The following is a 50,363-nucleotide window of genomic DNA, read 5'->3' as shown; positions in this document are numbered from 1 at the left end:
GGGGCGCTCACGAGATTCCGGTCTGATGACGCGACCAGGAGCGCTCGGCTGTTTCCGGTTGCGCTGGAACGTATGGTCGGGGCTGGGTGACTGCCGGCACTCAGGATGCCGTTCAGCTGAAAGCCCTACAGGTCGGGGCGCTCACGAAATTCCGGTCAATTGAGTTGCACCATGGCCGAGCCGCGATCTCGCGCTCGCCAGATTCCGGTCTGATGACGCGACCAGGAGCGCTCGGCTGTTCCGGTTGCGCTGGAACGTATGGTCGGGACTGGGTGACTGCCGGCACTCAGGATGCCGTTCAGCTGAAAGCCCTGCAGGTCGGGGCGCTCACGAAATTCCGGTCAATTGAGTTGCACCACGGCCGAGCCGCGATCTCGCGCTCGCCAGATTCCGGTCTGATGACGCGACCAGGAGCGCTCGGCTATTTCCGGTTGCGTCGGAACGTATGGTCGGGGCTGGTTGACTGCCTGCGCACAGCATTCCGGTCAGACAGCGACACAGGGAGATTCACCACTTACTGCGCGGTTTACAGGGCGACGGGAATCCAGCGCTCGCCCCAGTTTTGCATCCACCGGAATTTGCCGAGCGCCTTGGATCACAGGAACACCTTCGCCAAAATAGTCAAATGAACCCTCATTTCCTAATCTGGGAACTGACGAAATTTGCGGCATCTGCGTTAGCGCAGCGGAACATCGAGTTACCGTGTGTCTCGTAAGTAATTGGGAGCGCACGCTGATGAGATGGTTTTTCGTGGTGATGCTTTGCGGTGGGGCAGGTCTCTGGCTAAGCGCCCAATATCAAGTTCCTCAATGGTTGCTTTGGCTGCTGCTGGCGCTGGGAACCACGGTATGGGGCCTGGCCAAGTGGATGGAACAGCAGGAGGCCGAGACGGAGCACGATCAGGATCGCAGGTGCTGATCAGGATTGGGCCGTATGGGATCTCCCAATGGCCGCAGCGCTGAACTACGCGCTGTGTGGTGGACGATGGTGAGCGAGCTATCCGGGGCTTTGAGTTCATGACCAGGAGATAACGAGATTGACCCTCCCTTACGAAAGAACACGCGCCATCGTCAAAACAGAGGAGTTCCTGCGTGAGCTCTCCCGTCATTCGGGGTTACCGCAGGATATCCGCAGCTATGCGAAAAGCCTGCTCAGGCACTATCCATCTGCCGATCAAATTTTCTCGCTGGGGCGCCTTGAGGAATGTCTGGTAAACGAAGCGCTTGAAGATGAATACCGACGGCGGGTAATCGCCTTCCACCAGCCACTGCTCTGCTCGTCGCTGGAGTATGAACGATAGCAATGGCCCGCTATTTGTCTGAACCGCCGGTATCTCAACTCGTTATGCAACGGGTTAAGCGGCTGCGAAAAGGAAGACCTTTCAGCATCAGAGACTTCGCAGAGCTTGGTACGAGTACGGCCATCTCCAAAGCAGTAGCCCAGTTGGTTCGGCGGGGCGAGCTTGAGCGTGTGTGTCGTGGCATTTACATGCGACCCAAATACAGCCAATGCACTGGCCGAGCTGTGCGTCCTGGACCATTGGACTTGGTAAATCTGATTGCCAAGCAAAACCGTTGGACACTGCAGATTCATGGCGCTGATGCAGTGAGGCGATTCGGTCTGAGTACACAGATGCCGGTCATTCCAATCTATTACACCAGCGGCCCTAGTCGATCGATATATGTGGGGAAGGCAGAGATCAGGCTCATGCATGCTGCTCCGATGGTTATGCAGCGCGCAGGTGGCAGGGTCGGGATGGCCATCAGCGCGCTTTTTTATCTCGGTAAAGGCGGCACCACTCCGGAAAATGTTGCTGTAGTCAAAAAAGCTCTCAGCCCCGAAGAGATGAAAAAACTATGGGCCTGCAGAATGCCGAAATGGATGCGCATAGCGCTGACTGAGAAATAAGTTCAGTCTGGAATTTCGTCGACGCGCGGCGGAAATACCTGACAAGGAGGAGTTGGCCGCCCCTCTGTAAAACCCGCGCATGCGCGGAAATATCATATGGCTGAACAATTTTTTCGCAGCATGGATTGATCAAAAATCTGCTCGCTACCCGTCATTTCCTAAGGACATGGGAGCTTCTGCGTCTGCGCGGAACCGGTAATGAAAAATCTCGGTCCGTGCTCATGTCCGAATGAGGGGTTTGGCGCTCCCACTATGAAGGTGAACCCTTTGTAGAGCGACAACCACATGAACCGACAAGCGCTAATTTCTCTAGCCTCAGAGCAGGGCCAATCCGGCCAGGTAATCGGGCAAATCCTCGATGTTATTTGTGCACACCCTGACCTAATCGACTTGCCACGGATGGTGGCAGGGCTGCTACGCGCATTGCGCGTATCCGAGCTTGGTTCCCCTATCAAAATAGGAAACTGTGATCCGCTCGTATGGCGAGAGGCATCCCAGTGGATCGTCTCGCTGAGCAGTCAGCCCCACATCTCGGAGCGTTTGGGTAGCCGCTTCTGGTTGGGGATGCCCCCGCCTACTCGAAACCCTGTGCTGAGCCGGGGTGTGAAAACGTATGGGTTCCCGTACGCCGCGCTGTGGCATGCGCCACGAGACACAGAGAATGCACCAGACTACGACCGCCTGATTGCTCAATTGATAGCGGCAACGCAGACATCTAGTCAGCTTCAACTGTCTGCCCAGCGCTATGCCGCGTTCCTAGATCTGAGGTGGTTGTGCGAAACGCGCCATCTGATCATTCCCTCAGAACTGAGGGTTTGGGGTACCACGGCCAGTTTCGTGGCGGCATGCCGAGGTTTCTCAGCACCCGACTCCAGGTCGGAAAATGCGGATCGATTCGCTTCAATTACCCGATTGGTCCGTTACAGCCAGGGAGAGGTGCCGCAGACGAGGTCGAACGGGGGTGGCAGCCGCGGCAGACGAGGAAAATCGGATACTCCGGAGCTAACGCATTTCATTGCTGAGGACCACCGTGGGTTTGTCCTGGGTGATCCAGATGATCCGGATCAGTTGCCGGGCCACTATCAGATTCTCACCAAATCACCAACGATTGATGAGGATGTCGATGGGCTGGCTCCAGATGAATTGAGTCCTGCTGCTGAGATCTGGCTACTGGACGATGACGGTATTGAGCGACCGTTCGTTGCTGACCTGCTAAGCCAGCAGGGAATCGAGAATCACATTGTACGGAGCCGGCAGCAGTTGCCGTTTACTTATGCCCAATTCACGCTTGCGGAGTTGAGAGATCTGCTGTTCGGTGCCAGCGATCTATTCATAGCATGTCGGCAAAAACTGAATAGCAACCAAGACTGCGTGCAGGCTCAGCTACGGATGGAGGCCATCCTGATGCTGCACCTCAGTCTGTGGCTCGGACAACCTCCAATCCATGTCGTTCAGTTGATAGTGGTGGATCGGGAGATGGACTGCTCCGACGGAGTGGCCTTGGTGAGAGGGGCGCCCGGGCAGTTCAGCGTAGGTGTTCGACGTCCGGAGCTGGCAGGAGATGAGCGTTGGCAGGCCTCAGCCGGAATCCGATCCTCACAGACTCGCCTGCTACTGCCCGATCTGGCCGGCAGCTCTGCATTGATCGAAGCGCTACTACGACATTTTCCTCGAGCATCCAATCGTGTTTTTACACATCAGACCGAAGCGCTGGTCACAGAGGCCAGAAGGGTTCTCTCGATTCTGGGTAAAGGCGACCCTAGGTATACCCTAGGAAAGGTAAGGAATTATTTGTTCCACCGACTTGTCGCGGATACTCACGACATAGCCATCGCTGGGATGTTGTCTGGCGTTCGAGTGCCATCTGCGCAAACGCCGCAGTATTACCTGCAGCCTAGGGTCAGCCATTTACGACGCATTTACAGTGCGTCCCTAGGGCGGGTTCTACAACAGGTCTATGCCTGTGCTGGGCTGGCGTACGAATTGCCAGAGCTGGATGAGAGTGATCATGACGGTAGCGTAGGTGCGACGCACTGCCTGTTGCCCGAGACGATTTCAGCGAATGTGAGCGCCTTGGCGAGCATACTGCGTAAGAGGCCGCCCTCTACTCTAGATGGCCAAATTGCTTGGCATAACGCGTACACGCTGTGGGTTGTGCAAATGTTCATGCTATCCACAGGTTGCCGGGCTATCCGCAACCCGCTGCGGTTCGTTGACGAATTCGATCCGCTGCTGAGGATGGGCGCTATAGCTGATAAGGACAGCGGCGATCGGCACATGAGCCGGCTGGTCTGCGTGCCTGAAATGCTGCAACGGCAATTGGCCCACTACTTCGCACATTGCGCGGCGATCTCGAAAACCCTTCTCTCTGCCACCGTGGAGGGTGACGAGCGATGGTCCCGCGGCTTCCTCCTCTCGCACAGTGAGAGCGGAGTCCGCCGCATAGAGATCAGGCCCGCCACCCTGTACCTACATATGGAGCAAGTGGCTGGCTATATCCCGCACCGCATTAACGCCTACCGGAAGTTTATCCGCACAGAACTGTTCGAGCGTGGCTGCCCTGCAGAGGCGCTAGCCGCATTCATGGGCCACTGGCTGCGCGGAGAAGAGCCGCAAGATCACTATTCCTCGTTTTGCCCCGCAGCCTATGCCGAAGAAATGAGCAGTTGGATTACGCGGCTGTTGAAATCACTGGGCTGGTACGTACAGGGGAGCCGGTGGGGTGTGATGCGATGAATATGTCACGCCTGAATGACCAGCAGATCGAGTATCTGTGGTCCGCCGCTCCTCATGAGCCGGACTGGAAAAGAGAAATGCGTGAGCGCCTGAGGCTGATCGCCGGGAGTTGCGGAGTGCCGCTGGGCCAGTGGTTACTGGGTACGCGTGCCATTCGAGAAGTTACGGTTGAGCATGTGCGCGAATTGGAGGCCCATCTAGGTACTGACCACACGCTGCGCAACATGCTGCGCAGCATTACTCGGCGGGTGCGTAGCCAGCTCCCGGGGTTTCCGCTGGCGCGTCTGGCTATTGCTGTTGAACGGCCAGCAAACCCGATCAATCCGGATCTGTATCCCGCTGAGCGATTACGTCTCAGTCGTCAGTTGCTCCAGGCCATGCAGGATGGATTCAGACGGGAGCTCGACTCCCTGATTCCTACAGAGCGCGTCGGCCTATTCTTGATGAGTGCCTCGTATGGCGCTGGCCTGATGGAAGTCGCGCAACTGAATGCTCTCGTTTCGGTGTCCCCGAAGCAGATCGACTGGCTTGCGGGCTTGCCTGAGATCAGGCTGCCGTTACCCATTCGTGGCAAGGCAGAGGCTGAGTGCCGACAATGGTTTCCGGATCCGGCCACGCTCGCTCTGATGTTTCGGTGCGCGGATGACCTCCTGGCGCTGAAGGAGCAGCTGCAGCGTAAGGGCGGCAAGATCCGATGCGTCCGGGCGTTTTTAACGTCAGTTGGGGTATCTGGTAGCGATCTTCCAAGCAGTTTGACTGGGCTACTGGATTTACTGCGCCTACAGATGCAGTTACGCCTGCCTCAGATAATGGTCAATTTTGCCTGCCGGCAGAAGTTTGTTTCCCAGTCTCTGCGCCCCTCGGCATGGGGCGAGCTGTTTGGGCTAATCGGACTGGAGGACCCGGCTGATGCGTATGGAGGCAGCACCGGAGGTGCGACTGAGGTACAGGAGAAGGAGGACGCGCCTGGCTGGCTAATGGAGCTATGCCAGCAGATTCGTGCCGACCTACCTATCCAGTCGGGCCAGCATGCCGGGGAGCATGAAATCCTAGTGAAGGAGTGGGCGGGCTACATGCTGTCTGGGGGCTCGCTGTATGGCCACGTTATAGGACGGTCAACGGTAGCCCGCTATGTTCGGCTGCTTGGGGGTGCTCTGACGCAGCTGGATGGTCTGACGGTTTTCAGGCTGGAGCCAGATGCATTGGAAAGCGTCTACGAAGGTCTACTCGAGGCCCAGCCCACGGATGGCAAGCGTCGGGTTTTGGCCAAGGGGATTTATGAATTTCATACGTTCCTAGAGCGTCGCTACCACTATCCTCCGATTAGTCCATATGCCGTGCTGGGTATCGGTCAGGACGTTGTAAGCGTGGATGCACGTATCCTCTCCGAAGATCAATATCAGGCGGTTTTGCGCGCCTTGGATATCTGTGGACTGGAGTTGCGAACGCCGCGCCTAGTGACTGCTGCCAAACTGTTTCTAGTTCTTGGATTCCGACTTGGTCTGCGACGCAACGAAGCTCTAAAGCTGCGGCTATGCGATATCCATCTGCCTCAGCTAGCAGCAGATGCCAGCAAGCGCATTCATCAAAGTCACCCAAACATGCGCAAGCTAACGCTGGCAGAACTGGATTTGTCCGTTGACCTGCTCGTGCGTCCCCACGCACAGCGTGGCCTGAAAACCCAGAACTCGGTCAGGAGGCTGCCGCTTCGAATGCTGCTGGAGCCTGACGAACTTACGTTAATGATGAGCTGGTATCAGCAACGTCAGATTGAGGAAAGCGAGGCGCATTTTTCGGAGTTTCTGTTCTGTATCCCGGAGCTGAAAACACAATGGATAAGCGAAAGCACGCTGCTGCCGGCTTTGCATGCTTGCATGCGATCGGTAACGGGATCGCAGCTAATTCATTACCACCATCTACGCCACTCATGCGCTACCTGGTTGATGCTCAAGCTGACGGGATTGATCACTGATGCGTCGCCAAGCCTTATTTTCGGTGATTTACCGCAAACCAGCCGGTGGCTGCAGGATCTTGGTAGGTTGCGTAGTGAGCTGGTACTCCTTAATGGCGGGCCCACACGGCGCATTGTTCATATTGTCAGTGCCCTGCTTGGTCATGGCAGCCCCAAGACCACATTGCTGCACTATGTTCACTGCCTGCCACAGGTCCTGGCACTAGCCTGGCAGTGGAACCCCAAAGCTTGGCAGTTCAGTGCACATAACGTCGCCTCGATTGCTCGAGTGAGCCTTCCCTTGATGGCTGGGACCTCAGATGCTGAGCACCTGTTGAAGATAATTGGCCGGACCAAGCAGCTCAAAGCCAAGAAGCGGGCTCGGCAAGCTGCCGTGCAAATACAAACGAAGAAAATTGAAAATCACTGGGCGATCGGGCGAATTCAAACGATCGAGTCGATGCTGGCCTATGCCTCATATGCCGAACAGACAGGTCGGGAGATCAACCTCGACTGGGTCGAGTTTGCTGCTGAGGAGCGTGCGCTAATGTTGGAGCGGGCACGCTATATCCGCGACATGCAGCAGCGTCCTGGCACAAGTAGCCAAAGGCCTAAACATAGATTGCAACCTACTCTGCATTCAGAAGGTTCGTCGTATCTATCGCTGTTGCCTTCACCTCCCAAACATGGGGGCCGGGAGGCCGTGGCCGAGTACGCTCAGCTCCTATACGAACTGCTCGAGGGCCCAGATAGCGAACGCGCCCAGCGAGTGATTGATGATTTTGTTGAACGTTGCTGGAAGACGGATACCACGTTGCGATTCCAGCGCGATCGGGATGAGGAACATGCTCAGGACTATCTGTGGCTGCTGAGTGCTATAGGTATTCCGGCTCGATCTATCGAGCTGATCGTCTACGACGCTAACAAGCCGAAGACGACCAAGTCCTACTGGCGTCAGCAACTCGGGAGCACTCGCCGGTCGTTCAGTCAGCACGCGCCGGAGAGTAACGATGTAGCGAATCTACATTTGGGTATAAGGGCGAAGCTTGAGCTGAAGGGTGAGGCAAGGCAGAACCATCACTCCGGCGCCGCCTTGCGCTACCTGATGCTGATGGCCTCCATCGACTGGCATTTCCGTGCCTGACCAAGTCCCGGAGGGCATTCAGCCCTCCGGATCATCCTGCAATTCCAGCAAATCTCCCACCTGGCAGTTCAGGTACTGGCAGATTATTTCCAGGTCCTTGAGCTCCACCCTCTGCGCGGTCTCGTGATAGAGCCGCGTGAGGGTTCCGCGGTTGATCCCCGTGTCCCTGACCACGTCACTGATCTTCAGTTTCCGCTCGCCCAGTAAGCGAGACAAATGGCACTTGACCATCTAAATCTCCAAAAATGATCTGCAGAAGATCATTTTGCCCTTGCAAAGCTCAAAATGAGCGTTATATTGATCTGTAGGAGATCATTATGAGTACTCACAAGCTCATAAGAATCCGCTGCCGTTCAATTTAGCAGAGAGGGCATAACCATGTCTCACACATACCTGACTACCGAGGAACTGGCCACGCGCATGAAGTACGACGCGCGCACCATCCGTAATCGTTTGAAAGATTCAGTCCTGCTGGAAGGGATTCACTACTTCCGCCCCTTTGGCGGCCGCAAGATCCTTTTCATCTGGGAAGCCGTCGAAGAAGATATGCAGAAATTCTCGCGGGCTTCTGGGCTGGTTCCGATGGCTGGTGGAGGCATCTGCCATGGGTAAGATTCGTGCCCGTGCCGACAACGAAAAGTTGTTCTTTGACTTCACCTACCTGGATCAGCGCTGCCGCGAGCAGACCACGTTGCCTGATACGCCTGCTAACCGGAAAAAGCTGGAGAAGATCCTTGAGCGCATAGAGGCGGAAATCACCCTCGGCTGCTTCGACTACGCCACCTACTTCCCTCAAAGCAGCAAAGTGCAAGAGATCAGTCGGCTGCAGGCTGGCTGTGCATCGCTGAAAACACCACTGTTCAAGGATTTTGCCGAATTGTGGTTTGAGGAGATGAGGGTCGAGTGGCGTGATACGCACGCCAAAACCGTGCGCCTTACCCTTGATAAGCATTTGCTGCCTGAGTTCGGCAAAAAAGAGGTCAGCGCCATCACCAAAGCAGAACTTCTGTCATTCCGCTCGGCACTCGGCAAAGTCCCCGGGCAGAAAGGTCAGAGTCTGACAGCGACGCGAATCAACCACATCATGACGCCATTGCGCATGATCCTTAGTGAGGCAGCTGACCGCTTCGAGTTTACCTCGCCATATCTCAACATCAAATCACTGAAAGTCCCCAAGACAGACGTGGAACCCTTCACCTTGGATGAGGTGCTGCAGATCCTCAGCACAGTGCGTGAGGACTTCCGCAACTACTACACCGTGCGCTTTTTCACAGGCATGCGGACGGCCGAAGTTGATGGTCTGCAATGGAAGTATGTCGACTTTCAGCGGCGGCAGATTCTGATCCGTGAAACCTGGGTGGGCGGCAAGCTCGACTACACCAAGAACGACGGCTCACAGCGTGAGATCGATATGTCCGAGCCGGTTTACCAGGCGCTCCTCGGCCAGCGGGAGAAAACCGGCAGCGGCCAGTTCGTCTTCTGCACCCGCGAAGGTACGCCGCACGCATACCGCAACATCAACGACCGGGTTTGGTACCCGCTGCTGCGACACCTGGGTTTGCGCAGGCGGCGTCCTTACCAATCCCGCCATACAGCCGCGACCCTCTGGCTGGCGGCTGGTGAAAACCCGGAGTGGATCGCCCGGCAGATGGGACACACCACCACCGAGATGCTGTTCCGTGTCTATTCGCGCTATGTGCCCAACCTGACGCGGCGTGATGGCAGTGCCTTCGACAACCTAATCAAAGCCAATCTCAAGGCCTGAGGAGTTCCACCATGAAACTGATCAAACGTGACAACGTGACCCCTCTGCATCCATCAATGGAGGCTCGCGAGCATAAGTACCTCAAGCATCTGGCTTCAGCCATGAGTCACTACCTCGAGAACCCCCATGGCACTGAGCTTGTTTGCATCCTGGGCTCTGGTTACGAGAAGGATAACCGGCATGCCCTCGAAACCTGGGTCGCCTATCACCGCAACGAGGTTTTCGAAAAACGCCTGGAGGGGCGTAGCCCGCTGGATTACCTGATCGAGAAGCTTGAAAGCCTGTTGGCTAACTAAGTTCACAAGGGGCCGAAAGGCCCCTTCATCGTTCTACCCCGGCAGCAGCTCATACCAATATTTGCTGGGAGCAAAAGCAGTGCTGTTGCTACAGCTCAACTTGAACATCCAGTCAGGCAGTTAAAGACCCGGATTGAAGGATTGGTTTACTATTCGGACGCGAACCACAGCACATTTTCTCCTGCCCGCTGATGGGCAAGAGGGAGGCCGGGAGAACAGGGACAGTGGTAAACAAGCAACGCGTATTGGCCAGTTGGGTTGGCGGGAATGATCTAAAGGCAGTTGCAGGTGCTGAGGCTGGCCCGATTCTGGCGACCCTGAATACTGTGGCTGTTGATAAAGTCGAGCTGCTTTGTTCATACCCCGCCGAGCGCGTCGAACCCTACCTAGCCTGGCTCCGCCAGCAGGTCGATGTACCCGTCACCGCGCATTACGTGACCTTGTCTTCCCCCGTTCATTTCGGGGAGATCTACCAGGCCGCCAGTCAGCATTTAAAGCGCCTCAATACTCCCGCAAACCAGCTCTCCATTCTGCTCAGCCCCGGCACGCCGGCCATGCAAGCGGTGTGGATTCTGCTGGGCAAAACGCGATACCCGGCGACTTTCTACCAGTCTTCACTTGAGCAAGGCGTGCAGCAGGTTGAGGTGCCGTTTGAAATCGCGGCTGAGTATGTACCAGCGGCCAATGCCATCAGCACCGACAAGCTGGTTCAGCTCGCCGGGCTGGATGCCCCTGTGGATGCAGCCTTCGACAGCATCGTGACGCAGAGCGAGCGCATGCTGGTGCTCAAGGCGCAGGCGCAAATACTCGCGGCGAAGCAGGTGCCGGTGCTGATCTACGGTGAAACCGGCACCGGCAAAGAGTTGTTTGCCCGCGCCATTCACAACGCCGGCTCGCGTTCTGCAGCGCCCTTTGTTGCGGTGAACTGCGGTGCCATCGTGCCGGAGCTGATCGACTCCACCCTGTTTGGCCACAAGAAGGGCGCATTCACTGGCGCGATTGCCGATCGGCCTGGGGTGTTCCAGCAGGCTCACGGCGGCACGCTGTTTCTCGATGAGTTCGGTGAGCTGACGCCGGATGTACAGGTGCGACTGCTGCGTGTACTGCAGGAAGGCACCTTCACCCCGGTAGGCTCCAGCCAGGAACTCAAGGTCGATGTGCGGCTGATCACCGCCACTCATCGCAACCTGATGCAGGAAGTCGCCCAGGGGCGCTTCCGTGAAGACCTGTTCTATCGCATCGCTGTGGGCGTACTGCACCTGCCGCCGCTTAGAGAGCGCGAAGGGGATCTGCTGTTGCTGTCCGAAGCGCTGCTGGCAGGCATTGCCAGCCAGGACACCAGTCTCGGTGATAAGAAAATTTCCGCAGAAGCAAAAAATCTTATCCTTCAGCATCCCTGGCGTGGCAACGTTCGTGAGCTGCAATCCACCTTGTTGCGCGCAGCGCTCTGGTGTCAGGGTGATTTGATTACTGCCCACGATATCGAGCAGGCGCTGTTCAAGCTGCCGCAAGCGCAGGCCGATGTATTGGCCATGGATGTTACCCAAGGTATTGATCTACAACAGGTAATTGCCGAGGTGGCAGGGCATTATCTGCGCAAGGCACTGACGCTTACCGGCAATAACAAGACCCGGGCAGCCAGCCTGCTAGGCCTTAAAAGCCAGCAAACACTGAGCAACTGGATGGACAAATACGGCATCGAATAAAAATGGCACGGTCCTCGCTAATAGGACCGATATGGACAGAATCGCCTACATGAAATCAGTCAACTTCGAGTTCCTCCGCCCCGGCAACGAGCTGCTTGCTAACCTCGCCGGTCTTGCCGAGGCTGTACTGCACATCGATCCGGGCAGTGCGCTCACTCGCCTGCGCAGCTTTGCCGAAGAGCTGACCAAAGCCATCTACAAGGAAGAACTGCTGCCGCGCATGCCGCAGTCGAGCTTCTATGACCTGGTGAAAAACCCGGTGTTTGTCGATTGCGTCAGCAAGCCGCTGGTGCACCAGATCAACTTCCTGCGCATCCAGGGCAACGACACCGCCCACGGTGCCGAAGGTGATTTGCGCAATGCCCAGCTGGCCCTGAAGACCGCCTACCAACTGGCCATGTACATGGCCATCAAGTACTACGGCACCGCACAGGCCGATATTCCGACCTTTGCCGAGGTGCAGGATCCGACCGCGACCCTCGTCCGCCTGCAGAAAACCGTCTCCAGCTATGAGAAGGAACTCAACCAGCAGCAGGAAGCGCTACAGAGCGTGATGGACAAGCTGGAGCAGGAGCGCACCCGCCACCTCGACAAGGTCGACGCGCCTGCCAAGCCTGACCAGCAAAAGCGTCAGCAGCAGAGCCAGCAGGTGGCCGACAGCCTGCAGTGGAACGAAGCCAAAACCCGCGCATTGCTGATCGACGCCATGCTCCTGCAAGCCGGTTGGGATGTCAGCAATCCCGCGCAGGTCGGCCAGGAAGTCGAGGTCGACTTCCCCGGCAACGTTTCCGGCAAGGGCCGTGCGGACTACGTGCTATGGGGCGACAACGGTCAGCCCCTAGCCGTGATCGAGGCCAAGAAATCCGGCAATGTCAGCCTGCAAGCCGGGCGCGAACAGGCGCGCATGTACGCCGACGGTTTCGAGCGCATGGGCATGCAGCGCCCGGTGATTTTCTACAGCAACGGCTACGAAACCTTTATCTGGGATGACAAGCAGTACAGCACCTATCGCCCGGTGTACGGCATCTACAGCAAGGACAGCCTGGAATACCTCGCCTATCAGCGCCAGTATCGCGTCCCCACGCTGGAGAAACACAACCCCGAGCTGAGCATTGCCGACCGCCCCTACCAGATCGAAGCGATCAAAACTGTCGCCGCGCACTTCCAGCAGCAGCGCCGCAAAGCCCTGATCATCCAGGCCACGGGCACCGGCAAAACCCGCGTGGCCATCGCCTTGGCTGAGTTGCTGCTGCGTACCGGCTGGGCCAAACGCGTGCTGTTCCTCTGCGACCGCAAAGAGCTGCGCGTGCAGGCCGATGACGCCTTCAAGCAAAACCTGCCCAGCGAGCCGCGCTGTGTGATCGGCGAAACCGGCAAGGTCGACCAGACCGCGCGCATCTACATCGCCACCTACCCGGGCATGATGAACCGCTTCGCCCAACTCGATGTCGGCTTCTTCGACCTGATCATCGCCGACGAAAGCCACCGCAGCATCTACAACAAGTACCGCGACCTGTTCGATTACTTCGACGCGCTGCAGGTCGGCCTCACCGCCACCCCGGTGAAGTTCATCAGCCGCAACACCTTCGATATTTTCGACTGCGAAACCACCGACCCCACCTTCGAGTTCGGCCTCGATGCTGCCATCAATAATGAGCCGCCGTATCTGGTGCCATTCCGCGTGAAGGACCTCACCACGGACTTCCTACGCGACGGCATCCACTACAACGACCTCAGCGACGAGCAGAAGCGCCAGCTCGAAGAGGACCTCGGCGAGGAGGAGGCCAAGCGCACCACCATCGCCGGCAAGGACATTGGCCGCAAAATCTTCAGCGAAGACACCGACCGCATCATCCTGGAAAACCTGATCAACAACGGCATCAAGGATGAGACTGGCTCACTGGTCGGCAAAACCATCGTCTTCGCCCAGCGTCAGGACCACGCCGAGCACCTGGAAAAGCTCTTCTGCAAGCTCTACCCGCAGTACGGCACCAAGGTCTGCAAGGTCATCCACAACGCCATCCCGCACGTGGACACCCTGATCAAGGAATTCAAAAAACCGGATAACGACTTCCGCATCGCCATCTCGGTGGACATGCTCGATACCGGCATCGACGTCCCGGAAGTGGTCAACCTGGTGTTCGCCAAGCCGGTCAAATCCTGGGTCAAGTTCTGGCAGATGATCGGCCGCGGTACGCGCCTGCGCCCCAACCTGTTTGGCCCCGGTAAAGACAAAACCGAGTTTTTGATCTTCGATCACTACGGCAACTTCGATTTCTTCGAGCAGGAGTATCAGGAGCCGGAAGACACCGGCAGCAAATCCCTGCTGCAAACCACCTTCGAAGCCCGCCTGGCGCTGGCCCAGGCCGCCCTGCGTCACAACCATGCCGCCGCCTTTGATGCCGCCATTGCCCTGCTGCGTGCCGACATCAACGACTTGCCCGACACCAGCGTGGCGGTAAAGCGTGAGCTGCGCGCCGTGCACCAGTTGCAGCAAACCCAACAGCTGCAGCAGTTCGATGGCAAAACCCAACATCTGCTGGCCAACACCATCGCCCCGCTGATGTCGGCCCGCGTGCTGCGCGACAAGCACGCCACCGCGCTGGATAAGCTGATCGCCGGTATTCAGTGCTGCCTGGTCGAGCAGGCCACCTGCTTCGAGGACGGCAAAATTGCCCTGCTGGCCGAGTTGGACAAGCTCGCCGTGAATATCCAGGCCGTCCGCCAGAAGGATGCCCTGATCGCCGAAGTACGAAGCGCCGAGTTCTGGCTTCAGCCGGGCATCGACAAGCTGGAAAACGCCCGCCAGGAACTGCGCGGCATCATGAAATATCGTCAGACCGGCACCGGGCCGGGTGATGGCATAGGAACCACCAAAACCAAGGATGGCAACCTGCTGGGCGACGAGCGCGCGGTGTACATTACTGGTGCCAGCGAAGCGATGATCTACCGCCGCCGCCTCAAGGACATCCTTGCCGGCATGCTCGCCGCCAACCCGACCCTGCAGAAAATCCACAAGGGCGAACCCATTGCCGAGAGCGAGCTGAAAACCCTGACCTCGACCATCCTCACCAGCCACCCCGGCGTCAGCCTGGAGGTGCTCAACGAGTTCTACGGTCGCACAGCCGATCAACTGCACCTCACCGTGCGCGAGATTATTGGCCTGGATGCACACGCCATCGAGGAACACTTCAAACAGTTCCTCCATGCCCATCCCAGCCTGACCGCCCAGCAGGTGCGCTTTATGAACCTGCTGAAAAACTACATTGCCCAGCACGGCAGCATCGTCATCGAAAAGCTCTACGACGCGCCGTTTTCCAGCATCTCCCACGAGGGCATCGACGGTGTTTTCGCCCCCGCCGATGTCACCGAACTGGTGGCCGTGCTCAAACCCTTTTTGAAGAACCCCGACCAGCCCGGCACACCCGCCTGATGGCCGCACAACCTATAGATCGAGACCACTGAATGCTCACCGGCAAAATCCGCAACGATATCGACCGTCTTTGGATGAAGTTCCACACCGGCGGCATCACCAACCCGCTGACCGTAATCGAGCAGATCAGCTACCTGATGTTCGCCCGCATGCTCGACATGCAGGAAGACGTGGCCGAGCGCAAAGCCAACCGTACCGGCAAAGCCTTCGACCGCCTGTTCCCCAATACCCCGGAAGGCCAGCTACTGCGCTGGAAGAACTTCCGCAACATGAGCGGCAAGGAGCTGCACAGCCACCTCAAGCAGAACGTATATCCGTTCTTCGCCAAGCTCGGTGGTGCCGAAGGTGAGGGTGGTGAACGCGAGGGCCTCGGCCATATCAGCGAATACATGCAGGACGCCGATCTGGAGATCAAGAACGAGTCCGTGCTCACCTCCGCCGTGGAGATGGTCAACGACCTGCCGCTGACCCAGAGCGACGTAAAGGGCGATATCTACGAATACCTGCTGAGCAAGCTCACCACCGCCGGCATCAACGGCCAGTTCCGCACGCCGCGACATATCATCGATGCCATGATCGAGCTGATCGCCCCGCAGCCGACCGAGGTGATCTGCGACCCGGCCTGCGGCACCGCCGGCTTTCTCGCCCGCACCATGGAATACCTCAACCGTGTGCATTCCAGCCCGGAAGGCACCTTCAGCGACGAAGACGGCAACCTGCATTACTCCGGCGACCTGCTCGAACCCTACCGCCAGCACATCAACAGCCAGATGTTCTGGGGCTTCGACTTCGACACCACCATGCTGCGCGTCTCCAGCATGAACATGATGCTGCACGGTGTGAACGGCGCGAACATCCGCTACCAGGACTCCCTGAGCAAATCCATCAAGGAGCACTACCCGCGCCAGGAAGAAAACTTCTTTGATGTGGTGCTGGCCAACCCGCCATTCAAAGGCAGCTTGGACGAAACCAACACCAACCCCGACGTGCTCGGCCTGGTGAAAACCAAGAAGACCGAGCTGCTGTTCGTCGCCCATATCCTCCGCTCGCTCAAGCTCGGTGGCCGCGCCGCGGTGATCGTGCCGGACGGTGTGCTGTTCGGCTCCTCCAAGGCCCACCAGCAACTGCGCCAGGAGCTACTCGATAACAACCAACTGGAAGGTATCGTCAGCCTGCCCAGCGGCGTGTTCAAACCCTACGCCGGTGTCAGCACCGCCATCCTGATTTTCACCAAGGGCGGCAGCACCGAACGGGTGTGGTTCTACGATTTGCAGGCCGACGGTTACTCGCTGGACGATAAACGGACCGAGCTGAAAGGCGAGGGCAGCAACGACCTGCCCGATGCCATCGCCCAATGGCACAAATACCGGCAGATGGTGGAGGGCAATATCAGCGCCAGCACTATCAATACCCTGTTTGGCGACAAGCGCAAAAAGGCCTTTGTCGTGTCCGCCGAGGATATCGCTGCCAACAGGTACGACCTCTCCATCAATCGCTACAAGGAAGTGGAGTATCAGCAGGAACAGTACGAAGATCCGAAGGTGATTCTGCAACGGCTGAAAGGGCTGGAGCAGGAGATTCTGGCGGATCTGGATGCGCTGGAGGCGATGCTGTGAGTTGGCCGCGAGTAAAGCTAAGTGATGTAGCAACCATTAATCCGAGACTTCCTAGGGATGTTGATGAGTCTCAGCAGGTGACTTTTGTTGCTATGGCCTCGGCATCAGAAGACGGACACCTGCTGGCTTCAGAAGCTCGGGTTCTTTCTGAAACCAAAAAGGGTTTCACCTACTTCGATAGGAGCGACGTGCTTTTGGCCAAAATCACGCCGTGTTTTGAAAACGGAAAGTGTCTGCGTCCGGGACAGATTCCTACCGAAATCGGGTTTGGCTCGACAGAGTTCCATGTCATTCGTCCTGACACAGAAAGCTTAGATAGCCTTTATCTGTTCTATCTCGTATGGAGCGAGCAATTCCGATTTCTTGGCGAAAAGTCTATGTCCGGTGCCGCTGGCCAGAAACGTGTTGGGAGTGACTTTTTGAAGGGGTTTGAAATCCCCCTCCCACCCCTGCCCGAACAAAAGCGCATCGCTGCCATCCTCGACAAGGCCGACGCCATCCGCCGCAAACGCCAGCAAGCCATCCAGCTCGCCGACGACTTCCTCCGCGCCGTGTTTCTGGACATGTTCGGCGACCCGGTGACCAATCCGAAGGGGTGGCCAAGTGTAAAGTTGGGTGAGGTCTGTGGGGTTGGCTCTAGTAAGAGAGTTTTCGTTGATGAGTTCACAGACGCTGGAGTTCCCTTTTATAGAGGGACAGAAGTTGGGGCGCTAGGTGAGGGGCAGAAGATCCAGGCGGAGTTGTTTATCTCCCAAGAACATTATGATGACTTGGTGAGTCACTCTGGCGCCCCAGAAGTCGGTGACTTATTGCTGCCCTCAATCTGCCATGATGGCAGGATATGGAAAGTCAATCACAAAGAGCAGTTCTATTTTAAGGATGGGCGTGTCCTATGGATAAAGCTTAATCGGGAGCTTATCGATAGCGACTATTTGAGGTCATACTTGCAGCGAATGTTTCTTTCTAATTATTCCGCTATTGCCTCGGGAACAACTTTTGCTGAGCTGAAGATTGTGAATCTTAAGGCGATGAATATTTTGAGCCCTCCTTTAGCGCTGCAGAGAAAATTCTCCGAGCTTGTGAAGGCTATAAGTGAGAGCGGAAAGCTCTACGCTACCGCTGACCTGGAGGGGGAAGATCTTTTTTCCTCACTAGCTAAGCAGGCTTTCTCCGGCCAGCTGTAGATAAGGAAATCCCCATGCGCCTCAAGTCCGTCAAGCTCACCCATTTCCGCGGCTACCGCGCCACCAGGGTTATCCCATCGACGCAGCCATGAGTTGCCACGGCTTCTGCCTTAAATAACGTATTAAAGGAAAATAAAATGAGCGATCACAGCAAATTACTCGAAGATGCACTGAAGCAAGATGGTCAAATCGGTGCTGATTTTATCGGGAAAATATTCAGTCGGGTCAATAGCGTTCTAAGTTACCAGCCGGTAGTGGGTGTTTTTGGTAAGACCGGCGCGGGCAAGTCCAGTCTGTGCAATGCGGTATTCGGCAAAGACGTGTGCGAGATCAGCGATATTGCCGGCTGCACGCGTAAGCCGCAGGAAGTCATCCTCGATATCGGTGGTAAAGGCATTAAACTGCTGGATGTGCCCGGCGTTGGTGAAAGCAATGAGCGGGACAAGGAGTATGTTGAGCTTTACCGTTCTTTACTGCCTGAGCTTGATCTGGTGCTGTGGGTAATTAAGGGCGATGATCGGGCGTTCTCATCAGATGAAACTTTCTATAAGAATCTGGTTAGGCCTTATATTGATAAAGGGCGTCCATTTATTATTGCGCTCAATCAAGTCGATAAGATTGAGCCGTTTCGCGAGTGGGATGAAAGCGCTCAAAAGCCAGGGGCCAAGCAGGCAGAAAATATCGAACAAAAGCGTATGAGTGTGGCAAAGATTTTTGATTTGCCCTACTCGTGCGTGATCCCAGTATCGGCCAATGAAAAATATGGGCTTGTTCAGCTGGTTGAAAAGATTATTGAGGTCCTGCCGGCGGATAAGAAAGCAATTGTTCTTGATTCTGTTAAAGCTGAAAATCGCTCTGAAAACTCAAAAACAGAGGCTAAGGATGGTTTGATTAGCGAGCTGTTTAATATAGTGACTGACATTATTCCTGTTGCGCCGATCGCGAAGGCTGCAGTAAAACTGGTAACAAAGGTGTTCAGCAAAATATTCAGCTGGTGGTAATCGGTGGATATAACCAAGTACCGTCTCCACCGCGGTGATATCAGCGAGCTCTCCAAGCGCTTCCCGGCGTTTGACCAATTTAAAGACGCCGATCGTTTCGGCTGGCATAAGTGGGTCGATCAAACGACGGGGCTTGGATACTTGGAGCGAATGGTTTTGTTTATCGGTAAGTCTGGCTATGGCAAGTCCACCACAGTTAACGCCCTGATCGGTCGGCCTATTCTTGAAACCAGTGACGTAGAGGCGTGTACCCGCGAGTGCCAATGTCTCGACTTTCATATTGGTAATAACTATTGGCTGTCATTGGGCGATTTGCCGGGTATAGGTGAAAGCCTTGAGCGCGATGTGGAGTACTTAAAGCTTTATTCTGATTTTTTTAGTTATGCCTCCGCGATCGTCCATGTGCTTAGGGCTGATACTCGGGACTATGCCGTAGACGAGCAGGCAGTAAGACATTTGACCCAGGCCTCAGAGCTTAAGCGCAAAGTCATTTACGCGCTTGGGCAATGCGACAAAGTTGAGCCCATCACTCGTCACCTGCATCAGGCTCCAACAGCTGAGCAACTGACAAATATCGACCTGAAGCTGCGCGAGGTTACCAAGGTGTTTTCGCCACATCATCCGGTTGTGCCTTATTCGGCTGAGACGGGGTGGAACATGGCTGTACTGAGTAATGAAATCGTTCGTGTTGTACTCAGTGAGTAATTGCTGAAACAAGGACTAACTCTATGGCGCTTGATTTGAGCAACACCTTGGTTGTTGGCATCTCGGCAACTGCTCTGTTCGATATGAGCGAGTCCGATCAGATGTTCAAGGCGGCACTGGAAGCTGACCCGGAAAGCGTGATCGACAACTACCGTCGCTATATGCAGGAACGTGAGGACGAGCCACTGGTGCCTGGCACCGGCTATCACCTGGTCAAGGCATTGCTTGACCTCAACCGACATATGAAAGCTGAAGATACCTCCCCGTTGGTCGAGGTGGTGGTGATGTCACGCAATAGTCCGGACACCGGTATTCGCGTGCTTAAGACCATTCGCCGCGACCAGTTGGCAATCACCCGCTCGGCCTTTACTGGCGGCGAGTCGGTGGCCGACTACATGGACGCCTTCGATGTAGATCTGTTCCTGACCACCAATGTGGAGGACGCGCAAAAGGTCATCGATTCCAGGCGCTGTGCTGCAGCCATCCTCAAGCCGCCACCCGCCAACGCCCCGCAAATACCCGAGGGCCAGGTGCGAATTGCCTTCGACGGTGACGCGGTGCTGTTCTCCGATGCCAGTGAGCTGGTCTACAAGACCCAGGGGCTGGATGCGTTCAAGGCCCAGGAAGATGCGCTGCAGCACACACCGATGGAAGAGGGCCCTTATGCCAGCCTGCTGATAAAACTGGCCCGCCTGCAGGAGCGCTTGCCCACTGGCGGCAAGGATTCTCCGATCAGGATTGCCATCGTCACCGCGAGAAATTCGCCCTCGGAAATGCGTGTCATTAATACCCTGCGTGCTTGGGGTGTATACGTTGATGAGGCGTTCTTCTTAGGCGGAGTCGGTAAGCCCAAAGTCCTCAGGGCCTTCAACCCGCATATCTTCTTCGATGATCAGGATGTGCACTTGGAAGCCGCTGCCAATCTGGTACCCTCTGGCAAAGTGCCATATATCACCCGGTCCGGTCTGGCAGAACTGCCGCCAGCGGCAAGCGGGTAGATTCGTTTATACCCATGCAAAGGAATGTCCATGTCAGCGCAGAAGTACTCCGTTAATCAGCACCTGATTGAAACGCTGCTGAGCTGGGTCAAGTCAGGCGAAATCGCCATTCCGGAAATCCAGCGCCCATTCGTGTGGGACGCCACCAAGGTGCGCGACTTGATGGACAGCCTGTATCAGGGTTTTCCGGTGGGTTACATCATTGCCTGGCGCAACCCGACGGTGAAGCTGAAAGATGGCTCGCTGGCCGAGGGCAAGAAGGTGCTGATCGATGGTCAGCAGCGTGTCACGGCGCTGACCGCCGCCATCGCCGGGCAGCAGGTGGTTAACCAGGATTACCAGCAGGTGCGTATCCGCATCGCCTTCCACCCCATCGAAGAACGCTTCGAGGTGAGCAACCCGGCCATCGAGAAGGACAAAACCTGGCTGCCTGATATCGCCCCCATCGTTAACGGCGAGCAGCGGTCGTACAAGGTGGCGAGAGACTATCTGGAGCTAAATCCGGATGTGAAAGAAGATCTGGTTTTCGAGCGCCTGGACCGGTTGTGCGATATCACCAAGAAGCAGATCGGCCTGATCGAGCTGGCGGCGGATTTGGATATCGAGACGGTCACCGAGATCTTTATCCGCATCAACTCCAAGGGTGTGGTGCTGAGCCAGGCAGACTTTGTCATGTCGAAGATCGCCGCTAACGAGGAGTTTGACGGCAACACCCTGCGCAAGGCCATCGACTACTTCTGCCACCTGTCCATCGCGCCGGAGTTCTACGCACATATCGAGAACAACGATAAGGCCTTCGTGCAGACCGAATACTTCAAAGCTATGCGCTGGCTGAAGAGTGAGAACGACGACCTCTACGACCCCAGCTATTCGGACATGCTGCGCGTAGCTTTCACCACCAAATTCAACCGTGGACGACTGTCGGACCTGGTCGGGCTGCTCTCGGGCCGTAACTTCGAAACCCGCAGCTACGAGAAGGAAATCGAAGAGGCGTCGTTCAAAACCCTGAGCGAAGGGGTGAAAGAGTTCATCAACGAGACGCACTTCAAGCGCTTTCTGATGATCGTCCGCTCGGCCGGTTACGTGGATAGCTCCATGATCGGTTCGGTCAACGCGCTCAACTTCGCCTACGTACTGTACCTTAAGCTCAAACGCGACCTGGGCAACAACCCCAATATCGAAAGCTGGGTGCGCCGCTGGTTTGTGATGTCGCTGCTTACCGGGCGCTACTCGGGCTCTCCGGAATCGCGGTTCGACAAGGACATCAAGGCCGTGCACGACCGGCCATTTGCCGAGGTGTTGGCGGAAATCGAAGCCGCAGATTTGTCCGACGCCTTTTGGGATTTCGGCTTGCCGCAGGCGCTGAACACCTCCTCAGTCAACGCCCCGGCCATCAAGGTGTTCTGGGCCGCGCAGGCCAATCGGGGTGACAAGGGTTTCCTGTCCAAGGACATCACCGTGCGCGACATGCTTACCCATCACGGCGATATCCATCACATCTTCCCGAAGAACTTCCTCAAGCAGCGGGGGCTGCTCAGAAGCAAGTACAACCAGGTGGCCAACTATGTGTACGTGCAGCAGGAAGTGAACATCAAGATCGGCGATACCGCCCCGGCCGCTTATATGGCGAAGGTCTTTGACCAGTGTCAGCAAGGCGCTGCGCACTACGGTGCGATCATCAGCCTGGATGACCTTAAGGCCAACCTGGCGGCCAACTGCCTCCCGGATGACCTCGCTGCCTATCAGCCTGAGCAGTTCGAAACCTTCCTCACCGAACGCCGCCGACTGATGGCACAGAAGATCAAGCAGTATTACTGGGGGTTGTAAGTAATCACGAGGTGTAAACAAATTTTCAGAAACATAAGAAATATTACTTATGTCGTAATGCCCTCAGCCTTTCCGAGTGCATAACATGCTGTTTTCAAAGGAAAACATGAGTTGGCACGGAATGCGCTAAAGGATAGAAACACCTGATTACCAAGGAAGTATGAAAATGTCAGAACTCAAAAAATTCCAAGTCCAAACCGCTCGCCCGCTGCCGATCATCGTATTGGCCGACACTAGCGGCAGTATGTCGGTCGACGGCAAGGTCGAAGCCCTTAACAAGGGGATCAAGGATATGATCAACAGCTTTGCTGGCGAAAGCCGTCTGCGTGCAGAGCTGCAGGTTAGCTTGATCACCTTTGGCGGCAGTCAGGCTGAGTTGAACCTCCCGCTAACCCCCGCTCATCAGCTAAAAAGCTTTACCCCGCTTGTGGCAGACGGAATGACTCCGCTGGGCGGCGCGCTGACGCTTGCCTGCGACATGATCGAAGACAAGGACTGCATCCCCTCCCGTGCCTACAAGCCGGTAATCGTGTTGGCTTCCGACGGTTACCCGAATGATGACTGGCAAGGCCCCTTTGCTCGGCTGATCAATGGCGAACGCTCTTCAAAGGCCACTCGCTTTGCCATGGCTATTGGTGCTGATGCCGATGAAGCCATGCTCAGCGACTTCGCCAATGACCCAGAGGCCCCATTGTTCCGCGCTGAAAATGCGGGCGACATCTATCGGTTCTTCCGCGCAGTAACTATGAGCGTAAGCGCGCGCAGCCAGTCGGCCACGCCTAATCAATCAACTCCCTTGCAGATCCCCAGCTCTGACGATCAAGACTGGGAGTTCTGATGCGCTTGTTGGCAAGCGGGGCTTCGGTGCGGGGCCCTGCTCATTTTTTGGATGACTCACCGAATCAGGATGCCCTGTGCGTCAGCGGCCTCACAGGCGGGTGGTGCATTGCAGTGGCTGACGGACTGGGCAGCCGCCCGCTTAGCCATCTGGGTTCGCGTAAAGCCGTGCAACTGTTCCGGCAACTCGCCCGCCAACAGCGTGGCATTGCCCCTGAGTCGGTAGCCCACAACCTGCGTGATGCCTGGCTGGCTCACTTTGGTGAGCGCTATCGGCTGCATGAAACAACCTGCCTCTGGGCCAGGGTAAACGATCAGGGTCACGGCGTGGCGGGCCAGGCTGGCGATGGCTTATTGCTAGTCAGAAGTCAGGGTGTGTTCAGAATCGTAACTGATGCGCGCCAAGGCTTTGGTAACCAGACCACGACCTTGGCGCAGGCGGCAGAGGCCGACTGCAGCCTAACTTTCGCGCTGTGCCAGGCCGGTGACGGCGTGTTGCTGATGACCGATGGCATCTCGGATGACCTGATTCCGGAACAGCTGGAGCCATTCTTCGATGCGATTTATCAACGTCAGCTGAGCAGTAGCAAACGCCGCATGCGCCAGTGGCTGACCCGGGAATTAAACGGGTGGTCCACTCCACGTCATGGCGATGACAAGACAATCGCTGGAATATTCAGAACGGATTGAAGCAGATGACCGCGACCACAAAAGCGGCGGGTAACCGCAGCGTAAAGGACACCGAAGGCTCAGTTTATGAGTTGCGTGGAGAACTGAGCAGGGGTGGACAGGGTGTCGTTTACCACACTCAGTATCCCCAAGTTTTGATCAAAGGCTTTACCAATAAGGATGCCCATGCGCGCTTGCGTTGGAGCCGCCATATTGCCTGGTTGACTCGCGCGGAGCTCAGCGGGCTGAAATTGGCGAGGCCGCTAAAGTTGCTGGCTGAGCCACGCTGTGGCTATGTCATGGAGCTTATGGATGGGTTGGTGCCACTGCAAAGTCTGTTTGACAGCTACGTCGCCGCTGAAGAGGAGGCATCAGCCGATTACCTGCGCCAAGGTGGCTTGCGGCGTCGCATCCGCATTTTGAGCCAACTCGCCCGCACACTGAACCAACTGCATGCCCGTGGGATGCTTTATGGCGATCTCTCTCCCAGCAATATCTTTGTGTCAGATGATCCTGGCCATGCAGAAACCTGGTTGATTGATTGCGACAACATCAGCCTTGAGTCTCACAGTGGTTTGACCGTGCATACAGCGGACTATGGTGCGCCCGAGGTCGTCCGTGGCGATGCGCTTCTGTCCAGCCTGACGGACATTTGGAGTTTTGCGGTCATCGCCTATCAGTTGCTGACTCATAACCATCCGTTTAAGGGTGAGATGGTCAGTGACGGCGAGCCCGAGGAAGAAGAAGCTGCGCTTCGCGGCGAGCATCCCTGGATCAATGACACGCAGGACGATGCCAATCAGTGCTTTGCCAACTTGCCGATTCAGTTGCTTGAACACAGCAAGCTACCCGAGTTGTTTGGCCGTTGTTTTGAAGCGGGCCTGCGCAATCCTGTTGAGCGTCCAAGCATGGCTGAGTGGCTTGAGGCTTTGGCAGAGATTGATGAGCGCATTTATTGCTGCTCAGGTTGTGGCGGCACCACTTTGCTCCCAGCTGGGCTTGGCTCTGCTGAAGATGCTGAGTGTTTTTTCTGCGACAAGCCTGTTGATAGCCGGCTGGTCTTGTTTGAAGAGTTCATCTCCTTGCCGGCAGAAGAAGATTCTGCGGAAAGCGAGAGGTATGCAACCGGGCGCAAGGTCTGGCTTCAGCCGGGTGTTGAGATTGAACTGAAGCGTCTGATGCCAACGTATAACTACGACCAATGGCCTGCAGATCATATCCGGATCGAATACAACGAAAAGGGTTTGGTTATTCATCCGCTAGCAAAGGAAAAACTTCACCTGCAGCGAGGAGAGGCCAGAAAGCCTTTGGAGCGTCAACAAGGGCTACCCGAGGCCCTGCGTGGGCAGCATAAAGAGCCGTATCTGATTCACGTGGGTCTGCCGGAAAAATCCAGCCTTGGCGCAACCGAGCTTGGTAAGTCCTATGTCATTTGGCAGTTCAGGTGGTGATGGCATATGGAACTTAAAGACTTTCCCATGCTGTCCGAGGATGTGCTGATTCTTTCCACGGATGAGCGCATTGACCGCTTTCAAATCGGCCAGGCGATTTTCATCCAGGCTTATCAGGATGAATGGCTGGCAGTGCAGGGCGACGAACGCGTCAAGGTAAGCTGCTCTTCCGCCGATCAGGATCTTTTTAGCCGGCTGGCTCTGCGAGATCAGGTGCGTTGGCTACTGACCAGTAAGCAGGGCAGCAATAGGCTTTTGCTGCAGTACTGTGCGCCGGTTGAAGTGTCTGCCATGCAGCTTGAGATTGGGGTCGATGAGCTGATTGCCGATGACCTCTTCAGCAAGCAGGAAATCGCAGATAAGAACATAGATCTGGCTTGCCGCTGGTTAGCCGATCAGTTCCTTGTACGTGGTCTTGAAGAAGGCGACTGGCTTACAGTTGCTCGATTCAGTAATAGCACCTCAAAAGGTGGTTTCCAGTTGCTGGGCAAGGGCTGGCGTGCGGATATTGAGCAACTGCAAGATCGTGGTCTTCTGATCAAACGCATTGCACGTCACTCGCGTCGTGACGGCGCCTATTCGCTCCTGATCGGCCAGTTTGAGTTTCGTGATGCGTCCGTTGCTGCAGTTCTCCAAAGTGCAAGCCAGCAAGCATTGCTGGAGGCTGCCCTGCGCGACAGCGCCAGTTATCTTGAGTTGTGGAATCTCTACAACGATAAAGAATGGCAGGGCGCATTAAAGACTGCTGAGACCTTGCGCGCACTGCGCTTCGTTCAATGGGAGGGCGTTGAGGAAGGGCGTGAGAATGTATGGCGGTTGACCCCGAAATCGCTGGATGACTATCGGGAGTTTCGTGAGCGTTGGCGCTCAATTGAATTGCCATCAAACACACAAGTTGATCTCGGTGTGGAGCCTCCAGATTGGGCAGAGGAGCTTGTTACAGAAGAAGCGAAGGCCGATCAGAGTACTCCGCGAGGCAGTATACGTTTTGAGCGTGACGCTATTGTTTTCAAGCCGGCTTCAACCAGGCCCGGAATCCGTCCAAAAAAGCCGGAAGGCTGGCTCTACCTGTCACTAGCTGGGCACCGTACTGTTGGTAAAAGACGTCTTGCTGCCAAACAGTCGATTGATTCGGGCAAGCGCCTGCCACAACTAAAATGGTTGCTGGAAGGTGTAACTGTGCCAGCTTCAAGGCGTCGGACAATGAATGGGTTGACGCCCTATGCGCTGGAAACCTTCAAAGGCGGAAAGCCGACTGAGAAGCAGGCGCTGGCGCTGGATGCAGCACTCAATACTCCTGATATCGCCATCATTATTGGTCCGCCCGGAACAGGGAAAACGCAGGTCATCGCCGCACTTCAGCGTCGCCTTGCGGAGGAAACCCAGGATAGAAATATCGCTGCACAGGTTCTTATCAGCAGTTTCCAGCACGATGCAGTAGACAACGCGCTGGATCGTAGCGATGTATTTGGCTTACCGGGTGCTCGTGTGGGCGGCAAGCGCGGAGCACAAGATGAGGTGTCGGTAATTGATCCCTGGCTGGATCGGCAAGGCACTCATTTGCAGGAGAAGATCGCTGAGCAATACAGCAAGTATCCTGAACTGCAACTTATCCGGGACCTGTCGACCCGATTAGCCCTGGCCAGAATGGCTGGTATTTCGCCAAGCCATCAAGCGCAGACCTTCACCGGTATTTTGAATGCGCTGCGTGAGCTGGATGGTAACGGTTTGATCCTGCCGCCAAAGCTTGAAACCCGACTTGAAGACTACATCGAGCACTTGCAAAGACAGAGCCCGGTTGCCAAGACGAATGGACAACAGTTTTTCGCTTTGAGGCGAATCCGAGCATTGCGGGTAGAACGAAATTCTTTCAGCGACGACGGGCCTGATCGTGCCTGGGACTTGCTGAGTTGGTTGAAGCGCGACATCGCTGACGCGAGCACCGACTGCCTTGCGTTGCTGCAAGAAGCGGCAGACAGCTCGCAGCCCTCGGATGCGCTGTTGCATGACCTGGCGGCCTTGAAAGACACACTGCTCGATCAGTTCATGCCCGATTACCGACCGGCGCAACTCAGGCAGCAGGCAGACCCTGAGGCCCTTGCTTTACTCGATGAAATTGATCGTTTTGTTGAGCACAGGCTGCGCCAACGAAAGCAGGGCGTGGCTTGGGTACTGGAACAACTTGCTGACAGCATAGAAATGGACCGAAGGGCTGCGCAGGCAATTGTTTATGAGTATTCCATGGTAGTGGGTGCTACCTGTCAGCAGGCAGCAGGCAAACAGATGGCAAGCCTTAAGGCTCTCCCTGGTCTGGATAGCCCTGGTGTCGAATTCGATACTGTAGTGATCGATGAGGCGGCCCGAGCGAACCCTCTAGACCTCTTTATCCCCATGTCCATGGCCAAACGCCGTGTGGTGTTGGTCGGGGATGACCGGCAGTTGCCGCACATGCTTGAGCCAGACATCGAAGGGCAGCTACAAGAAGAACATCTGCTCACCGAACTGCAGTTGATGGCTTTTCGCTCCAGTCTTTTCGAACGCATGCGGGTCAAGCTGCAAGACTTGGAAAAGGTAGACAACATTCGCCGTGTCGTAATGCTGGATACCCAGTTTCGTATGCATCCATTACTCGGTGAGTTTGTCAGCAAGCAGTTTTATGAATCGGTCGGCTTGGGCCAAATTCACACCCTTCGCCGTGCCGATGAATTTGCATTTACCGAAGCATTTCTCGCCGGTCTTGGTCCGTTGGCCGCTGATTATCGTGACCGAATTTGCCAGTGGATTGATGTGCCTGCATCGCAAGGCAAAGATCAGCGCAGTGGTACAAGCCGAGTCAGAGAGGCTGAGGCGCAACGCATCGCGGATGAGGTGGTCAGGCTTCTGAAAGCGGGGGGAGACCGTCTTTCGATCGGCGTTATTACCTTCTATGCAGCCCAGCGCGACTTGATCATGGAAAAACTCGCTGAGCAGCGTATCGGCGATACCCCTCTGATGGAGTTCCGCAATGGGGCCTTCGAGCCGCACGAGCATTTCAAGTGGGCAAGAAAGGTACGTGGGGACGGCTCAGAAAGTATGGAGGAAAGATTACGGGTCGGATCGGTCGACGCCTTCCAGGGTAAAGAATTTGATGTTGTGCTCTTGTCTTGCGTTCGTACCTATACCCCCGCAAAGCCTCTGCATAACGCCGACGATAATGCCGAGCGTGAAAAGCAACTAAATCGGCAGTTTGGTTTTTTACGCTTACCCAACCGAATGAACGTAGCCATGAGTCGTCAGCGGCAAATGCTGATTTGCGTCGGTGATGCGGCTTTAGCCACTGCACCTGAGGCTACTGAAGCTGTACCAGCGCTGGCTGCTTTCCATCAGATGTGCGGAGGTGAACGTGGCCGCATTCGTTGAGTCGGGCTTGTACCTAAAGTTTGATGCTAAGCCCAGAGGTAAGAGAAAGGCATTGCTTTGGCCGGTACTGGTACACCGTGTTCTGTATCCAGACCCCAAACGGCCACAATTGAACCTACTGCAGCGAGCGGTACTTGGTTTGGTTCGTGCCAAAACTGTACGTGCAGAGGATCTTGCTGAATTGACTGGGCTTCACCTGAATCTGATCAAGTTGATACAGGCTCAGTGTGTCAGTAATGGATGGCTGGTTGATAACGCAGATGCCCTGACACTCAATGGCGAAAGGCTCTTGGATGATCAGGATGTCGCTGATACCAATATGAAATCCGGCTATTTATTGCAGGACGCGCTCACCGGAAAATTTTGGCCTCGCCTTGTTGTGCAACTGAGCCAAATGGAGCCTGTGGACCAAATGGCTCGGTTCCCCGAGTTCATGATCGAGAGGAAAACAGGTCAATCCATCCGGCCCTTCAAGATTGCCGCTGCACATACCAAGCTACCAAGCCTTGATCATGAGTCGTTGATGTTTGCCTACCGTGATTACCGTGAGGATTACTCGGCGTCACGGCAACTGGGAGAGTCAACGGGTTTACCTGAGCACGTTAGTTTGCAAGGTGTTCAGCGTCTGGACGCCATTGCTCAGCCCGCTCGGGTTCTGGTTTGGGTAACCGCCGATGAGCATGGACAGGGTCTGTGGGCTGTCAAGGACCCTTTTGGATTGCGGGAGAATGCGTGGTGGTTGCAGGAATCACTTCTTCAAGCGATTGAGCAGGATGATCGCTTGCTTGCTCATCTTGAGAGCCTGGTCGGTATTGCGCGAATAGAAAACCAGCCTGTTGATGAGTGGCTTGAAGCGCTGCGCAAACAGACAGAGCTTCAGGTGCTGATTGAATATCCCTGGGTGGAGCGCCAGCCAGATATCAAACGGCATCTGGCGGCATTGCTGGTGCGTCGGGAGAAGCTGCAGCAGGGTGATAACAGCCACCAGGAACTGGATGCGGCCCTAGTAGAAAGTCAGAAGCTGCTTGAGGTGCTGATGCAGTGGCTAATTCGCACCTACCCCGCGGATGTGGGTGTATTGCCCACGCAGCAAAGACTCGACTTTAAGCTCAATCAGAACCTTCTCAAGGCTTTGCAGGTGCCTGCCTTAACAGCTGATGTCATCAATCTACTGGCTAGGCAAAAACTTGATCAGGTCATTCGCGCCTGCGCTACACCTGTTTCCTCACTAAAGGCACTGCTTTTTGCTGCGGTCATGGGAACACTCAATGAATCACGCCATCCTCTCAAGGTGATGGGTCAAAACGAGCTGCAGCTTAAGAAGCTGTTGGAGCTGGCAGATCTGCGCAATCAGAGCAGCCATGCCCAAAGCAGCTTTACAGGCAAACAACCAATTCAACTCACGACACGTGTGGCGCTGGACAGTATCCAGTTCGCCCTGAGCTTTACTGCACAGTTTAAGGAATGGATGTAATGGGGAAGAAGAGCGCGAATAAATTTGGCCCTCAACAAGTGCCTGCAGCAGCTGCAGTATCACGTCCTTCGCTGGAGAAGCAGCTTCATACTTGGGAGGCTTCATTTGAGAGCGCCTCCAAGGTTTACCAGTCGTTTGATATGAGCATGAGTATCCATGTGGATCAGGACTGGTTACTTAGTGTGCTTGAAAGGTTTCAGGCCGAAGGTGACACCGATCTAGCGCGCTGGATTGAGCGATTTGCCGATTTCTGCAAAGAGCTGGTTAAGCTCAAGGAGCGTTTACACGAGGAGTATGCAGAGCGCTGGGATCAGGCCAACAACCTAGTCGCCGGTATTGGCTCAAGGGAGCAGGCACTTGCAGAGCAACAGGATGCTTTCGCGACTGCAAAGGCAGCCTTTGATCAAGCAAAGGCTGCCTTTGAAGACGAGCAGGCCCAACTGGCGCGTCAGAAATCAGAGCTGCTGGATGCAGAGCGCTCACTTAACCTGCGCGAAGCCAACGCTCAGGCGGGTTTTGTCGAGCAGAATGAACAGGCCTTGCGCCAGCTTGAGGAGCGTCAACAACAACTTATCAAGCAGCAAGAAAGCTCACTACGAGAGCTGCAGGATGAAAAGCGCAAGCTTGATGCCGAGCTGGCACAAGCTGCCCGACGCTTGGCAGAGATCAAATATAACTGCTCCGAGGAAGAATCTGAGCGCATAAAGCAGCTCGATGATCGTGAACATGAAATCAAGCAGAGCAAGATGGAGCTTGATCGTGCGCGCAGTCGTATGGATCGCGAGTGGGCTGATATCAAAGCTACGCAAGCCAACCTTGAACAACGTGTTGCAGCTGAAATGGAAGCTGAGCGCGCAAGCCACGAGCGTGCAATAGCAAAACTTGAAAGCCAGCGCGAGTCGGCCTGGAATAAGGCCGATGAACTCAAAGAGAAACTCGCTGACCTGCAGGAACTGGCGCAGGCACTCGGAGATCAATCCGCTGCGGATATCTTGGGACAACTCGATGAGTTAAAGCGTGAGAACGCAATGCTGAAACGCAGTTTGGAGCAGTCGGATACTTCCGAGCTTCAGCGTGAAATCGACTATCTGCGCAGCAGCAAGGCGGATCTCGAGCGTGATCTTGCTGTGATAAGACCCGAGTTGGATGAGTCGCGGCGCGAGTTGAGTAGCAAGCGTGTTGCTTCAACTGAGCTTGAGGCTGTGGCTCGGGAAAAGCGTGTGCTTGAGCAGCATAAAAACACGCTGACTGTGCACATTGATGATCTGGAAAGCCGCATAGAGCAGTTAACCAGTGCCCAGAAGACTCAGACGCCTTTCCCAGCCATGTCGCTGATGGATTCTGGAAAGGAATATCGAGCAAGCATGGAGCACGAGTCCGTGCCTGGACTCAAACAGTTTGCTGAAGAGCTCCAGCATCGTATTGCTACGGCGGAAGAGCAGGTTGAGCTGTTTTATCCCCTTGAAGATATTCGCCTGCTGCTAGGCGGATTGGCTATGAGTCAGCTGCATGTCTTCCAGGGCATCAGTGGTACGGGTAAGACCAGTCTGGCGAAGGCTTTTGCCAAGGCCATGGGTGGCTTCTGTACCGATATTGCCGTCCAGGCGGGCTGGCGTGATCGGGATGATTTGCTCGGCCACTACAACGCCTTTGAGCGACGTTTCTACGAGAAGGATTGTCTGCAAGCCCTTTATAAGGCGCAAACACCGCGCTGGAGAGATACCTGTAATGTGATTCTTCTCGACGAGATGAACCTTTCTCGCCCCGAGCAGTACTTTGCAGAGTTTCTCTCGGCTCTTGAGAAAAACAATCGGGATGAGCGTCTGATCAGCCTTGCAGAGACGGCCATGCCCAATGCGCCTGTCATGCTGCGTGATGGGCGCAAGATTCTTGTGCCTAGCAACGTCTGGTTTATCGGTACCGCCAACCATGACGAAACAACCAATGAGTTGGCTGATAAAACCTATGACCGCGCGCATGTGATGACCCTGCCGAAGCAGGACCACCGCTTCAGTATCAAACAATACGACCCCGCAAGTTTCTCGTATGCCTCTCTGAACAAAGCCTTCGACGAGGCATGCAATAAACATCGGCAGGAAGTCGCTGAGTTGTTGGGGTGGCTCAGTAATGACGGCCTGACCACGCGATTGGAAAAGGATTTTGGCTTAGGTTGGGGTAATCGTTTCGAGAAGCAAGCGATGCGCTTTATTCCTGTGATTAAAGCTGCGGGAGGATCTGAGGCAGAAGCTCTTGATCACCTATTGTCCACGCGTGTGATGCGTAAGGGTAAGGTTACCGGCCGATACGACGTGAGCCTTGATGCACTAAAAAACCTCCAGGAAGGGCTGCTTACTTTCTGGGATGAAGCAGGTCTTGAAGGTGTACCGCAAAGCTGTGTTGAACTGCTAGAAAATGACATTCGTCGACTGGAAGGCGTTAGCTGATGTGGCTGGACAGGCTGACAGGTCAGGAGCTGAGTGAGCTTCCGGAAAAGGTGGTACCTGGTCGGTATTGGGCAGATACCACCGGGTTGACCCTGAATGGTCATACGCCCAATTTCTCGGGCATTTTGGTGGGCGATGACGGACAGCGCTGCCAGCTCAATGATCAGGTTCGCTCGTTCATCCTGCCCAACCAAGTCGATGCTGCGAGCAACGACCTTCTGTTCAAAGCCATAGCCACCATAGATGCCGATCTCCAGCAGGCTGGCGCATTGATATCCCCGCTTATGCCGGCTGCGATTGTCGATGATCAAGGGCATCTCCAACCGTTTGAGGAGAGGCTGCTGGAGGTACTACGTGAAGGCCATCTTCATCGAATTTCTCAACGCCCGCGGCTGGACATGCACTATGAGGATGAGGTCACCGATATTGCTCGTGCACGTAGGTTGTCCAGAGGAGCGCTGGTCCATCTTGCGTCCCATTCGGAGTGCTGGCAGCGACAGACGCTGAGTGGTGTTATCCCACGAAAGGTGATGGCTCGATTCAGTAAGGATGATTACGGTATTTACGAAAACCGTCTCTATGCAAGGCTACTCGACGAAGCAGATAGGTATGTGCGGGCCCGCCTTTCAACACTTGGCAGTTTGAAGGCGACGCTTGAGCAAGCGATGGAGTTTTACAAGTCAGCAGATATTGATCACCGGCTTGCCCGTGCTGTGTGCGATATCTGGGGTATGACCTTTGACCAGAGTTCTACAGGGAAGGCTTTCAAGGTATTAAATGAAAACCTACACAAACTAGAAATTCTGCATAAAACCATTTGTGGGTTGCGGCAAAGCGGCCTCTACACACTCGTTGATCGCAATGCTCGGGTTGCGAGTGCGTTACACCGTACCAACATCCTCAGCCACGACCCACATTACAGGCATGTGGCCACTCTATGGGAGCTCCTTGGCAAGACCCACGCCGGTGCTACTGTAGACGCAGAGGAGCGCTTTAAGCGGAACCAAAATCTTGCTCAAGCTTACTCACGTTACGCAGGGCTTGTCCTGCGCAGAGCACTGCATCCCTACCTTGGTGGCAGGGATCAAGGTATTTGGGCCGGTAAAACTCTGCAGCTCCGTCAGAAGAGATTGGAATGGGAGTTACTAATTCCACGCGCTTCTGGCGAAGAAGTACTGCTGACGGTTGTACCCTGGCTGACAACTGATCACGAACCAGAGGTGGAGGTACCTTCCAATCGGTATATCGCCTGGCCTGCTATAGGTCACGATCTTCAGGGAGATGCCTTTCTGGGGCAGTGGGTGCCACTTTCACCTTCAGATATGTACTGCGAAGAACGATTTGGCTTGTTAGTAGACCAAACTCTGCAACGCATTTTGCTGGAGAGCTATGGTCGGCTGCTAGAGAAAATTCCGACAGTAGCAATCAGCCTGACCAAGGGTGCGTCGGCATTGCAAGTCGACCTACAAACCAAAACGATGCAAGTTCGAGACATGCTAGGGGATGGCCTCCTTTCGGATCTTCATGCGGCATTGAAGTCCGCCAATGCAGTTCGGCTTGGTTCTGAGTTGCTCGAGCGCAACCAGGAACTTGCTTATTTGCAGTGCTGCCCCGTATGCAAAAAACAGGGGCGTTTGATTTTCCAGAGTCCGGCTGGATTCAGGGCAGAATGTGACTCGTGTGGGACGGTTCGCTACCTGCGTGGCCCCAAGGGGCGGCGCCAATATGAGCAGCTTTTGGGAGGAAAGTACGATTTCCGGACGCAGGGTCGTAGAGGCTGGGCGTTGCCGATTAAAGGCTGATTGAACTCACGGTGCGGGAATTGAACCAGTCATGGATGGAGTTGAAGCAATATTTTCGGAGCGCTGTCACTTCATTTTTTCTGCAACTGGAGCGTGCGCGCTCCTTCATGTGTTGTGATGGCTCTTTGCCGCATTTAGTCTTCCGTCATCGCTACACGGGAGATTTCTATGGAGAAAAACCAGCCAGATGGCTCGCCCAAAGCGTTGGGCCATCATTTCAGCGACAACCTTCGCGCTGTCCTAGCTGTTGCTGGCAAGCAGCGTGAAAACGGCACTGCTGGGCCAATGACCGCAACCCAGATACAACGTGAAACAGGTGTCGCTCGTAGCACTCTCCGCGCGTTGAAGTCCCCGTGTGGTGAGGCGGCAGCTAATCCAGACCTCGAAACTCTTGGGCGGATCGCTTATGTCCTGGGTGTCCCCCCTGCCTTCCTACTCATGCGGCCGCAGGATTGGGCTGAGCTGGCTCATGCCATAGGCAGCATTCGCGACTACTTGGAGGCGGCGGCGAAGCTAGAGCGTGATGGTCAGCTGGACTTTGGAAGCCCTGTGGAAAAGGTACTCCGCGAGTGCAAGGTGCACCCCGATACCAGGCCTATGGGTGTTGGGTCGACCCAAGAAGTGAAGCGCGTTGCTGCGAGAGATGAATGGCGGCGGCGTGCCTGTCTCAAGCTAAATGCTTTGATGCTCCGCACCGTCAGTGCAGCCCTACCTCGCGTCGCATTGGCTTCCGTCGCTGGTGCGCTGGTGAGTCGAGGAACGCCATATGACCCTAGCATCAGCGACTAGCCCATCCAAACATTCAAGAGGAATTGGAGTATGTCGGTCATTCAAGACGCTGACTTAGCAGACGTGCTCTTTAGTGCAAGCTCAGACGATATCAAGCTGCTGATCGACGTCATTACTGACAACGGTAAGGGGCGGATCTCGCTGTCCTCAGCGATTTGCCGCCAACTGACCGGGGCGAAGGATGGTGAAGTCGGCGACTACGAGCGCGCATTGGTCGCCGAAGAGCTCACACGGTTTGGCGGAAACTCGTTGATGAACCTGTTCCGGGGCGGCAGCGGCGTGTCTTATGTAGAACTGCTGAGCGATGTTGCCTCTCACGTGGGTGTCTCAACGGTCGGCCCGGGGGATTGCGCGCAGATGGAAATGGCCATCATCGCCAAGGTGGTCGAGCAGTCGCTTGGTCACATGAGCGAGGAAGACAAAGAAACCTTCTTTGAGTCGATGGGGACCAGCTACCGTCCGGGAATGGGTGCGGCTGCCCTGGCAGCGCTGATCACCAGCCTGAGTGCCAGCTCGACTGCCTACCGGCTTGCCGCAGTAGTTGCCAGCGCAACGATGAGCAGCCTGGTCGGCCGGGGTGTTGCATTTGCCGGGGGCGCGGCCATGGGCAGGGGGTTGGCGGTTCTCTCAGGGCCCGTCGGCTGGGCAATTACAGGCATCTGGACGGCCTTCGAGTTGGCCAGCCCGGCCTACCGTGTGACGGTGCCATGCGTCATCCAGATTGGCCACATGCGCCAGAGAATGCTGCTTAAGGACGGGTGCCCTGAATGCCACGCGTCGATTCCTGCAGGTAGTAAATTTTGTAGCACTTGTGGCGCACGGCTGGTGAATCGCCTAGCGCATTCCATTCACGATTAGTGTCCACGCCCGAAGGAGTCTCTCATGAATCCTACTATCTCCCCGTTGGAGTTCTTGCTCACCAATGCCATCTGCTTCGCTGCGGGTGCAGTTGTGGTTGTCGCATTGCAGTTAGCAGGTAAAGCGGCCTATTCCGCTGGGAAAAGCAGCTCAAACACTGATGCGTGAATGTGCTCCAGGTGAGTTGAGTAAACGATTAGGGATTAGCTATGTACGGTAATGAGCATGCGAGCCGACTGGCCGCGCTGACCCATAGAGCAGGACTGATTAGTCAGGATGCCTACCGGTAGAAAAAGGGAGTCTCTGTAGTGACCGTCATCGATATCAGCAATACCCGCCAGCTTCTGGAGCGTGCCAGCAATGATGATCTGGAGCCTTTGGTGGAATACATCCTCAAGGCCAATACCGAGTCGCTGTCGAAGCAAGTGGACTTCAAGCGTAACCACCCGGAACACCGCCGCTATGCCAGTTCAATCCTTGATGAGCTGCGGCTGTTCGGCGGGAACAGCTTCGTCAACCTGTGGCGTAAGAGCGGGCCTTCCTACACAGAGGTGGTCCGGGATGTTGCCAGCAAGCTCAAGGTCAAGGGGGCTGGCTCGATGGAGCTCATTGAACTGGAGGAGGCGATGGTGCAGTCGATCCTCCGTCAGGCGTTGGAGAAGTCGTCGGGCGAGGATCGGCGCGAGCTGGAAGTGATTCTGCGCGAAGCGGGGCTAGACAAGACCAAGATGACGGCTCTGCTGAATGGTTCAGCACTGAGTGGGCTGGTAGTGCCGGCCGTAGCGCGCCTTATCCTCTATCGCACTTCGACGGTGATCGTGAACTCGATGGCTCAGCAGCTGCTTGGGCACGGGCTGCGCAGTGCGGTGGTTGCAGGGGGAACCTTCGCTGGCGGTCGGGCTGTCGCCGCGCTAGCCGGGCCGGTCGGCTGGGTGATAGCCGGTATTTGGACCGCCATGGATCTTGCCGGCCCAGCTTGCAGGGTCACCATCCCTTGCGTGTTGCAAATCGCCATGCTGCGTCTCAAGACTCGTGCCGAGGCAGCGACTGATTTCATGAATGGAGCTTTCGATGGCTGAGCTAAATATAATCTTCGATGTGCCGGAGGCGATTGCCGAGGGGCTGAGAAACGGTGTTTATGAACGTATCGGTGGCGTTATCCGCAGAGTGGGTGACAAACAGATCGTGATGTGGCTGCAGGAAGGTGTGCTGCTGGAACGCGATACTGCCGAACAGTTGCTCAAACAGGGAGCCGAGCACACCCAATTGCTGCGTCAGCAGGCTGAGCAACTGCAAATGCTCGGTGTGCAACAGCAGATGATCATGGGGCTACAGGTGGCCAACCTGGCGGTCAGTGTCGCGGGCTTTGCGCTCACGCTGTACAAACTGCAGGGTATCGAGAACCAGCTGAGACACATGGATAGCAAGCTCGACGATATTCGGCAGGGTGTCGAGTGGCTAGATGTCAGGCAGATGATCAGCCGGCTGGCTCCTTTACATGCCTCCTTGCAGCAGGTAAGTGAGGCTGGACTGTATCGTAATGCCGCGATGCAGCAGCAGCAGCTCGGTATTGCTAACAGCCAGCTCGCAGAGAGCCAAAGTTACTTTGGTGGACTATTGCAGCATGTGAGTGAGCGTTCGTTTGAGTATCTGCAGCCCGGCGAGTTCGCGGCCGCTTACCGGGGTTGGGTGATGTCTGCCCAGGGGCGGTTGCAGGTGCTGGCTCGCTTGGGGGAAATGGATCTGGCGGTGCATCTCGCCAATGAGTTCAAGGAACGTCATACCAGGTTCGGTCAGCGGCTGCAGCAAAGCCTGAAAAATCCGGCGCTGCGGCTAATGGCGGGCCAGCAAGGCGAAACGAACCATGCTCGCTTGCTTAGCATCGCTGAGCAAGCCGTCGGTGCACACGAGATCATCCGCGGCAACGTTATGCAGCTGGAGTTTATGCGCGATGAACAATTGGATCTGCCAATTCTGAATAGTCCGGCCGGGTATCAAGGATTGGCGTTCTGCCGAGTGGGCTAATTGGCTCGCGATAGATACGGCGCAATTTACGGAATACTCGGAGTAGTCTGTGGTAAGAGCACCGGATACTGAACCGCCTCGTTCGTCCGCACTGGGTGCAGATCCAGTAATTGGAGGTCAATGTCCCGTCCTGGGGTTGGCCTGAATCCCCTTTTTGCATACGGAGCGCGGCCTTACGTGGCCAGCGTTACGCTTCCTTTAGGACAGCTCCTCGCGCTGCTGGCGCTGGGCTTACAGAGTCATCAGACATGGATCTCGAAGGTCATCTTCTTTACATCGACATCACCCAGATATGCGGAATCGGCTGTGCCTTCTGTATGTATGCCGACAAGCACAAGGTGGGTATCAGCATGGAGCTATCAACGCTGGCTCGGGAGAACCTTGCCAGGCTGATCAATGCTTCGGAGGTCAAGCGCATCTCCATCAGTGGTGAAGGCGAGCCACTCAACAACGCCAAAGTGTTCCATGAGATTCTCGGGTTATCCGAAGGCGGCAAGTGCTTCGAATTCATCACCAGCGGGTTCTATCCACATGACAAGATGGCGGATTTCTACGATACGACGAACCAAATTGTCATGGGCAATGGTGACACCTGCAACATCCGCCTCAGTGCCGACAGTCATCATATCGAGAAGCTCAAATGGCGGGCTCATGGTTTTAGTCTGGACTATTTGCGGCGTCGGCGACCGCCCGGGCTCAGTTTCTCGTTCCGCTCGATCGACACCGATCGCGACTTCACTCGCGCGTACTTAAGGTCCGAACTGCTCCACTGGGGCATTGAAGCAACCATTGAGCCACGCAGTGTGCTGGAAGACGTACTGGTCGCAGGCGGCGAGTGCTTCGGCATCGACTACAAGAACCTCGTACACCCTGCTCCGGGAACCGCCCCCGGCTATCTGGATATGTTGGGCTACATCGAGGCGATCGAGTCCAAGGTCAACAAGCCCTTCACCTTCGGCAGCCTGAACAAACCGCCGCAGGCCAACGGCTTGGATGTCACGGTGAAGCCTAGTGGTGACATATACCTTTATGGCATCGAGAATCAGTGCCTAGGCAACATTCACTTTGACCGTGTCGACTGGCAACGGCTGGTCGACCACGTGCGGGAAACACCCTTAACCCGAGCACTTTATACGCAACCCTTGACCGAGTTGCTGACGCGCCTTGATAACACCGAGCTGCTTCGTTCGATCATCGCCAAGGCGAACAACCCCTACTGGCTGGTGAAGGAGCTGGCAGGTCATGCCGGGTTGCTTGAACAGTGGGGCGCTGCATGATCGACTCACACAGCCACACCTTTTATTCAAAGCATGCGATCGGCACTGTCGACGAGTTAGTTCGCGCCTCGATCGCCGCCGGCGTGACCGTCCTAACCATCACCGACCACGCGCCGTTCCCCGTGGATATGGGCAATCGTCTGCTCGCGTCCGAACTTGATCGCTATTTCGCTGACATCGAGCGGGCGCGGGAGATTTTTCAGGGGCAGATCACCATCCTGTGTGGCCTGGAGCTCGACTACATGCCAGGCACCGACGCCTTCAATCGCGAGCTGCTTGCTCGGTACCCGATGGACTTCGTAATCGGCTCGATTCATTACGTGGAGGTTCCAGATGAAACGATGGTGAAGGTCTGGGAGCTGCCACGCCTTGCCGAGCAGGTGTTCCTAGATCGCTACTTCGCCAATCTCGAAGGTCTGCTAGACAGTGGACTGTTCGATGCCGTAGGGCACGCCGACACCTTGCTGCGCGGTGTGCCGGAAGACATCTTCCTGCGCCGTTTCGAACCTTTGCTGGAGCCGCTCGCCCGAAGCGGTATTGCATTCGAGCTCAATGCCTCAGGTCTTCGAAAGTCGAGCCTGGACCCGGCAACGGGGAGGGAGGTTCAGGGCCGTTGGTCTTATCCGTCTCGGGAATTGGTGGCGCAGCTCATCGCACACGAAGTGCCCTTCACGGTTGGGTCTGATGCCCATGACCCGAGTGACGCTGGTGCGGGCATTGCTGAACTGCTTGAGACCCTGAGGCCCATGGGGCTGAAGAGCATTAGTTACTACGAGAAGCGCCGTCGAATCGATGTCGCTCTCGACAGCCTGACGTTACCGGGCACACTGGCAACTTTGACAGCAGGACTTGAAGGGCCTTGAACATGATTTCCTCCGGAAATTCTCCGCTATGGTCCGAGGTACTTAATAGCCCGGCTGATGTCCAGTTGGCGATGTTTCGTCAGGCTTCCGCTCAGCCCTGTGCTGATGATGTGAAAACTGGTTTCCGCGCTTTCGCAGCCGACCTGTTTGCACGTGACCTGATCAGCATGACCGAGTATGTTTCGATTTTTGGCGGTACTGCCCTGCACTGCCTTACACCTGCCGAGTCGGGGTTGTTCCGCGACATGGCCTCGGGCAGCGATGCCACAGCGCTGGCTGGGATCTACAGCCGTGCAAAATACGGCGGTGTGCATGACATCCGGTATCTCGCAAGACAACTGATCGACTACCTCAGTGGCGAGCTGGATAGGCCAGACTCGCAATGGTCATACCTGTTCCAGAACGCCAAGGTCTGTGGTGACAACGTGGTGATGATGACCACTGGTTGGCGCAACGTGCCGTCCACGGCGAACGTGCTCTATGAGATCGTGGTAGAGGAGGTCAACGTCAAATTGGCGCATATGGCGTTGCCGACCATCATCAACGTCAAGCTGCCCAGGATTGCGCCGCCCTGCGAGGACTACGCCAGCCTCAGCACCGAGGAGCGGGAGCGCGTCAATCTGGTCCAGGACCATGTCATTCCGGCTGAAAATTTCTATCGTTGGAGCGGTGTGCATGTGATCTTCGGCGACGATGTGTTGGTTACCGGATCTACTGCCGACAAACTGCTATATGAATCCATGCGTAACGGTGCAAAGTCGTTCCGCGCAATCTATCCCGTGGCGATCGACCCTCGGGTGGCGCTGGGCGACGCCTCGGTTGAGGATCGGCTGAATAGTGTGGTGATCGAGCAACGGCTGGACGATACCGTTGCGGAGCTGTTGTCTGCGCGCGACTACCAACCAATCCTGCGCACCCTGCGCTTGTTGTTCGGGGAGGGAAACCGAGAGTCGCTCGCCACCTTCCTGCCGAAGGTGCCTGCGCTGACCTGGCTGCGCCTCTACAAGTCTGCCTTGGGTAACGAGTTTCTAGGTCAGCCGCAATGTGCTCCTTCCTTGGTGTTGCTGAGGGAGTACCTGACAAATGCCGGGTTGTTAAGTACCAATGGCAGGGCGACTCATCCGTGAACAGCTGCCTTCATGGTCCCGTTCGATATGTGAGCTATTGGGAAAATGCCCCTGGGCAGGTCATGCCAGCCTATGTCGCGCTGGCATTGGTCTCGATGCGTAGAGCCCTGGGTGAGCGCTTTCAATTGCTTACACCACGGACAGTCCCGGACTTGATCGACCCTCGAATCCTTGCTAAGCCATGGGCCTTTGAACCGTTGCCATTTACTCTGGCGGAGGGGGTCGAGGCCATAGTTGCCAAGAGCGACTTCATCCGCATGGCCTTCGTCCATCGATATGGAGGCGCGTGGGTGGATGCGGACACACTGTTCTTGCGCGACCCAACCAACTCGCTGTTTCCGGCAGGCCTCAGTCATAAGCTGCATTGGCATAGTGAATGTATTTTCGCGTCCCAACCGGGAAACCCCCTGCTTGCCCGCGCATTGGCTACTGGACTGGAAGGAGGTGCCCATGAGTGGGGTAATCCTGGGCGTATCAAGGACATCGTGGCGCAATTTGCTGACGAGTTGGTGCCTATTGCCGGAGATGTCGTCGACCCCGGCTATCATCCACGGTACAACTTCGCAAGCTGTGAGGTGATGCGTCGCCGGGATGTCAGCGTTGTAAATTTTCTTGTGAGAGATGCAGCCATGCTCAAGCTCTACAACACCTATTTTCGGCGCACGGCCAAGCGTATGGAGTCTGTTGAAGAGTTTCTCTCTGGCGGTACCTTGCTGGCCAAATTGTTCCTGCACATAGAGGCTGATCGTGGCTATTGGCTAGGAGAGAGCGAGCGGCTGATGGGTGCCGTTAGTTGATCTGGGAGTGTCAGCGTTACAGCGCTTGCGCGCAGATGAATCTGACATTCACGGACCTCGCTCAGGTTTAACTGCTGGGCTATCACCTCATGAACAGTCGGTGTGCCGCGGTGAGGGGAGGCGTGGGCAACGTACAACCATGCGGGCACGCGCGTTGGTAATGGACCGAACTCGAGCTCAATGCGTACCAGGTCGAATACTTCTGTCGTCCGTCCGCTAGGAGTCCAGGCGAGCGGAGCAGTGCGATGGTCGGGCTGCGTCACTTCGAGAGGACATTCAAGCTCCAAGTTTATGGTCCCTGGGTGACAGTCTGCGACTTCGGGGAAGTCCTTGCTGATCAGTGGCAACTGGCGAGCGAGGGTTCCCTGCGCGACGCCCAGACCGGGCACTATCCGCGCTCTGAGCGAATGGAGTTGCTCAGTTTCGGGTGTAGTGGCCAACAACTCGTGAAGGTTGTACAACAGAGTCTCTATTGAGAACGCATTCATGTCCTTCTTGCCGGTGCGCCGAATCTGACCAGTGTGTTGCTGGCTATAGACGACCCGAGTCAAAGGAGAAGGTGGGGGCAGCCACGGGTTGGCTTGTTCAGCCATGGCTGGGTAGATTGCCACCAGCTTGGTTTCTAGGCCGACCGCCAAGTGAACGATTGCCGTGTCGACACTGACCACGACCTGTGCGCAGCGGATGTACCCGGCGGCATCCTTGGGGGATGCCAGCCCATGGACGACGCGCACGTTTCGTCTAGCCGCCGCGACTTCCATACACAGCGCATCCTCTCGGGTCGCGGGGCTGCATAGGATGCCGACAGACCAGGCTGGATAAGCGTCGGCGACGGCGTGTAGTAAACTCACGGATCGGTCGAAGGCCAAGCTTTTATCTGGGCGGCTGGCGTAGGGGTTGAATAGGATTCTCGGGGCGGAGGTGGCGTTCGGCATCGTGTCAGGAAGGGGAATGATGTACTTCCTATCGACCATGCATGCACCCAAGTCCAAAAGCACGCGTCGGTAGCGCTCGGCCATGTCGAGACCGGCAGTTGTTTCACCGAACTTGCGATTGACGCAGCGTAAACGGTCATCGAGAGAGTACACGCGGGCCGGGCGCAGCAATCGCAGAAACAGGATCTCCGCAGGCTGGATTCTCCCTACAAGATGCACCACGACATCGACCTTTCCAATCTGCTGCGCCAGGCGACGAAGTTCGAGTAATCCGGGGTTGGCGTTCGTGATCACGACCTGATCCACACCAAAGTCCAGCGCGTGCATCTGGGCAAGCTCTACGACCGTCAGAACGGTCACGCGGGCATTGAGTTTGCGAGCCTCTCGAAAGAAGAAGGATGAAACGATAGAGTCGCCCAGCTTGGCATCCCAGCGAGGGATAAGAATGTGCAGGTTTCCTTTCGTAGGCCTGGGCTGCAGCGACCTATCGACCAGTAAGCGAAACACCACACGCATGCATGCTTTAGATGCGTTTCGCAGGAATGACATTTTATGTAGGCTCAATTTTCCACGGGACGGTGTGGACACTAAAGCAGAGCCGAAAGCTTGCCTATCAAAACAGGCTTGGTTCGATCCGGCTGCGGCCGTATCATTTGAGGTGGCTTGCCTGGCCATATATGAACGTCGGTCGTTTGCTATCGTACTTCTCTCAGAGCTGCTGGAGCAGCGAACAAGGCAACTCGCCTTCTACCAGTCGAGCGAATGTAGCCATGCAATAAGTGGTTGCTCTCAGCTCAGTAACGAGTTGCAGCCTAGACTCCAGCTTATGACTAGTACTCAAAATTCTGATGCGCCGAACGGGCGGGCCAGACTTGGAGGCACGGTTTAGGCACAGAATTGGCACAGCCGGAAAATCAACCTAAATCGAGCTGTTCAGGCAGTGCTCATTTTTCGCTTCAAGCAGGGCTGTTTGAATTCAAAGCGCAACTAGGATGAGAGCAGGTTGATTTATCGACTCTTATAGAATTCCTGATAAATCAATCAGATATGGCGCACCAGGCGGGATTCGAACCCACGACCCCCGCCTTCGGAGGGCGGTACTCTATCCAGCTGAGCTACTGGTGCGTATGTGTTGCGGCAGTCTATTTGACCATTAGCTGACACCCTTCTCAACTCGACGAGTATTGCCTTCGGAGGGCAGTACTCTATCCAGCTGAGCTACGAGTGCAACGCGCACGCATGATACCCATCTGATTCGGTGGCGTCCATCGCCTTGATCTATGGCTGTTTTTCCTCCGGGACCTGTGTGGTCCTCTGCGCGGGCAGGCTCGCTTGCGCAGGACAGCGCAGCGTTCAACCCTGTGCTCAGAAAAACTTTCTATCCATATGCAATAACAGTATTTCCCAGCCAATTCTTATGCTCGCTACTATCTGGTCACAACTTGTTATAACAAGTCACCTGTCAGCGAAGAGACCCATGGCCGAACTGCTCCCACTGTCCCCCGTACCGCTCTACACCCAGCTCAAGGAATTGCTGCGCGAGCGCATCCTCGATGGCACCTATGCGCCGCATAGCCGTATGCCTTCGGAAAGCGAACTGGGCAAGGCTTTCGACGTCAGCCGCATCACCGTGCGCCAGGCGCTGGGCGACCTGCAGAAAGAGGGGCTGATCTTCAAGATTCACGGCAAAGGCACGTTTGTCTCCAAGCCCAAGGCATTCCAGAACGTGAGCACCCTGCAGGGGTTGGGCGAGTCGATGACACAGATGGGTTACGAAGTGCTCAACCGCCTGCGCAGCTTCCGCCATGTGCCGGCCAGCGCACGCGTCTGCAGGTGGCGGAGGGCAGCCTGGTCACCGAGATCCGCCGGGTGCGCCTGATCAATCGCGAGCCGGTCTCGCTGGAATTGACCTGGCTACCCAAGGCCGTGGGCGAAAAGCTCGAAAAAGCCGACCTGGTGACCCGCGACATCTTCCTGCTGCTGGAAAACGACTGCGGCATCGCGCTCGGCCACGCCGACCTGGCCATCGATGCCGTGCTGGCCGACAGCGACCTGACCCAGGCATTGGAGGTGGAAGAGGGCTCGCCGATCATGCGCATCGAGCGCCTCACCCACGCCGCCGATGGCACGCCACTGGACTTCGAACACCTCTATTACCGCGGCGATGCCTTCCAGTACCGCCTGCGCATCGACCGCCAGAAGGGGGGCAAGGCATGAGCATCCAGACCCAGGACTACGACATCATCGTCATCGGTGGTGGCACTGCCGGCCCGATGGCAGCAATCAAGGCCAAGGAACAGGACAGGAACCTGCGTGTGCTGCTGCTGGACAAGGCCAACGTCAAGCGCAGTGGCGCCATCAGCATGGGCATGGACGGGCTGAACAACGCGATCATCCCAGGCCATGCCACGCCCGAGCAGTACACCAAGGAAATCACCGTGGCCAACGACGGTATCGTCAACCAGGCCGCTGTGCATGCCTATGCCACCCACAGCTTCGAGACCCTGGAACAGCTCGACCGCTGGGGGGTGAAGTTCGAGAAGGACGAGACCGGCGACTACGCGGTGAAGAAGGTCCACCACATGGGTGCCTACGTGTTGCCCATGCCTGAGGGCCATGACATCAAGAAGGTGCTCTATCGCCAGCTCAAGCGCGCCCGTGTCGAGATCAGCAACCGCATGGTCTGCACCCGGGTGCTGCTCGACGCTGAGGGCGCCGCTGCCGGTGTGCTGGGTTTCGACTGCCGCAGCGGCGAGTTCCGCGTGATACGCGCCAAGGCAGTGATCCTGGCCTGTGGCGCCGCCGGGCGCCTGGGCCTGCCGTCCTCTGGCTACTTGATGGGCACCTACGAGAACCCCACCAACGCCGGCGACGGCTATGCCATGGCCTATCACGCCGGTGCCGAGCTGGCCAACCTCGAGTGCTTCCAGATCAACCCATTGATCAAGGACTACAACGGCCCCGCCTGCGCCTACGTGACCGGTCCGCTGGGCGGCTACACCGCCAACAGCAAAGGCGAGCGCTTCATCGAGTGCGACTACTGGAGCGGGCAGATGATGTGGGAGTTCCACCAGGAGCTCGAAGGCGGCAATGGCCCGGTGTTTCTCAAGCTCGACCACCTCGCCGAAGAAACCATCCAGAACATCGAAGAGATCCTGCACAGCAACGAGCGCCCCAGCCGCGGCCAGTTCCATGCTGGGCGCGGCACCGACTACCGCCAGCACATGGTTGAGATGCACATCTCCGAGATCGGCTTTTGCTCCGGGCATTCGGCCTCTGGGGTGTGGGTCGACGAGAAGGCTCAGACCAGTGTCCAGGGCCTGTACGCCGCCGGCGACATGGCGGCAGTGCCGCACAACTACATGCTTGGTGCCTTCACCTATGGCTGGTTCGCCGGTGTGAACGCGGCGCAGTACGTGGCTGGGCGTGAGCTGGCCGAGGTCGATAGTGCCCAGGTCGAGCGCGAGCGCGCGCGCGTGTTCGCCCCGCTGCAGCGTGAGCATGGCCTGCCGCCGGCACAGGTGGAGTACAAGTTGCGGCGCATGGTCAACGACTACCTGCAGCCGCCCAAGGTGACCCGCAAGATGGAAATTGGCCTGACGCGTTTCGCCGAAATCGAACGTGATCTTGAACAGATGAAGGCCAGCAACCCCCACGAGCTGATGCGCGCGATGGAGGTGACGGTCATCCGTGACTGCGCCGAAATGGCCGCCCGCGCATCGCTGTTCCGAGAGGAAAGCCGCTGGGGCCTGTACCACCATCGGGTCGACTTCCCCGAACGCAACGATGGCGACTGGTTCTGCCATTGCCACCTGAAAAAAGGCGAGAACGGCGAGATGACCAGCTTCAAGAAAGCCGTCGAACCCTACCTGATCGCCCTGGATGCCGAGGAACAGACGGCCTACGCCCGGCTGCGGGTCAAAGCCGACGCCGCTTGAGTGGGCCATCAGCCCCCGGCAGACCAATCAGAACAAGGGCCAAGGCCCAGAGGACCCCGTGAAATGGCCTATCAACCCCAGGAAATCTTTTTCCGTAGCAGCGCCCCGGTCACCATCGACGAAGACAAGTGCATTGCCGAGAAAGGCTGCACGGTGTGCGTCGAGGTCTGCCCCATGGACCTGCTGGCCATCAACCCGGCCACGCAGAAGGCCTACATGGCATTCGACGAGTGCTGGTACTGCATGCCCTGCGAAAAGGATTGCCCCACTGGCGCAGTGAAAGTCGACATCCCGTACCTGCTGCGCTGAACCACCTGCCATCCGGCCAACCACCGGACGCCCACCTGCGACGCCCCTCGTTTCCCACCACCCGAGCCTGGTGGCGGAGACGATTCCAATACCTAAAACGATTCGAGGGGAAACACCCATGCGCCTTGTAGCAACCGTGGCCGGCCTCGCGCTGGCGCTTGCTGGCCTGAACGCCAGTGCTGAAACCATCCGGGTCGCCATCGGCACCCAGGACACCACCATCAATTGCGCCACCGGCGGCCTGTTGATTCGCGAGCTGGGCTTGCTGGACAAGTACCTACCGCATGACGGCAAGTACAAGGACGTCACCTACCAGGTCGAGTGGAAGAATTTCACCAGCGGCGCCCCGCTGACCAACGAGATGGTCGCTGGCAAGCTGGACTTCGGTGCCATGGCCGACTTCCCTGGCTCGTTCAACGGTGTAGCCCACCTGGACGCCGGCAAGCGCAGCCTGTTCATCAGCGTGTTGTCGGGCAGTGTGCATGGCAGCGGCAACGGTATCGTCGTGCCGGCGGCCTCTGCCGTGCAGTCGCTGAGCGAACTCAAGGGCAAGACCATTTCCGTGCCGTTCGCCTCCACCGCCCACGGCATGTTGCTGCGCGCCGTGGCCGCCCAGGGCTGGGACCCGCAGAAGGACGTGCGGATCATCGCCCAGGCCCCCGAGATCGCCGGCTCGGCGCTACGCAGCAACCGCATCGAAGCGCATGCCGACTTCGTGCCGTTCGCTGAGCTGTTCCCCAACCGTGGCTTTGCCCGCAAGATCTACGACGGCGCCCAGGCCAACGCGCCAACGTTCCATGGTGCGCTGGTCGATGCCGACTATGCGCACAAATACCCCGAAGTGGTCACTGCCTACCTGCGTGCCAGCCTCGAAGCCGACCGTTTGATTGCCGCCGAGCCAGAGAAGTACAGCGAGCTGATCGAGAAGGTCACCGGCATCGAGGCCGAGGTCAATTACCTGTTCCATGGTCCGCTTGGCCTGCAGACCCGCGACCTGTCGTGGAAACCCGAGTACCGCCAGGCCGTCGCCACCTCCATCGATACCCTCAAGCTGCTGAAGAAGACCGACCGTGGCCTGGACACCCGGCAGTTCATCGATGACCAGTACATCCGCGCCGCCTTCAGGCAGGCCGGCCTGGACTACGACAAGGCGCTGCAGAACTATGACCCGCTGCCGCTCAAGGCCAACGACGCACTGACCGGCAAGCCGATCACCGACTTCAGCCGCCTGGCGCAGATCTGGGTGCGCGGCGAAGACAAGGTGCGCCACTACGCCTCGCCACAAGCGGCCCTCGGTGCTTTGGCCCAGTTGGAGCAGGAGGGCAAGGACATCCGCGCCATCTACGCCCAGGCCGCAGACAGCGGCATCAAGCTGCTGGCCAACCAGGCCTGGTTCGTGCGCAACGCCAACGGCGAGCTGGCCGCCTTCCTGCTCAAGGACCAGGCCGAGCAATACGCCAAGGCCCATGGCGGTGAGGCGCTGGACTTCGTCAGCGCCAACCAGAAGCTGGTTGCCCAGCGCTGAGCGGAGGCACCGTGATGACCCGCGACTTCAAACGCTGGCCTGTGCGCATCGCCTCGCTACTGGCCTGCCTGCTGTTCTGGCAAGTGGCGGCCAATGCGAAGCTCGACCTGTGGCTGTTCACCTTTACCTATGTGCCTACGCCCCGGGCGGTGCTGGAGGCGGCCTGGCAGTTACTGGCCTCCAGTGCCTTGCTGGCGCACCTGGGCAGCAGCCTGGCGCGGGTGTTTGCCGGTTATGGCGTGGCGGCGGTGCTGGGGGTGGCGCTGGGCTTGCTGATCGGCCGTTCGAGGTGGGCAGAAGACACGCTGTTGCCGCCCCTGGAGGTGCTGCGGCCGATCCCGGCCGTGGCCTGGATACCGCTGGCGATCCTGATGTTCCCGTCGTCCGAGCTGTCGATGGTGTTCATCACCTTCACCGGTGCACTGTTCCCGATCCTGCTCAACACCGTGCATGGCGTGGAGGCGGTCGACCCCCGCCTGGTGGCTTCGGCCCGCAGCCTTGGGGCTGGGCGCGGGGCGATCCTGCGCGAAGTGGTACTGCCCGGTGCGTTGCCAAGCATCGTCACCGGCCTTGCCATCGGCATGGGCACTTCGTGGTTTTGCCTGGTCACTGCCGAGATGATCTCCGGGCAGTTCGGCATCGGTTACTACACCTGGGAGTCTTACACCTTGCAGAACTACCCAGACATCATCGTCGGCATGCTGCTGATCGGCCTGCTCGGCATGGGCAGTAGCGCCCTGGTCAAGCGCCTTGGCGCACTGGCCACGCCGTGGTACCGCACGCGGAGGGCTAGCTGATGAGCAGCTACCAGCACGCCGCCGATCCGGGGCGAATCGAAGGGCGTGGCCTGTCGATCCGCCTGGGGCTGGGCCTTGAAGCGTTCGAGGCCGTGCAACGCCTGGACTTCGCGGTCAGTGCGGGTGAGTTCGTGTGCATCCTCGGGCCTTCTGGCTGCGGCAAGTCCACCTTGCTGGGTGCGCTGGCCGGGCACCTGACGCCCAGCACCGGCCAGTTGACCGTGGACAGCCAACTGATCGACGGGCCGTCGCCGCAGCGCGGCATGGTGTTCCAGCATCACACGCTGCTGCCCTGGCGCACGGTGCTCGACAACGTCGCCTTCGGCCTCAAGATGCAGGGCCTGGGCAAGGCCGAACGGCAGCGCCAGGCCCGCGAAATGCTGCAACTGGTAGGCCTGGCCGACTTTGCCGACCGCTGGCCGAACCAGCTGTCCGGGGGCATGCAGCAGCGTGCCGAAATCGCCCGGGTACTGATCAACCGCCCGCGCCTGTTGCTGATGGACGAACCCTTCGGCGCGCTCGATGCGCAAACCCGCGCACGGATGCAGGAGCTGCTGCTGGATATCTGGGCGCGCATCCGCACCACCGTGGTGTTCGTCACCCACGACATCGACGAGGCGCTGTTCCTGGCTGACCGCATTCTGGTCATGAGCCCGCGCCCAGGGCGTTTCATCGAGGACCTGCGTGTGGATTTCCCGCGCCCGCGTCGTGCCAGCTTGCTGACAAGCCCGGGCTTCACTCATCTCAAGCGTCACTGCCTGGCATTGCTGCGCCATG

General features: G+C 56.8%; 38 protein-coding genes, 1 tRNA gene and 1 pseudogene (1 of these 40 only partly in view). 37 read left to right on the top strand and 3 right to left on the bottom strand.

Annotated elements, in window-relative coordinates:
- The first annotated feature begins 735 nt into the window (after positions 1–735).
- From L6D80_RS23910 to L6D80_RS23890, 5 genes are all read left to right on the top strand, one after another.
- Complete coding sequence (locus L6D80_RS23910; protein WP_023083527.1) at positions 736–918, top strand: hypothetical protein; 183 nt, start codon at positions 736–738, stop codon at positions 916–918.
- Between the two features lie 118 nt (positions 919–1,036).
- Positions 1,037–1,300 (top strand): BPSL0761 family protein, encoded by a 264-nt coding sequence (locus L6D80_RS23905; RefSeq protein ID WP_079761382.1) that lies wholly within the window; start codon positions 1,037–1,039, stop codon positions 1,298–1,300.
- A gap of 2 nt (positions 1,301–1,302) precedes the next feature.
- Entirely contained in the window at positions 1,303–1,908 is a 606-nt protein-coding gene (locus tag L6D80_RS23900; RefSeq protein WP_079761383.1) for a DUF6088 family protein, read from the top strand.
- Between the two features lie 285 nt (positions 1,909–2,193).
- Complete coding sequence (locus L6D80_RS23895) at positions 2,194–4,644, top strand: hypothetical protein (protein WP_231997634.1); 2,451 nt, start codon at positions 2,194–2,196, stop codon at positions 4,642–4,644.
- Entirely contained in the window at positions 4,641–7,739 is a 3,099-nt protein-coding gene (locus L6D80_RS23890) for a site-specific integrase (protein WP_144441039.1), read from the top strand. The genes L6D80_RS23895 and L6D80_RS23890 overlap by 4 nt, the downstream gene beginning before the upstream one ends.
- Before the next feature lie 18 nt (positions 7,740–7,757).
- On the opposite strand, the gene L6D80_RS23885 is transcribed toward L6D80_RS23890, so the two are convergent.
- Positions 7,758–7,970: a helix-turn-helix domain-containing protein gene (locus tag L6D80_RS23885; protein ID WP_060852959.1), complete on the bottom strand. Its 213-nt coding sequence runs from the start codon at positions 7,968–7,970 to the stop codon at positions 7,758–7,760.
- A 147-nt stretch (positions 7,971–8,117) separates the two neighbouring features.
- Here L6D80_RS23885 and L6D80_RS23880 point away from each other — a divergent pair, with 147 nt between their 5' ends.
- From L6D80_RS23880 to L6D80_RS23755, 26 genes are all read left to right on the top strand, one after another.
- Positions 8,118–8,351 (top strand): hypothetical protein, encoded by a 234-nt coding sequence (locus tag L6D80_RS23880; RefSeq protein WP_003292744.1) that lies wholly within the window; start codon positions 8,118–8,120, stop codon positions 8,349–8,351.
- Complete coding sequence (locus L6D80_RS23875) at positions 8,344–9,504, top strand: site-specific integrase (protein WP_033982774.1); 1,161 nt, start codon at positions 8,344–8,346, stop codon at positions 9,502–9,504. Before L6D80_RS23880 ends, L6D80_RS23875 begins: the two co-directional genes overlap by 8 nt.
- Before the next feature lie 11 nt (positions 9,505–9,515).
- Complete coding sequence (locus L6D80_RS23870; protein WP_102833237.1) at positions 9,516–9,800, top strand: hypothetical protein; 285 nt, start codon at positions 9,516–9,518, stop codon at positions 9,798–9,800.
- Between the two features lie 326 nt (positions 9,801–10,126).
- Positions 10,127–11,506, top strand: coding sequence for a sigma-54 interaction domain-containing protein (locus tag L6D80_RS23865; RefSeq protein ID WP_236183072.1), 1,380 nt, complete (start codon positions 10,127–10,129; stop codon positions 11,504–11,506).
- A gap of 49 nt (positions 11,507–11,555) precedes the next feature.
- Complete coding sequence (locus tag L6D80_RS23860; RefSeq protein WP_176515590.1) at positions 11,556–14,939, top strand: type I restriction endonuclease subunit R; 3,384 nt, start codon at positions 11,556–11,558, stop codon at positions 14,937–14,939.
- Between the two features lie 32 nt (positions 14,940–14,971).
- Positions 14,972–16,555, top strand: coding sequence for a type I restriction-modification system subunit M (locus L6D80_RS23855; protein ID WP_176515588.1), 1,584 nt, complete (start codon positions 14,972–14,974; stop codon positions 16,553–16,555).
- Positions 16,552–17,739 carry a restriction endonuclease subunit S gene (locus L6D80_RS23850; protein WP_176515586.1) on the top strand — a complete coding sequence of 396 codons (1,188 nt, stop codon included), beginning with the start codon at positions 16,552–16,554 and terminating at the stop codon, positions 17,737–17,739. The genes L6D80_RS23855 and L6D80_RS23850 overlap by 4 nt, the downstream gene beginning before the upstream one ends.
- 137 nt (positions 17,740–17,876) lie before the next feature.
- Complete coding sequence (locus L6D80_RS23845; RefSeq protein ID WP_033867712.1) at positions 17,877–18,740, top strand: GTPase family protein; 864 nt, start codon at positions 17,877–17,879, stop codon at positions 18,738–18,740.
- A gap of 3 nt (positions 18,741–18,743) precedes the next feature.
- Positions 18,744–19,445, top strand: a complete 702-nt coding sequence (locus L6D80_RS23840; protein WP_134619097.1) for a GTPase family protein — start codon at positions 18,744–18,746, stop codon at positions 19,443–19,445.
- A gap of 23 nt (positions 19,446–19,468) precedes the next feature.
- Positions 19,469–20,443 carry a 5'-nucleotidase gene (locus L6D80_RS23835; protein WP_134619095.1) on the top strand — a complete coding sequence of 325 codons (975 nt, stop codon included), beginning with the start codon at positions 19,469–19,471 and terminating at the stop codon, positions 20,441–20,443.
- 30 nt (positions 20,444–20,473) lie between these two features.
- On the top strand, positions 20,474–22,270 hold the full coding sequence (locus tag L6D80_RS23830) for a GmrSD restriction endonuclease domain-containing protein (RefSeq protein WP_176515584.1): 1,797 nt from the start codon (positions 20,474–20,476) through the stop codon (positions 22,268–22,270).
- A gap of 166 nt (positions 22,271–22,436) precedes the next feature.
- Positions 22,437–23,108, top strand: a complete 672-nt coding sequence (locus L6D80_RS23825; RefSeq protein WP_096427005.1) for a vWA domain-containing protein — start codon at positions 22,437–22,439, stop codon at positions 23,106–23,108.
- Positions 23,108–23,797 (top strand): PP2C family serine/threonine-protein phosphatase, encoded by a 690-nt coding sequence (locus L6D80_RS23820; protein WP_176515582.1) that lies wholly within the window; start codon positions 23,108–23,110, stop codon positions 23,795–23,797. Before L6D80_RS23825 ends, L6D80_RS23820 begins: the two co-directional genes overlap by 1 nt.
- Positions 23,798–23,802: 5 nt before the next feature.
- Positions 23,803–25,227 carry a protein kinase domain-containing protein gene (locus L6D80_RS23815; RefSeq protein WP_096427003.1) on the top strand — a complete coding sequence of 475 codons (1,425 nt, stop codon included), beginning with the start codon at positions 23,803–23,805 and terminating at the stop codon, positions 25,225–25,227.
- A gap of 6 nt (positions 25,228–25,233) precedes the next feature.
- The gene (locus L6D80_RS23810) at positions 25,234–28,626 is read left to right on the top strand and encodes a DEAD/DEAH box helicase (protein WP_176515580.1); all 3,393 of its coding nucleotides are present in this window, start codon (positions 25,234–25,236) and stop codon (positions 28,624–28,626) included.
- Positions 28,610–30,100, top strand: a complete 1,491-nt coding sequence (locus L6D80_RS23805) for a hypothetical protein (protein ID WP_031323415.1) — start codon at positions 28,610–28,612, stop codon at positions 30,098–30,100. Before L6D80_RS23810 ends, L6D80_RS23805 begins: the two co-directional genes overlap by 17 nt.
- A complete protein-coding gene (locus L6D80_RS23800; RefSeq protein ID WP_060852971.1) occupies positions 30,100–32,544 on the top strand; it encodes an AAA family ATPase in 2,445 nt (814 codons plus the stop codon). Before L6D80_RS23805 ends, L6D80_RS23800 begins: the two co-directional genes overlap by 1 nt.
- Positions 32,544–34,346, top strand: coding sequence for a hypothetical protein (locus tag L6D80_RS23795; protein WP_129483314.1), 1,803 nt, complete (start codon positions 32,544–32,546; stop codon positions 34,344–34,346). Before L6D80_RS23800 ends, L6D80_RS23795 begins: the two co-directional genes overlap by 1 nt.
- An 819-nt stretch (positions 34,347–35,165) precedes the next feature.
- Positions 35,166–35,993: a zinc-ribbon domain-containing protein gene (locus L6D80_RS23790; RefSeq protein ID WP_129483312.1), complete on the top strand. Its 828-nt coding sequence runs from the start codon at positions 35,166–35,168 to the stop codon at positions 35,991–35,993.
- Between the two features lie 24 nt (positions 35,994–36,017).
- Positions 36,018–36,161, top strand: coding sequence for a hypothetical protein (locus L6D80_RS23785; RefSeq protein WP_168355687.1), 144 nt, complete (start codon positions 36,018–36,020; stop codon positions 36,159–36,161).
- 140 nt (positions 36,162–36,301) lie between these two features.
- The gene (locus tag L6D80_RS23780; protein ID WP_176515579.1) at positions 36,302–37,072 is read left to right on the top strand and encodes a ubiquinol-cytochrome C chaperone family protein; all 771 of its coding nucleotides are present in this window, start codon (positions 36,302–36,304) and stop codon (positions 37,070–37,072) included.
- Positions 37,065–38,018 (top strand): hypothetical protein, encoded by a 954-nt coding sequence (locus L6D80_RS23775; RefSeq protein ID WP_176515577.1) that lies wholly within the window; start codon positions 37,065–37,067, stop codon positions 38,016–38,018. Before L6D80_RS23780 ends, L6D80_RS23775 begins: the two co-directional genes overlap by 8 nt.
- 248 nt (positions 38,019–38,266) lie before the next feature.
- Positions 38,267–39,295, top strand: coding sequence for a radical SAM family protein (locus L6D80_RS23770; RefSeq protein ID WP_129483311.1), 1,029 nt, complete (start codon positions 38,267–38,269; stop codon positions 39,293–39,295).
- Entirely contained in the window at positions 39,292–40,158 is an 867-nt protein-coding gene (locus L6D80_RS23765; RefSeq protein WP_129483310.1) for a histidinol-phosphatase, read from the top strand. Before L6D80_RS23770 ends, L6D80_RS23765 begins: the two co-directional genes overlap by 4 nt.
- Positions 40,159–40,160: 2 nt before the next feature.
- Positions 40,161–41,285: a hypothetical protein gene (locus tag L6D80_RS23760; RefSeq protein WP_129483323.1), complete on the top strand. Its 1,125-nt coding sequence runs from the start codon at positions 40,161–40,163 to the stop codon at positions 41,283–41,285.
- Between the two features lie 62 nt (positions 41,286–41,347).
- Positions 41,348–42,082 carry a glycosyltransferase gene (locus tag L6D80_RS23755; protein ID WP_052160121.1) on the top strand — a complete coding sequence of 245 codons (735 nt, stop codon included), beginning with the start codon at positions 41,348–41,350 and terminating at the stop codon, positions 42,080–42,082.
- Here the strand turns inward: L6D80_RS23755 and L6D80_RS23750 are convergent.
- Complete coding sequence (locus L6D80_RS23750; protein ID WP_129483309.1) at positions 42,037–43,566, bottom strand: glycosyltransferase family 9 protein; 1,530 nt, start codon at positions 43,564–43,566, stop codon at positions 42,037–42,039. The two genes, L6D80_RS23755 and L6D80_RS23750, sit on opposite strands and share 46 nt — an antisense overlap.
- A 499-nt stretch (positions 43,567–44,065) precedes the next feature.
- Positions 44,066–44,142, bottom strand: a tRNA-Arg gene (locus tag L6D80_RS23745).
- A 352-nt stretch (positions 44,143–44,494) separates the two neighbouring features.
- Here L6D80_RS23745 and L6D80_RS23740 point away from each other — a divergent pair.
- The 6 genes and pseudogenes from L6D80_RS23740 to L6D80_RS23715 form a co-directional block, all read left to right on the top strand.
- Positions 44,495–45,234: pseudogene (locus L6D80_RS23740) on the top strand (GntR family transcriptional regulator).
- Positions 45,231–46,955, top strand: a complete 1,725-nt coding sequence (locus L6D80_RS23735; RefSeq protein WP_054903167.1) for a fumarate reductase/succinate dehydrogenase flavoprotein subunit — start codon at positions 45,231–45,233, stop codon at positions 46,953–46,955. The pseudogene L6D80_RS23740 and the gene L6D80_RS23735 overlap by 4 nt, the downstream one beginning before the upstream one ends.
- 63 nt (positions 46,956–47,018) lie before the next feature.
- Positions 47,019–47,264: a 4Fe-4S dicluster domain-containing protein gene (locus tag L6D80_RS23730; RefSeq protein WP_008096634.1), complete on the top strand. Its 246-nt coding sequence runs from the start codon at positions 47,019–47,021 to the stop codon at positions 47,262–47,264.
- A gap of 118 nt (positions 47,265–47,382) precedes the next feature.
- Positions 47,383–48,789 (top strand): ABC transporter substrate-binding protein, encoded by a 1,407-nt coding sequence (locus L6D80_RS23725; RefSeq protein ID WP_054903166.1) that lies wholly within the window; start codon positions 47,383–47,385, stop codon positions 48,787–48,789.
- 14 nt (positions 48,790–48,803) lie between these two features.
- Positions 48,804–49,586 (top strand): ABC transporter permease, encoded by a 783-nt coding sequence (locus tag L6D80_RS23720; RefSeq protein WP_176515575.1) that lies wholly within the window; start codon positions 48,804–48,806, stop codon positions 49,584–49,586.
- A protein-coding gene (locus L6D80_RS23715; RefSeq protein ID WP_176515573.1) for an ABC transporter ATP-binding protein crosses the window boundary here: on the top strand, positions 49,586–50,363 show its 5' portion. 80 nt of this gene lie beyond the right edge of the window; only the first 778 of its 858 coding nucleotides appear in the window; it begins with the start codon at positions 49,586–49,588; the stop codon falls past the right edge of the window. The genes L6D80_RS23720 and L6D80_RS23715 overlap by 1 nt, the downstream gene beginning before the upstream one ends.

Source organism: Pseudomonas ceruminis (assembly GCF_021602025.1).
Taxonomy (GTDB): domain Bacteria; phylum Pseudomonadota; class Gammaproteobacteria; order Pseudomonadales; family Pseudomonadaceae; genus Aquipseudomonas; species Aquipseudomonas ceruminis.
This window is presented reverse-complemented; position numbering and strand designations above follow the sequence as displayed.

Bases quoted from the DNA above. Each gene is read 5' to 3' on its own strand.
- L6D80_RS23720 (WP_176515575.1), top strand. From the start codon at position 48,804: ATGACCCGCGACTTCAAACGCTGGCCTGTGCGCATCGCCTCGCTACTG.
- L6D80_RS23845 (WP_033867712.1), top strand. From the start codon at position 17,877: ATGAGCGATCACAGCAAATTACTCGAAGATGCACTGAAGCAAGATGGT.
- L6D80_RS23775 (WP_176515577.1), top strand. From the start codon at position 37,065: ATGGCTGAGCTAAATATAATCTTCGATGTGCCGGAGGCGATTGCCGAG.
- L6D80_RS23730 (WP_008096634.1), top strand. From the start codon at position 47,019: ATGGCCTATCAACCCCAGGAAATCTTTTTCCGTAGCAGCGCCCCGGTC.
- L6D80_RS23885 (WP_060852959.1), bottom strand. From the start codon at position 7,970: ATGGTCAAGTGCCATTTGTCTCGCTTACTGGGCGAGCGGAAACTGAAG.
- L6D80_RS23810 (WP_176515580.1), top strand. From the start codon at position 25,234: ATGGAACTTAAAGACTTTCCCATGCTGTCCGAGGATGTGCTGATTCTT.
- L6D80_RS23765 (WP_129483310.1), top strand. From the start codon at position 39,292: ATGATCGACTCACACAGCCACACCTTTTATTCAAAGCATGCGATCGGC.
- L6D80_RS23835 (WP_134619095.1), top strand. From the start codon at position 19,469: ATGGCGCTTGATTTGAGCAACACCTTGGTTGTTGGCATCTCGGCAACT.
- L6D80_RS23895 (WP_231997634.1), top strand. From the start codon at position 2,194: ATGAACCGACAAGCGCTAATTTCTCTAGCCTCAGAGCAGGGCCAATCC.
- L6D80_RS23815 (WP_096427003.1), top strand. From the start codon at position 23,803: ATGACCGCGACCACAAAAGCGGCGGGTAACCGCAGCGTAAAGGACACC.
- L6D80_RS23900 (WP_079761383.1), top strand. From the start codon at position 1,303: ATGGCCCGCTATTTGTCTGAACCGCCGGTATCTCAACTCGTTATGCAA.
- L6D80_RS23820 (WP_176515582.1), top strand. From the start codon at position 23,108: ATGCGCTTGTTGGCAAGCGGGGCTTCGGTGCGGGGCCCTGCTCATTTT.
- L6D80_RS23770 (WP_129483311.1), top strand. From the start codon at position 38,267: ATGGATCTCGAAGGTCATCTTCTTTACATCGACATCACCCAGATATGC.
- L6D80_RS23750 (WP_129483309.1), bottom strand. From the start codon at position 43,566: ATGTCATTCCTGCGAAACGCATCTAAAGCATGCATGCGTGTGGTGTTT.
- L6D80_RS23755 (WP_052160121.1), top strand. From the start codon at position 41,348: ATGCCAGCCTATGTCGCGCTGGCATTGGTCTCGATGCGTAGAGCCCTG.
- L6D80_RS23725 (WP_054903166.1), top strand. From the start codon at position 47,383: ATGCGCCTTGTAGCAACCGTGGCCGGCCTCGCGCTGGCGCTTGCTGGC.
- L6D80_RS23860 (WP_176515590.1), top strand. From the start codon at position 11,556: ATGAAATCAGTCAACTTCGAGTTCCTCCGCCCCGGCAACGAGCTGCTT.
- L6D80_RS23870 (WP_102833237.1), top strand. From the start codon at position 9,516: ATGAAACTGATCAAACGTGACAACGTGACCCCTCTGCATCCATCAATG.
- L6D80_RS23880 (WP_003292744.1), top strand. From the start codon at position 8,118: ATGTCTCACACATACCTGACTACCGAGGAACTGGCCACGCGCATGAAG.
- L6D80_RS23825 (WP_096427005.1), top strand. From the start codon at position 22,437: ATGTCAGAACTCAAAAAATTCCAAGTCCAAACCGCTCGCCCGCTGCCG.
- L6D80_RS23795 (WP_129483314.1), top strand. From the start codon at position 32,544: ATGTGGCTGGACAGGCTGACAGGTCAGGAGCTGAGTGAGCTTCCGGAA.
- L6D80_RS23855 (WP_176515588.1), top strand. From the start codon at position 14,972: ATGCTCACCGGCAAAATCCGCAACGATATCGACCGTCTTTGGATGAAG.
- L6D80_RS23875 (WP_033982774.1), top strand. From the start codon at position 8,344: ATGGGTAAGATTCGTGCCCGTGCCGACAACGAAAAGTTGTTCTTTGAC.
- L6D80_RS23890 (WP_144441039.1), top strand. From the start codon at position 4,641: ATGAATATGTCACGCCTGAATGACCAGCAGATCGAGTATCTGTGGTCC.
- L6D80_RS23790 (WP_129483312.1), top strand. From the start codon at position 35,166: ATGTCGGTCATTCAAGACGCTGACTTAGCAGACGTGCTCTTTAGTGCA.
- L6D80_RS23735 (WP_054903167.1), top strand. From the start codon at position 45,231: ATGAGCATCCAGACCCAGGACTACGACATCATCGTCATCGGTGGTGGC.
- L6D80_RS23785 (WP_168355687.1), top strand. From the start codon at position 36,018: ATGAATCCTACTATCTCCCCGTTGGAGTTCTTGCTCACCAATGCCATC.
- L6D80_RS23830 (WP_176515584.1), top strand. From the start codon at position 20,474: ATGTCAGCGCAGAAGTACTCCGTTAATCAGCACCTGATTGAAACGCTG.
- L6D80_RS23910 (WP_023083527.1), top strand. From the start codon at position 736: ATGAGATGGTTTTTCGTGGTGATGCTTTGCGGTGGGGCAGGTCTCTGG.
- L6D80_RS23760 (WP_129483323.1), top strand. From the start codon at position 40,161: ATGATTTCCTCCGGAAATTCTCCGCTATGGTCCGAGGTACTTAATAGC.
- L6D80_RS23800 (WP_060852971.1), top strand. From the start codon at position 30,100: ATGGGGAAGAAGAGCGCGAATAAATTTGGCCCTCAACAAGTGCCTGCA.